The following is a 40911-nucleotide window of genomic DNA, read 5'->3' as shown; positions in this document are numbered from 1 at the left end:
GGGTGGTGGTGGGCGGAGACCCCCGGGCCCCCCGGCCCCGGGCGGGCGGGGGCCCGGCCCCGGGCCCGGCCGTCGGTCGTTCCACTCGCCTCGCTCGACCCGCCACTGACCGCGCGACCCGCCCGACCGGGGGACCGGCTGGTGGGCCCGCGGGCGGGTTCACTACACTTCCGCCGCACCGTCTCCGTCACCCGTCCTGGCACGTAAAGGCACCCGCGCATGTCGAGCACCCCCCCGAACCCGGTCCCGTCCGTCGAGGACGCTCCCGTCGACGCCCTCGTCGTCAAGGAGAACGAGGACGCCTGGACCGCCGAGGAGCTCCAGGAGGTCCTCGCCGAGCTCACCGAGCAGCGTGAGCACTCCTCCGTGATCATCACCGAGCACGAGACCGAGCTCTCCGGGCTCATGCGTGACTCCGGCGACGGCGCCGGCCCGGACCCCGCCGACCTCGGCGCGTCCACCTTTGAGCGCGACCACGAGATGAGCGTGCTCAACAACGAGCGCGACAAGCTCCTCCAGATCGACCGTGCCCTCGAGCGCATCGCCAAGGGCACCTACGGCCGCTGCGAGAACTGCGGCGAGCCGATCGGCAAGCTGCGTCTCATGGCCTTCCCGCGGGCGACCCTCTGCATGACCTGCAAGCAGCGGGAGGAGCGGCGCTGAGCGCCGTCCCCGTGAGCACCGACCCCGACCACGGCCCCGACCGCGTCGCGCACGCCGAGGCGCCCCGGCCCTCCCGCACCCGGCTGCGGCTGCTCCTGGCCGCCGTCGCCGTGGTCGGCTTGGGCCTCGACCAGGTGACCAAGCAGTGGGCCACGCAGGCGCTCGCCGACGGCGACCGTGACCTGGTGGGCTCGCTGCTGCGGCTCAACCTGCTGTTCAACCCCGGCGCCGCGTTCAGCACGGGCACGCAGTTCACCGTCGTCCTGACCTGCCTGGCGATGGTCGCCTCGGTGGTCGTGGTCGTCGTGGCCCGGCGCGTGGGCCACGCCGGCTGGGCCGTGGCGCTCGGCCTGCTGCTCGCCGGCATCACCGGCAACCTGACCGACCGGATCTTCCGCGAGCCGGGCCCCCTGCGCGGCCACGTCGTCGACTTCCTGCAGCTGCCGCACTGGCCCGTGTTCAACGTGGCCGACATCTGCATCACCTCCGCGGCCGTCCTGATCGTGCTCCTGACCTTCCGGGGTGTCACCCTGGACGGCAGCCGCGTCACCGACGCGGACGAGAGCAAGGGCGAGAGCACGGGCGAGAGCACCGTCGACGGCGAGGAGGACGCGTGAGCGTCTCGGGCGAGGAACGCACCCTGCTGGTGCCCGACGGGCTGGCGGGGGAGCGGGTCGACGCCGCCATCGCGCGCATGTTCGGCCTCTCGCGCACCCGGGCGGCCGAGCTGGCCGCCGAGGGCCTGGTGCTGGTCGACGGCGTGGCCGTCTCCAAGAGCGAGCGGCTGCTGCCCGGCGCCCGGCTCGACATCACGATCCCGTCGGTGGCGGACCCGTTGACGGTGGTGCCGGTGGAGGTCGAGGGGATCTCGATCCTCCACGACGACCCGGCCATCGTGGTGATCGACAAGCCCGTCGGCGTGGCCGTCCACCCCTCGCCGGGCTGGAACGGGCCGACGGTCGTGGGCCACCTGGTGGCGGCCGGCTTCCGCATCGCCACCTCCGGTGCCGCCGAGCGGCAGGGCATCGTCCAGCGCCTCGACGTGGGCACCTCCGGCGTCATGGTCATCGCCAAGGGCGAGCACGCCTACTCGGTGCTCAAGCAGGCCTTCCGCGACCGCACGGTCGACAAGACCTACCACGCGCTGGTGCAGGGCCACCCCGACCCGCTCGAGGGCACGATCGACGCGCCCCTGGGCCGGCACCCGAAGTTCGACTACAAGTTCACGGTGCGCGCCGACGGGCGGCCCTCGGTCACCCACTACGAGACGCTCGAGGCGCACCGGTTCGCCTCGCTGCTGCAGATCCACCTCGAGACCGGGCGCACCCACCAGATCCGCGTCCACATGAGCGCCCTCAAGCACCCGTGCGTGGGCGACCTCACCTACGGCGCCGACCCGACGCTGGCGCGCCGCGTCGGGCTGGAGCGGCAGTGGCTGCACGCCGTGAAGCTCGGCTTCGAGCACCCCTCGACCGGCGAGTACGTCGAGTTCGAGAGCCCGTACCCGGACGACCTGGCCGCGGCGCTCGAGGTCGTCCGCGACTCGGTCTGAGCCGGTGAGCGGGGGCGTCGGGGCCGGCGTTCCTGCCGTGCGGCTGCGTCGCGGCACGCCGGCCGACGCCGTCGCTCTGGCGCAGGTGCACGTCACCGCGCGCCGGGCGGCGCCCATGCCCGACGGCGTGCACCCCGAGCACGAGGTGCGGGGCTGGCTGGCCGCGCGGCTGCGCGCCGACGAGGTCTGGGTGGCGCACGAGGGCACCCAGGTGCTCGGCTACGCCCGGCTCACCGACGGCTGGCTGGACGACCTCTACGTCCGCCCCGCGGCGCAGGGACGAGGCGTGGGCACTGCCCTGCTCGCACAGGCGTTCCGCGCCTGTCCCGGCGGCTTCTGCCTGTGGGTCTTCGCCGCCAACGCCCCGGCACGCGCGTTCTACGCGGCGGCCGGCCTGGTCGAGCTGGAGCGCACCGACGGCGCCGACAACGAGGAGCGCGAGCCGGACGTGCGGATGGCCTGGCCGGGGGAGCAGCCGGAGGCGTTCTGGGCCCGGCTGCACGCCGAGCTCGCGGCCGACGTCCGGGCCGTGGGCGACGACCTGCGTGCCCGCGCGCGGGCGCTCGCCGTGGCCTCCGACACGCCCTTCGAGGCGTCCCTGCAGGTCACCGGCGAGCCCCGGGCCGAGGGCTGAGGGCACGACCCCGCGGGGCACCGGCACTGTCGGTGCGGGGTGCCACGGTGGGGTCCTGGCGTCACGTAGGCTGACCCCCTCCCGCGGGGATCCCGGCCGCCGTCGTGGCCCGGACCCTGCCCGCAGCACCCGTTGACGAACTCGCAGAAGGGATGCGCCCCGCTCCGATGGCGAACGGCTCCTCCGACTCCTTCGTGCACCTGCACGTCCACACCGAGTACTCGATGCTCGACGGTGCCGCCCGTCTGGGCGACCTGGCCAACCGGGCCGCCGAGCTCGAGATGCCCGCCATCGCGATGACCGACCACGGCAACGTGTTCGGCGCGTACGAGTTCTACAAGAAGGCCACCGCAGCCGGCGTGAAGCCGATCATCGGCATCGAGGCCTACTTCGCCCCGAACATCTCCCGGTTCGAGAAGAAGGGCGTGAACTTCTACGACGGCGGGTCGGACGACATCTCCAACCGCGGTGCGTACACGCACATGACGCTGCTCTCGGAGTCGACCGAGGGCATGCACAACCTGTTCCGGCTGTCCACCGGCGCCTGGCGCGACGGGTACTTCAAGCACCCGCGCATGGACCGCGAGATCCTCCAGCAGTACGGCAAGGGCGTCATCGGCACCACCGGCTGCCCCTCGGGCGAGATCCAGGTCCACCTGCGCTACGGCAACTACGAGGCCGCGCGCCAGGCGGCCGGCGACTTCCAGGACATCCTCGGCAAGGAGAACTACTTCCTGGAGCTGATGGACCACGGCCTCGACATCGAGAACCGGGTCCGTGCCGACCTGATCAAGCTCGGCCGCGACCTGAACATCCCCCTGCTGGCCACCAACGACTCCCACTACGTGCGCCGCGAGGACGCTCCCTCCCAGGAGCACCTGCTCTGCATCAACTCCGGCTCCACGATGGACATCCCGGCCGGCGACGGCCCGGGCCAGCGGTTCGCGTTCAACGGCGACGGCTACTACATCAAGTCCGCCGCGGAGATGCGCGCCCTGTGGGGCGACAAGTACGGCCTGCCCGAGGCCTGCGACAACACGCTGCTGATCGCCGAGCGCTGCGACGTGCAGTTCACCGAGGCCGTCGGCAAGTACATGCCCCGCTTCCCCTGCCCGCCCGGCGAGAACGAGGAGTCGTGGCTGGTCAAGGAGGTCGAGAGCGGCCTCCACGACCGCTACCCGGGCGGCATCCCGGACGAGGTGCGCAAGCAGGCCGAGTACGAGCTGGGCGTCATCATCCAGATGGGGTTCCCCGGCTACTTCCTCGTCGTCGCCGACTTCATCAACTGGGCCAAGGACAACGGCATCCGGGTCGGCCCGGGCCGTGGCTCGGGCGCAGGCTCGATGGTCGCCTACGCCATCAAGATCACCGACCTGGACCCGCTGCGCCACGGCCTGATCTTCGAGCGCTTCCTCAATCCCGACCGCGTCTCGATGCCCGACTTCGACGTCGACTTCGACGACCGTCGCCGCTCCGAGGTGATCCGGTACGTCACGGAGAAGTACGGCGACGACCGCGTCTCCTACATCGTCACCTACGGCACCATCAAGGCGAAGCAGGCCGTCAAGGACTCCAGCCGCATCCTCGGCTACCCGTTCGCCATGGGCGACCGGATCACCAAGGCCATGCCGCCCGCGGTGATGGGCAAGGACGTCCCGCTGCAGGACCTGTTCAACCCCGAGCACAAGCGCTACTCCGAGGGTGGCGAGTTCCGGGGCATCTACGAGCAGGACCACGACGTCAAGAAGGTCGTGGACACCGCCATCGGCATCGAGGGCCTGAAGCGTCAGTGGGGCGTGCACGCCGCCGGCGTCATCATGTCCAGCGAGCCGCTGGAGGACGTCATCCCGCTGCTCAAGCGGCCCGCCGACGGCGCGATGATCACGCAGTTCGACTACCCGACCTGCGAGAACCTCGGCCTGATCAAGATGGACTTCCTGGGCCTGAGGAACCTGACGATCCTCGACGACGCCGTGAAGAACATCAAGGCGAACCGCGGCGAGGACCTCGTCCTGGAGGACCTCGAGCTCGACGACCGGGCGGCCTACGAGCTGCTGGGCCGCGGCGACACCCTGGGCGTCTTCCAGCTCGACGGCGGCCCGATGCGCGGCCTGCTGCGCCTCATGCGCCCCGACAACTTCGAGGACATCTCCGCGGTGCTCGCGCTGTACCGCCCGGGCCCGATGGGCGTGGACTCCCACACGAACTACGCGCTGCGCAAGAACGGCAAGCAGGAGATCACCCCGATCCACCCCGAGCTGGCCGAGCCGCTCGAGGACATCCTGGACACCACCTACGGCCTGATCGTGTACCAGGAGCAGGTCATGGCGGTGGCGCAGAAGCTGGCGGGCTACTCGCTGGGCCAGGCGGACCTGCTGCGCCGCGCGATGGGCAAGAAGAAGAAGGAGATCCTCGACAAGGAGTTCGTGCCGTTCTCCGGCGGCATGAAGGCCAACGGCTACTCCGACGCGGCCATCAAGGCCCTGTGGGACGTCCTGGTGCCGTTCTCCGACTACGCGTTCAACAAGGCGCACACCGCCGCCTACGGTCTGGTCTCCTACTGGACGGCCTACCTCAAGGCGCACTACGCGCCCGAGTACATGGCCGCCCTGCTCACCAGCGTCGGCGACGACAAGGACAAGTCGGCGATCTACCTCAACGAGTGCCGCCGGATGAAGATCCAGGTGCTCCCGCCGGACGTCAACGAGTCGGCCAACAACTTCACCCCGGTCGGCAACGACATCCGCTTCGGTCTCGGCGCGATCCGCAACGTCGGGCACAACGTGGTCGACGGCATCGTCGCCGGGCGCGAGGAGAAGGGCCGCTACGAGGACTTCAACGACTTCCTCTCCAAGGTGCCCGCCCACGTGTGCAACAAGCGCGTGATGGACTCCCTGATCAAGGCCGGCGCGTTCGACGACATGAAGCACAAGCGTCGGGCCCTGGTCGCGGTGCACGAGACCGCGGTCGAGCAGTACGTCGACATCAAGCGCAACGAGGCCATCGGCCAGGACTCCCTGTTCGGTGGCCTGGACGACGACGCGGCCGGCGACTTCGGCACCACCGTCGCGATCCCGGACATCGACGAGTGGGAGAAGATGACCCTGCTCGGCCACGAGCGGGACATGCTCGGCCTCTACGTCTCCGACCACCCGCTGCTGGGCCTCGAGCACGTGCTGGCCAACGCCTCCGACGTCTCCATCGGCTCGCTGCTGCTGGACGAGTCGCGCTCGGACGGCTCGCCGATCCAGGTCTGCGGCCTGGTCACCCAGGTGCAGCGCAAGATCACCAAGCGCGGTGACGCCTGGGCCATGGTCACCATCGAGGACCTGGACGGTGCCATCGACGTCCTGCTCTTCCCCTCCTCCTACCAGCTGGCGGCGCCGCTGCTCATGGAGGACGCCGTGCTCACCGTGAAGGGCCGGCTGTCGCGGAGCAAGGACCAGCCGGAGATCCACGGCCAGGAGGTCAGCGCCCCCGACATCACCGACGGCCCGTCGGGCCCGGTGGTGATCCAGCTGCCGCAGACCCGGGTCAACCAGCACGTGGTGGCCGACCTCAAGGACGTCCTCTCCACGCACCGCGGGTCCTCCGAGGTCCACCTGCGGGTGCTGATGCGCGACAAGACGATCGTGATGCGGGTCGGTGACCTGCACCGCGTCACCCCGTCGCCGGCGCTCTTCGCCGACCTCAAGCAGCTGCTGGGGCCCGGGTGCCTGACCAGCTGACCTCGGACGCGGCGGACACGCCGCCCCCGGTCCCGTCCCCGGCCCCGGCCCCGGCGGGGGAGACGTCGCACGGACGACGTCCGGCCCGCCGTTCCCTGGTGGTGGCCGGCCTGGTCGTGCTGGTGCCTGCCCTCCTGGGCCCGCTGCTGGGCTGGCTGTGGGAGTCGGTGTGGACCCCGACGCAGGGCGTCGTCGTGCAGGGCACCTGGTACGTGGTCGACAGCGACCTCACCTACGACCTCGACGGCCTGCGCAACCAGTTCTCCGGGCCCGCGCTGTACGCCGTGATCACCCTGGCGGCCGGGCTGCTCGTCGGCGTCGTCGCCGGGCTCCTGGCCCGACGTGACGAGGTGCTGACGCTGGTCGCGGTGCTCGTGGGCTCGACCCTCTGCGGGCTGCTCGCCTGGCAGACGGGCACCCGGCTGGGCCCCGCCGACCCGCAGGTGCTCGCCGCCTCCGCCGACGACGGCACGCGGCTGCCCGACCACCTGACGATCGGCTCCTGGGCCGTCCTCACCTGCGCGCCCCTGGCCGCGGCCATCGCCCTGGTGGTCGTGTTCGGACTGTTACCTCGGACTTCACGGCGACGCCCGCAGGGAACCCCCGACGCCGGATAGCCTGCTGCCACCCCCGGACGGACCACCCGGGGGACGCAGCGCCGCGGCGGGGCTCTCGCCCGCCCGCCGGCACCCGACCCGAGGACCCGCCGTGACCGAGCAGCACCCCGACCACCCCGCCGAGCAGAGCCCCGAGCAGGCCGGGCAGCACCCCGAGTACCTGGAGTCCGACGCCGGTCGGCCCGCCGACAAGGAGCCCCGTGCCCGTCGCGGGCTCGCGATCGGCGGTGGCCTGGCTGCCCTCGTGCTGGTCGGCGGCGGTGCCGCGGCCGCCTGGTGGTGGACCTCCGACGGCGGGGAGGCGGCCGAGGCGCTGCCCGGTGACGCGCTCGTCTACGTCGGCATGAGCCTGGACCCCAGCGGCAGCCAGAAGGTCGAGGCCGTCCGCACCCTGCAGAAGTTCCCCGACCTCGCCGCCGAGCTGGGCATGGACGGCGACGCGGGCGAGGTGGACCCGAAGGCGGCGATGGTCGAGGCCATCATCGCCGAGGCCGGCTGCGAGGACACGCTCTCCTACGCCGACGACGTGGAGCCCTGGCTGGGCGACCGTGCCGGTGTGGTCCTGCGCGGGGAGCTCTCCGAGGACACCGTGCCGCTCCTGGCCGTGGAGGTCACCGACGAGAGCCTCGTGGATGCCGGCCTCGAGGCGCTCGCCACCTGCGACGGCGGCGAGGAGCCCGACGACCTCGGTGCGTACGAGGTGCGGGACGGCTGGCTGTACGCCACCGAGACCCAGGAGGGCCTCGACGACGCCTTCGCGGCCCTCGACGAGGGGAGCCTGGCCGACGACGCCGACTACGCCGAGCTCAGCGGCCTGGCCGGGGACACCGGCATCGTCTCCGCCTACGTCGCGCCGGCGCTGGGCTCCGCGCTCGGCGACCTGATCGCCTCGCAGTCCGGCCTCGACGAGATGGGCGACTCGGCCCAGCTCGCCGAGGGCCTCGCCCAGATGGAGGGCTTCGGAGGCGCGGTGGCCCAGGTGCGGTTCGAGGACGGCGCCCTGGAGGTCGAGGCCGGCGGCATGGCCTCCGACGAGGCCGCCGCCGTCACCGACGTCACGGCCGGCGGCGACATGGTGTCGTCCCTGCCCGCCGAGACCGACGCGGTGCTCGCCGCCGGCCTGGCCGACGGCGCGATCGAGGCCCAGGTGGAGGCGCTCTCGAGCTCCCTGGGCACCACCCCCGACGAGATCGACGCCGAGCTGCAGTCCTCGTTCAACCTCACGCTGGACCAGCTCTCGGCCGCCGTGGGCGACGGCATCGGCATCGCGCTCGGCTCCGGGCTGGACCTCAACAGCGCGATGGCCTCCACGTCCCTGGACGCCCTGCCCGTCGCGGTCCTCGTGGGTGGGACGCCCGATGACGTCGCCCCCGTGGTGGACACCCTCAACATCCTGGCCGGCTACGCGCTGGGTTCCGGCGAGATCACCGTCGAGGAGACCCCCTCGGGCTCGGCACTGGTCACCGGCAACGCCTACGGCGACGCCGTGGCCTCCGGTGGCGACCTGGCCTCCGACCCGGTGTTCAGCCGCGCCGTCCCGGACGCCGACGGCGCCGGCTCGGTCTTCTTCCTCCGGATGGCCGGCTCGGACCTGTTCGCCGACATCGCCGAGCAGAGCGGCACGACCGGCCTGGACGCGCTGGAGGCCGTCGGCGCCTCGGTGAGCGGCGGGGACGGCGAGTTCAGCATGCGGCTGCGGATCACCACCACCGACTGACGACGGCGGAGCGGTCTAGCGGCCGATCTCCGCCAGCACCGCACCGGTGACGGTGACGAGGTCGTCGGGGGCCAGACCCAGGTCGAACCCCCGACGACCGCCCGAGACGTAGACGACGTCGTGCAGCACGGCGGTCTCGTCGACCACGGTGCGGTGCCGCTTCTTCTGGCCCACCGGCGAGATCCCACCGACCACGTACCCGGTCGCGCGCTCGGCGTCGGCGGGCCTGGCCATCACGGCCTTGCTGCCACCGAGCGCGCGGGCCAGGGCCTTGAGGTCCAGCTGCCCGGTCACCGGCACCACGCCGACGACGAGCTCACCGTCGAGGTCGGCGAAGAGCGTCTTGAACACCGAGTCCGGGTCCAGGCCGAGCGCCTCGGCGGCCTCCAGCCCGTAGGACGCGGCCCGCGGGTCGTGCTCGTAGGGGTGGGTGGTGAACGCCACGCCGGCGTCGGTCAGCGCGACGGTGGCGGGCGTCCCGCCGGCTGCCTGCTTCTTCCTGGCCACGCACCGATCCTGCCGCGTACGCCGCGGCACCGGTGCGCGGGGCCCGTCAGTTGGGCGACCAGCGGGTGCGCGCCACCTCGGTGGCGGGCAGCGAGGGGATGACGTTCATCGCCCGCAGCTCCTCGCGCAGCAGGTCGACGACGTGGCCGAGCCGCTGCGCCGGGTCGTCGGTCTCGAGCAGCTCCTGCCGGTCCGGCAGGGGGAGCGGTGCGCCGGCAGCCAGCGCCCAGGACAGCCACGACGGGTCCTGCGGCAGCCGGCCCTCCCACGGGTCGGCCTGGAGCTCGGCCAGGGCGACGCGGTAGGCGGTGAACGTGGAGCGGGCCTGCTGGAGCAGCTCCTCGCCGACGCCACCGTCGGGTCCGCCGTCCAGCTCGGGCCGTGCCAGCACGGCGCCCAGGGGGAACTTGCCCTCGGGGTGCGGGGCCAGGCGTTCCAGGTCGAACCGGTCGACGCCGACGGCCACGATCCCGAAGGTGCCGTCGGGTCGCTCGGTGGCCTCCGTCAGCCGCAGCCGCACGCCCACCCGGAACAGGGACTGGGCGCCGTGGTCGCCCACCTCGTAGCCCTCGCGGATCGCCACCGTCCCGAACATCCGCTCGGCGGGGTCCTCGATCTCCAGCAGGTGCCGGACGAGGGCGCGGTAGCGGTCCTCGAACACGTTGAGCGGCACCGTCAGCCCGGGGAAGGTGACCGTGTTCAGGGGGAACATGGGCAGCGTGGGGTCCACGCCGTCACCGTAGCCGTCACGACGCGTCCGTCCGGGTGGGGCGCGCGGGGCGTACCACCGGGTGGCCAGGACTCGGGGCGCACCGGGTCCGGCGCCTAGAATCGGGGCCATGATCACCCGGACCGACCTGCGTAGCGCCGCCACCGGTCGCGCGCCGGAGGAGCCGTTCGACTACCGGACCGCCCTCCCGCGCGCCGACTTCGACGTCGAGGCAGCCGTGCCGGCCACCCATCGCATCCTGGCGGACGTCCAGGAGCGGGGGATCGAGGCGATCCTCGAGATGAGCGCCAAGTTCGACGGCGTCACCCTGGACGACGTCCGCGTGCCTGCCGAGGCGATCCAGCGCGCCCTCGACGAGCTCGACCCGGCCCTGCGTGCCGGTCTGGAGGAGTCCATCCGCCGGCTCCGCGCCACCAGCACCAACGAGCTGGAGACCGACGCGCGCACCGAGCTCGGCCCCGGAGCCGTCGTCACCCACCGCAAGGTACCCATGGGCCGCGTGGGCCTCTACGTGCCCGGCGGCCTCGCGCCGCTCATCTCCAGCGTCCTGATGAACACGGTGCCCGCCCAGGTCGCCGGCGTCGGCTCCATCGCCCTGGCCAGCCCGCCGCAGAAGGAGTTCGGCGGTCTGCCGCACCCCAGCATCCTGGCCGCCTGCGCCCTGCTGGGCGTCGAGGAGGTCTACGCCGTCGGTGGTGCCCAGGCGATCGGCATGTTCGCCTACGGCGCCGGCCCCTGCGCGCCCGTCGACCTCATCACCGGCCCCGGCAACATCTGGGTCGTCACCGCCAAGCGCCTGGTCAAGGGCTCGGTGGGCATCGACTCCGAGGCCGGCCCCACCGAGATCGCGATCCTGGCCGACGAGACCGCCGACCCGGCGTTCGTCGCGGCCGACCTCATCAGCCAGGCCGAGCACGACCCGCTGGCGGCGTCCGTGCTGGTGACCCCCAGCGAGACGCTGGCCGCCGAGGTCGAGGCCGAGCTGGACAAGCAGGTCGGCGCGACCAAGCACGTCGAGCGCATCCGCACGAGCCTGAGCGGCAAGCAGTCCGCGATCGTCCTGGTCGACGACCTCGAGCAGGGCCTGAAGGTGGTCGACGCCTACGCCGCCGAGCACCTGGAGATCCAGACGGTCGACGCGGACGCCTGGGCCGCCCGCGTCCGCAACGCCGGCGCGATCTTCGTCGGCGCCCACGCGCCCGTGAGCCTCGGCGACTACTGCGCCGGGTCGAACCACGTGCTGCCCACCGCCGGCTGCGCCTGCCACTCCTCGGGGCTGTCAGTGCGCGCCTTCACCAAGTCGGTGCACGTCATCACCTACGACCGCACCGGACTGGCCGAGGTCGCCGACCACGTGACCACGATGGCCGAGGCGGAGGACCTGCCCGGTCACGCCCAGGCCGTCCGCGTGCGCTTCGCCGCCGACGCCGGCTCCGAGAACCAGGGCTGAGGCGCACCGTGGACTTCCCGCCGATCCGTGAGGAGCTGCGCGGGCTGGAGCCCTACGGGGCTCCCCAGCTCGACGTGCCGGTGCAGCTGAACACCAACGAGAACCCGTACGGGCCCAGCGAGGCCTGCGCGGACGACATCGCTGCGTCGGTCCGCGAGGCGGCGCTGACGCTGAACCGCTACCCCGACCGCGAGCACGTCGCCCTGCGCGAGGCGCTCGCGGCCTACCTGTCGCGCGACACCGTCGCGGCCGGGTTCTCGATCACGCCCGAGCAGGTCTGGGCGGCCAACGGCTCGAACGAGGTCATGCTGCAGCTGCTGCAGGCCTTCGGTGGCCCCGGCCGCACGGCCTGCTCGTTCGCCCCGACGTACTCGATGTACCCCGAGTACGCCCGCGACACGCTGACCCGCTGGGTCACCGGCCACCGCGCCGAGGACTTCTCCCTCGACGTGGACGCCGCGCGCGAGCTGATCGAGGCCGAGCAGCCGAGCGTCGTCCTGCTGCCCAGCCCGAACAACCCGACCGGCACGGCCCTGCCGCCGGACGCCATCGAGGTGCTGTGCAAGGCCACCGGCGCCTACGGCGGCCTGCTCGTCGTGGACGAGGCCTACACCGAGTTCCGCCGCGAGGGCACCCCGTCGGCCTTGGAGCTGCTGCCCACGCACCGCAACCTGGTCGTCTCCCGCACGATGAGCAAGGCGTTCGCGCTGGCCGGTGGCCGCCTCGGGTACCTGGCGGCGGACCCGGCGATCCTGGACGCCATCCGCGTCGTCCGGCTGCCCTACCACCTCTCGTCGGTGACGCAGGCGGCCGCGCTGGCCGCGCTGCGTCACGCCCCCGAGCTGCTCGGCAAGGTCGACGACCTGCGCCGCGAGCGCGACGACGTCGTCACCTGGCTGCGTGCCCAGGGCCTCGAGGTCGCCGACAGCGACGCGAACTTCGTGCTCTACGGCCGCTTCGAGGACCGGCACGCCCACTGGGAGGCGCTGCTCGCCCACGGCGTGCTCGTGCGCGAGGTCGGCCCCGCCGGCTGGCTGCGCGTCTCCATCGGCACGCCCGAGGAGATGGCCGCGTTCCGCGACGCCACCACCGCCGTGCTGGCGACGCCGGCCGGCACCCTGATGGACCCCGCTACCGAGGAGGACGCATGACCGCCCGCACCGCCCGCGTCGAGCGCACCACGAGCGAGTCGAAGGTCGTCGTCGAGGTCAACCTCGACGGCACCGGCAAGCACGACATCTCCACCGGCGTCGGCTTCTACGACCACATGCTCACCGCGCTGGCGCGGCACTCGCTGATCGACCTCACCGTCATCAGCGAGGGCGACACCTGGATCGACGCCCACCACACCACCGAGGACACGGCGATCTGCCTCGGGCAGGCGCTGCGCGAGGCCCTGGGGGACAAGAAGGGCATCCGCCGCTTCGGTGACGCCACCGTCCCGCTGGACGAGGCCCTCGTGCACGCCACGGTCGACGTCTCCGGCCGCCCCTACTGCGTGCACACCGGTGAGCCCGAGGGCCAGCAGTACGTGCAGCTCGGCGGCTCCGGCGTCTCCTACCTGGGCTCCCTGACCCAGCACGTCTTCGAGTCGATCGCGTTCCACGGCCACTTCTGCCTGCACGTGCGCGTGCTGGCCGGCCGCGAGCCGCACCACATCGTCGAGACCCAGTTCAAGGCCCTGGCCCGCGCGCTGCGCGACGCCGTGGCCCTCGACCCGCGCGAGACCGGCGTGCCCTCGACCAAGGGCGCGCTCTGAGCGCGCTCGCCCCTGCCGGAGCGGGCCTCGACCCGGCGGTGCTGGCCACCAAGACCGTCGTCGTCCTCGACTACGGCTCGGGCAACCTGCGCTCGGCCGTGCGCGCGGTCGAGCGGACCGGCGTGCAGGTCGAGCTCACCGGGGACTTCGAGAAGGGCCTGGCCGCCGACGGCCTCCTCGTGCCCGGCGTGGGCGCCTACGCGGCGTGCATGGCGGGGCTGAAGGAGATCAAGGGCGACCGGCTCATCGGCCGTCGCCTGGCCGGCGGCCGCCCCGTCCTGGGCATCTGCGTGGGCATGCAGGTGCTCTTCGCGCAGGGCATCGAGCACGGCGTGCAGACCGACGGCTGCGACGAGTGGCCGGGGGTCGTCGAGCGGCTCCACGCTCCCGTGGTGCCGCACATGGGCTGGAACACCGTCGAGGCGCCCGAGGGCAGCCAGGCCTTCGCCGGCCTCGAGGGCGAGCGGTTCTACTTCGTGCACTCCTACGGCGTGCGCGAGTGGACGCTGGAGACCAACGATCGGACCAAGGCGCCGCTGGTGACATGGGCCCGGACCGGTCCCACGGAGCATGGCGGCGACCGGTTCGTGGCCGCGGTCGAGAACGGGCCGCTGTGGGCCACCCAGTTTCACCCGGAGAAGTCCGGGGACGCCGGCGCGGCGCTGCTGCGCAACTGGGTCGCGACCCTCTGACCGCACGACCGGAGCCACGATGAGCAAGGAGCGCGCCCGGCGTCGCGCCGAGCGGGAGGCCGAGGCGGCCGCCCGCGCGGCGGAGCGTCGGCTCGCCGAGGAGCGTGCGGCACGACACCGTGCGGTGCGCGACCGGTTGCTGGCGCCGTTCCGGGCCGTCGCCGCCTGGCTGGGCGCCGGCTCCACCCGGGGTCGGGTGACCGGACGCCTCGCGGAGAAGCGTCGGCGCCGGACCGGGTGGCTCGTCGCGCTCGGCGTGGCGGCCGTCGTCCTGGTCGGGGTGATCACCCGCGACTGGTACGCCGTGGCGATGACCGTCGTGGTCCTCGTCCTCGGCGGGCCCGTGCTCTACACCCTGATGTTCCGGCGGGCCTGAGCCCGCCTGTCCGCACCCCCCTGAACCTGCACCACCTGATCTGGAAGAAGAGGAACGATGAGCGACTACCTGGAGCTGCTGCCGGCGGTGGACATCACCGAGGGGCAGGCCGTCCAGCTCGCGCAGGGCGTGGCCGGGTCCGAGCGGACCTACGGCGACCCCATCGCGGCCGCCAGGCGCTGGCAGGACGCCGGCGCCGAGTGGCTGCACCTCGTCGACCTGGACGCCGCCTTCGGCCGCGGCTCGAACCGCGCGCTGCAGGCCGAGATCGTCGGCGCCCTCGACATCAAGGTCGAGATGAGCGGCGGCATCCGTGACGACGAGTCGCTGGCCGCGGCGCTGGCCACCGGCTGCACCCGCGTCAACATCGGCACCGCCGCGCTGGAGAACCCCGAGTGGTGCCGCCGGATCATCGGCGAGCACGGCGACAAGATCGCCATCGGCCTCGACGTGCGGGGTCGCACCCTGGCGGCGCGCGGCTGGACCCGCGACGGCGGCGACCTCTACGACGTCCTGGAGCGCCTGAACTCCGAGGGCTGCGCCCGCTACGTCGTCACCGACGTCAACAAGGACGGCATGCTCGCCGGTCCGAACCTGCAGCTGCTCACGGACGTCTGCTCGGCCACGGACGCGCCGGTCGTGGCCTCGGGCGGGGTCACCACCCTCGACGACATCCGGGCCCTCATGGGCCTGGTCGAGGTGGGCGTCGAGGGTGCCATCGCCGGCACCGCGCTCTACGAGGGCCGGTTCACGCTCGAGGACGCCCTCGCGCTCACGCTGCCCGCAGCCGGCGGTGCCTCGTGAGCCTGGCCGTCCGGGTCATCCCGTGCCTGGACGTCAACGGCGGCCGGGTGGTCAAGGGCATCAACTTCCTCGACCTGCGTGACGCGGGCGACCCCGTCGAGCTGGCCCGCTCCTACGACGCGGAGGGCGCCGACGAGCTGACGTTCCTCGACATCTCGGCCTCGCACGAGGGTCGCGCCACGACTATGGAGATGGTCTCGCGCTGTGCCGAGGAGGTCTTCATCCCGCTCACCGTCGGTGGCGGCGTCTCCTCCGTCGAGGACGTCGACCGCCTGCTGCGCGCGGGCGCCGACAAGGTCGCGGTGAACACGGCCGCGATCCGTCGCCCCGAGCTGGTCGCCGAGATCGCCGACCGCTTCGGCAACCAGGTGCTGGTGCTGTCGGTCGACGCGCGCCGCGCGCCCGGCACCGACTCCGGCTTCGAGGTCACCACCCACGGTGGTCGCCAGTCGGCCGGCATCGACGCCGTGGAGTGGGCCCACCGCGCCTGCGAGCTGGGCGCCGGGGAGATCTTGCTCAACGCCATGGACGCCGACGGCACCCAGGACGGGTTCGACCTGGAGCTGCTGCGGGCCGTGCGCGCCGAGGTGACCGTGCCGGTGATCGCCTCCGGCGGCGCTGGTGCGCTCGAGCACTTCCCACCGGCCGTCGACGCGGGTGCGGACGCGGTGCTCGCCGCGACCGTCTTCCACTTCGGCACCCTGCGGATCGGGGACGTGAAGTCGACGCTCGCCGCCGCGGGTCACCCGGTGCGCTAGACCCTGGTCAGAGCAGCCCGAGCTCGACCGCCCGCGCCAGCACCTCGGCGTGGGCGGTCGCGCCTCCGCGGCCGCTCCACGCGAGCGTGTCGACGGCGGCACCGGCCGGGGCCAGTGCCCGGGCGGCGTCCTCGGTCCGACCGGCCGCGTGCAGGCGGGCGGCGACCTCGTTGGCCGCGTTGACGAGCTCGACCTCGTCGCCGGCGATGGAGACCAGGTAGGCCTGGGCGCGGGGGAGCGCCTCGGCCAGCATCTGCTCGGTGGCCTCGGTCGCGTCCTTCTCGTGCGCCCGGGTCGCCGCCACGAGGGGCAGCAGCTCGCTGCGGGTCGCCGGCGCCATCGAGGCAAGCTGCTCGGCCAGCCCGTAGGACGACGCCGCGGTGCCGTACCACCAGGGTGACAGGGTCTCCAGCGCGCTGACCTGCCAGGCCCAGCCGGCGGGGCACGACTGCGCCGCGGCCGAGAGCAGCTCGCGGAACGTGGCCTCGTCGGCCTTGAGCCCGCGGGCCTGGTCGAACAGCGTGCCCCAGGCGGTGGGGTCCTGGCGCTCGGCGTGCAGCGCGCCCTGGACCAGTGGGGAGGCGATGTCCAGCTGCTCGTGGCGCTGGGCCTCGTCGGCGGCCGTGACCTGCCGGACGCGGAGCGTGCCGGCGCTGGTGAGGCAGCCGTGGGGGAGGGCGGTCGGGTCGATCTCGACGCTGTCGTCGGGGACCTCGGCCTCGTCGTCGTCGTCCGCCCGGGGGCTGTGCGTCGCCGCCGCCTGGAAGGACGCCTCCAGCCAACCGTCCACGAACGCGGGGTGGGCGAGCGAGTGCTCGACGAGCAGGTGCCGGTGCTGCCAGGTGGCGGCACCGGCGAGGTCGGCGAGCCGACGCGACCAGGCAGAGGCGTCGCCGGTCTCCACCGCCACGGCGAGGAGGTCCAGGTCCGACCGCAGGTGCGGGTCCGGGACGGCGGTGGGCTGCGGCTGCGAGGAGTTCGTCGACACGGGCGACCACCCTAGGCGGTCCGGCGAGCCGCCTACGACAGCGCCTTGACCAGGTGGACGTCGGCCTCGCCGGCCACCGGCAGCCCCTGCCAGCGGCCGATCTCCTCGTAGCCGTTCCGCTGGTAGAAGCCGGGCGCCTGGAACGTGAAGCTCGTCGTGAACACGTGCTGCACGCCGCGCGCCCGGGCCTCGGTCTCGAAGAGGTCGAGCAGCCGGCTGCCGGCGCCCGTCCCGCGGGCCTGCGGCGCCACCCAGGTCAGGGCGATGCCGCCGGCGACTCCCCAGGTCCAGCCGCTGGTGCCGGCGAGCAGCAGCCCCGCGTCGTCCGTCAGCCGCACCGTCAGCTCCCGCGCGGGCGCCAGGCCGGGCGTCGCGGCTGCGTTGTGGGCGTCGAGCTCGTCGGAGAGCCGCTGGTCGAGGGCGGCGTCGGCCTCGGCCACCTCCGCCGTCCACGGGTCCGTGGCCACGCCCCGGCCCGCCCGGTGCAGCACCATGTCGCGCAGCTCCTCGCCGACCGGCTCGTGGCGGCGCAGCAGCGCCACCTCCTGGTAGCCGGCGCGGGCGGCGGTGGCGCGGGAGGCCGCGTTGCCGGGCTCGGCCAGGAGCTCGATCACGTCGACGTCGTCGTGGTCGAGCGCCCAGGAGGTCAGCAGCGTGAGGGCGCGGGAGGCCCAGCCCTCGCGACGTCGCGCCGGCACGACCCAGTAGCCGGTGCCGCACCGGCCGTCGGCCCGCATCCACAGGCCGATCTCGCCGACGCAGGTGTCGGTCGCGGCGTCCGCGATGGCGAAGGAGTAGCCGACTCCCTCGTCCAACCGCCCGAGCTGTCGCTCGACGTAGGCCGCGACCTCGCCGTCGTCGTCGGTGGCGGGCACCGTCGTGATCAGCGGGATGAGGGGGTCCTGCGTGGCCGCCCGGACCGCCGGTGCGTCGGCGTGGGTGAAGGGACGCAGGCGCACGCCGGCGTCCTCGAGGACGGGCATGGTGCGGGGGAGGAGCAGGGGCGTCGCGGTCACCCGCGCATCCTGCCCGACGTGCCGTGACGGGCGAGGAGGTGCCAGACCTTCTTGAGCACCTGCGGGTCCTCGGTGCCCCGGGCGCGGGCACGGCCGAGGACGGCGGCGTCCAGGCGCCCGTCCTCGGCGACCCGGCGGCCGGCTTCCACCACCTCGGCCCCGCGGTAGTCCTCGTGCGCGGCCAGGCCGTGGGCGGTGAGGACGCGGCCCTCGTGCCAGTGCAGGGCCACGCCGTGCCTGTCGGCCAGGCGCACCGCCTGTTCGTGGGTCGGGGTGCCGCGGTGACTGGGGTCCAGGGCCAGCGCCTCGACGTCCTCGCTCAGGGAGACGGGCCCGTGCACGTGGGCCTCGACGTAGTGGTCGAGCGGGTCGTCGGAGTGGGGTGGGGCCGTCACGTCGCAGGCGGGGTCGGGCTCCGGGTACCGGTCGGCGGTGCCCACGAGCGTCGGCTCGAACACGGAGTCGGGGAAGCAGAAGGTGGTGCGAGCCAGCACGTGGGGTGCCAGGACGAGGCGGGCGGACCCGAACCGCGGCGCCGGACCGAGGCTGCTCGTGTCACCGGCGGTTCCCACCGCCCCGTACCGCGGCCGCGCCTCGGGTGGCGCGTGGTCGTAGACGCCACCGAAGAGGCGTTGCTCCCAGCGCCAGCGGTCACCGCCGGGGTGCGCCGTGAGGCCGCCGTTGCTGGTGCCGGTCTCGAACTGGGTGCGGTAGACGCCGTCGGCGGTGAGGTGCGCCAGCACGGTGCGGCCGTCGCACAGGTGGTCGGGGTGGAGGTGCAGCGCGACGCAGGCCGTGGCCGGGACCCGCGGTGCGTGCGGCGGGGCCAGCATGCGCACGTGCCGCAGCGCCTCCTCGCCGAAGGCAGCGGCCGCGTGCTCCGGGTGCATGAGCCCAGGATGTCGTACGGGGAACCCGGCGTCAGGCGAGTGTCGTGCCGGCCTCCGCCGGGCCGGTCGTCGCGCTCGTCGTGCCGGCGGGGGTGATGAGGTAGTCCAGGCCGTCGTGGCTGGTCCAGCGCCAGCCGGTGGCGATGCCCTGGGAGCTGAGCGCGCGCTCGTAGCGCCAGCCGAGGTGGGTCTTGGCGCGGTGGTGTCTTCGGCACAGGGGTGCGGCGTTGTCGGTGCTGGTCCCCGCGCCGTGGGCGTGTGGTTCGACGTGGTCGATGTCGGCGCGGCGCGATGGTCGGCGGCACCACGGGAAGACGCACGTGGGCTCCGCCAACCGGACCTGTTCCTTGAGCCGGTCGGGGAACTCGTAGGCCTCGGCGTGCCGCTGCGTGCGCTGGTCGATGACGGGTCTGACGGCGATCGAGGTCCGGCCCGTGGACTCCGTCACCCACCGGTGCAGGACCTCGAGGCTGGTGAACCCGCCCCCGAGGGCGCTGAGGGTGCCCGGCCCCGGTTCGACCCGGGCCAGCGGCTCCTGGTGGGCGTCCGCGGTGCCGTGCGCGGCGGCGCGGATCGCGTCCTCGGAGACGTGGACGTAGACCGTCAGGTCGCGAGCAGCACGCCCGGTGCCGGTGCCAGTGCGTGCGTCGTGCTGGTCGTCCTCGAGCTGTCGGCGGGCGATCTCGCCGAGGGCGGCGGCGCGCCGGGCATCGAGCCCGCCGGTGTGCCCCTGCTCCTGCAGCTGAGCCGCGACCACGGCGAGGGCGACATCGAGATCGGCGGCGTCGGTGACGTCCAGCGTGGCGTCGAGGCAGACGGTGCCGGTGTGATCCACCATGCGGTGGCCCAGCGGGGTCTGGTCGATCGTGACGTGGCGGGTGTCGGCGGCGTCGAGGGCCTGCTGCTCCGCCGTCTCGGGATCGAACCTGACCAGGGCCTCGGTGGTGAGGCGCTCGAGGGCGGTGGGCCCGATCTTGTGCGCGACGGCGGCGAGCTGGTCGTCGACGAACGCCGCGCCCTCCGCCGGGAGGTGCATCGTCCTCCGGGCGACGAGCCTGGCCCTGGACCACGGCAGGGCGTGGTCGACCTCGCGAGCATCGGCCATGCGCACCCGGCCGTCGTCGTCGAGCTCGAGCCCACGCGTCATCGCCGCCCAGGTCCGGGGGAGCCGGTAGCGCAGCTCCACGACGTGGCCGATGAAGGCTCGGCCGGCGTCGGTGGACATCCCGAGGGCCGCGGCCCACTCGAGGACGGCCGCCTCGGTCACCAACGGCGATCCCGGCCCGCCGAGATCCAGGGGCCGGTCACCGTGCAGGAAGGCCGGGGTGTCCCACGTGTAGGCGGCGGCGTCCGCGAGGCCGATGACCGCCTGCTCCGGGTGGGCCTCGACCCACGCGACCGTGGCGTGGGCGACCTCCACGTCGGCCAGGTGCTGGGCACGCCTGGCCGTGCGGACGCGCGCCAGGAGGGCTCGGGTGGGGTTGCCACCGGAGCCGTGCCCCACGTCGTCCGCCTGCCATGTCATGCCTGACAGTCTAGGCGTTCGGGAGTTCGAATAAAAGGCTCTGTGCTGCATCTGTGGAGAATTTCTCGGCGTCTCCGCGAGAGTCCGCGAGCCTCGCGGATCGCGCCTCGGCGCCTAGTCTCGAGCCATGCCGGACCCCCGTGTCGCCTCCGTGCTGGAGGCCTTCGCCGACGCCGCACGTGCGCTCGGCGCCACCGCGGTCTGGGTCGGCGGCTCGTGGGCCACCGGCGACCACGTCGCCGGCGTGAGCGACCTCGACCTGGTCGTGCTCGTTCCCTCCGTCGACGTCGGGGCGGTGGACGACCTGCACCGCCACCTCGACGCCGGCCCCGCCCGCGGCCTCGACCTCGGGTGCGCGTGGGTCGAGGCGGGGACGCTGGGGGACCCCGACCGGCGGCACGTCACCTGGTCGCACGGCCGGCCGTGCGAGCGTCGGCTGTCGTCGCTCACCCGGCTCGAGCTCGCCGCCCACGGGCTGGTGCTCGCGGGGCGGTCGCCGGCCGACGTCCTGCCCGCTCCGACACCAGGGGACGTGCGCCGCGCCGTCCGCGCCGACCTCGACGGCTACTGGCGGTGGGCGCTGCGTCGCCCCTGGTACTGGCTCGCGCCCGACTTCGCCGACCTCAGCCTCCTCACGATGGCGCGAGCCCGCCGGGGCCTGACCGAGGACCTGCTGGTCACCAAGGCGGCAGCCCTCGCGCACGTGGACGCCGGCCCGCGACTGCGCCGACAGCTGGCCGCGCGTCGCGCGGGCGAACGCTGCCGCTCGCCCCGGTCGCGCACGGCGTGGGCAGCGTGGCGTGACGCAGTGCGCACGGTGGGATGACGACCCGGGCCGGACATCCCCGGACCTGGTAGCAGCGAGACCTCAGAACCCGAACGCGTCCCGATCGAGCGTGTCGAGCGCCGTCGGTGAGCCGTCGAGGGTGACGTCGCAGGCGGGGCGTCCGAAGAGGAACAGGGTCACCTCGACCGGGTCCCCGCTGACCAGCACCGGGTCGGGGCCGGAGCGCAGGACGTGCCGCTCACCGGTGTCGGTGCGCGCGGCGACCAGGCCGCCCCGGGCCGGGCGGGCGAGCACGCGGCCCATGCGCGAGGCGGCCCGCCACACGACGTCGCGGTCGTCGGCGGGCAGCGCGCGCGGGGTCCAGGACGCGGCGGCGCGGCGCACGTCCTCGTGGTGCACGACCAGCTCGACGGTGTTGGCGACGGCGTCCAGGCGCGCCGGGCGCACCAGCGGGCCGGGGGAGCGGAACCGAGCGACCTCCTCGTCGAAGGAGCGGTGCGCCGAGCGCCCCATCGCGGTCTCGGTCAGGCCCGTCAGCCGCGAGACGACGACGCCCGCCGCCATCCACGGCTCGCGCTCGCGCACCAGCAGGTGCGCGAGCAGGTCACGGGCCGTCCACCCGCTGCACAGGGTCGGTGCGTCCGGTCCGACCTCGAGGAGCAGGTCGCACAGCGCGGCGCGCTCGCGGCGGACGAACGGGGCGGGCCCGGGCCGAGACGTCATGCCGCTCACCCTAGTGAGGAATACGGGACCCGGGCGGGGGAGTTCTGCCGAGTCGGACACCCAGCAGCAAGCCGGGCAGCACCACCGGGCAGCACACCGCGACGAACGGGAGCGCATGAGCACCACGACGACCCCCGAGGTCGTGCACGACGAGGACGACGCCCTCGTCGGCAACCGCACCAAGGCCGCCACCACCTGGGACGGCTTCAAGGTCCTCGGCATCGCCATCCGCCGCGAGCCGTGGGTCTTCACGATCTCCACGCTGGGCAGCGTCCTGTTCGGCGCGCTCACCGTCGCCGACGCGTGGGCGCTCGGCTGGGCCACGGACGAGGTCCTCGTCCCCGCCTTCAGCACCGGCGAGACCGACGGGTCGATGCTGTGGGCCGTCCTCGCGGTCTTCCTCGGCATCGCGATCCTGCGGGCCGTCGGCATCGTCGCCCGCCGCGTCGGCGCCGGCCTCATGCAGTACCGGATGCAGGCCCACAGCCGCCGCGAGGTCAGCCGCCAGTACCTGCGCCTGCCCGTCGAGTGGCACCAGCGCCACCCCACCGGCGAGCTGCTGAGCAACGTCAACGCCGACGTCGAGGCCGCCTGGCGCCCCATCGCGCCGCTGCCGATGGCGGTCGGCACGATCGCGATGATGGTGATCGCCGTCGTCCAGATGTTCGCCTCCGACGTCGTCCTGGCCGTCGTGGGCCTCACCGTCTTCCCCGCGGTGATCGTCTCCAACCTGTACTTCCAGCGGCTGTCCTCGCCGCTGATGACCCGCGCCCAGCAGCTGCGCGCGGACCTCTCCGAGATCGCCCACGAGTCCTTCGACGGCGCCATGGTCGTCAAGACCCTGGGCCGCGAGCCGGAGGAGACCGCGCGGTTCGGCCGCGTCGCCGACGAGCTGCGCGACGTCAACGTGCGCGCGGGCCGCATCCGCGCCGCCTTCGACCCGGCGCTGGCGGCCCTGCCGAACCTCGCCGTGCTGCTCGTGCTCGGCGTGGGCGTGGCCCGCGTCGAGTCCGGCGCCATCGACGCCGGCGCCGTGGTCACCGTCGCCTACCTGCTCACCGTCGTGGCGTTCCCGATCCGCTCCATCGGCTGGCTGCTCGGCAACTTCCCCGCCTCCGTCGTCGGCTGGGAGCGGATCAAGCGCGTGCTCGACGCCACCGGCTCCATGCCCTACGGCACCGCCACCAGCACCGCCACGGGCGGCGCGCACCTCGAGGTGGACGCGCTCGCCTACTCCTACGGCACCGGCTCGACCGAGGGCGGGGACGAGGTCGGCCTGCTCCGCGAGGTCAGCTTCTCGGTCGCGCCCGGCCGCACGGTGGCGCTCGTGGGCGCCACGGCGTCCGGCAAGTCCACGCTCACCAGCCTCGTCACCCGGCTCGTCGACCCGCAGGCCGGCACCGTCCGCCTCGACGGCACCGACCTGCGCGACCTCGCGGCGGGCGAGCTGGCGCGGTCGGTCGCCGTCGTCCCGCAGACCGCGTTCCTCTTCGACGACACCGTGCGCGGCAACGTCACCCTCGGCCTCGACGCGACCGACGAGGAGGTCTGGGCCGCCCTGCGCGCCGCCCAGGCCGACGGCTTCGTCGCCGCGCTCGACCACGGCCTCGACACCCGGCTCGGCGAGCGGGGCACCTCGCTCTCCGGCGGCCAGCGGCAGCGCATCTCGCTGGCCCGCGCGCTGGTGCGCCGGCCCCGGCTGCTCGTGCTCGACGACGCCACGTCCGCCGTCGACCCCGAGGTCGAGGCGCGCATCCTCGCGGCACTGCGCAGCACCGCCGGCGACGGCCCCCAGCCCTCGCTGCTGGTCGTCGCCTACCGCAAGGCCACCATCGGCCTCGCGGACGAGGTGGTGCACCTCGACCGCGGACGGATCGTCGCGCGCGGCACCCACGAGGAGCTGCTCGCCGCGAGCGTCGAGTACGCCCGCCTCGTCAACGCCTACGAGACCGCCGAGCAGGAGGAGGGCCGATGAGCGCCACCACGTCCACCCGCGCGGGGAGCACCGCCACGCCCCGCACCAGCACCGCGCTGGACACCGGCGAGAGCCTCGGCGCGTTCACCACCATCCGCCTGGGGATGAAGCACTCCCCGGAGCTGCGCGAGGGCCTGCGCGGCACCTTCGCCCTGGCGGTGCTCGCCTCCGGCGGCGAGGTCGTCGTGCCGATCGCCGTGCAGCAGACCCTCGACCGGGGCCTGGGTGCGGACGGCGGCGTCGACCTCGGGTTCACCGTGCTGATGGGCCTGCTGGCGGCCGCCGCGATCGTCGTCACCGGCGTCGCCTCCTACCTGATGACCGCCCGGCTGTTCCGGGCCGCCGAGCGCGGCCTCGCGACGCTGCGCACCAAGGCCTTCCGGCACGTGCACGACCTGCCGCTGCTCACCCAGAACACCGAGCGCCGCGGCGCGCTGGTGGCCCGCGTGACCAGCGACGTCGACCAGGTCAGCCAGTTCCTCGTCTTCGGCGGCCTGCTGTTCGTCGTCAGCGTCGGCCAGATCGCCGTGGCCACCGTCGTCATGGCCGTCTACTCCTGGCAGCTGACCCTCGTCGTGTGGCTGGCGTTCGCGCCTCTGTTCCTGTCTCTGCGCTACTTCCAGCGCAAGCTCACCGAGGCCTACGGCGTCGTGCGCCGCCAGGTCGGAGCGATGCTCTCGGCGGTCTCCGAGCCGGTCGTCGGCGCCACCGTCGTCCGCTCCTACGCCGTGGCCGACCGCACCCAGGCCCGCATCGACGAGGCCATCGACCGGCACAAGGCCGCCTCGTTCCGCGCGCAGGGCTTCACCGCGTTTTCCTTCTCCCTGGGCGGGGTCTCCGCGGGCCTGGCCAACGCCGGCGTCGTGGTCGTCGGCATCCTGCTGATGCCCGACGGCTGGTTCGGCACCGACGCGATGACGCTCGGCACCGTCATCGCGTTCGCCTTCCTGGTCACGCTGTTCGTCGGGCCCGTGCAGATGGGCACCCAGATCCTCACCGACGCCCAGAACGCGCTGGCCGGCTGGCGCCGCGTCATCGGCATCCTCGAGACCCCCGCCGACCTCACCGACCCCGGCGCCGACGGCGAGCCGCTGCCCTCGGGCCCGATCGAGGTCACCTTCGACCACGTCGGCTTCGCCTACCCCGGCGGCCGACCGGTGCTGCACGACGTCGACCTCACGCTGGCCCCCGGCAGCCGCGTCGCCGTCGTCGGCGAGACCGGCTCCGGCAAGTCGACCATCGCCAAGCTCCTGACCCGGCTGATGGACCCCAGCGAGGGCCGCGTCCTGCTCGACGGCGTGGACCTGCGCCACGTCTCCCAGGCCGACCTGCGCCGCAGCGTCGTGCTCGTGCCGCAGGAGGGCTTCCTCTTCGACGACACCCTCGCCGCGAACGTCCGCTACGGCCGCACCGACGCGGACGAGGCGGCCATCCGTGCCAGCGCCGACGCCCTGGGCCTCGGCGACTGGCTGGCGGGCCTGCCCCGCGGGCTCGACACCCGGGTCGGGCAGCGCGGCGAGTCGCTCTCGGCCGGCGAGCGTCAGCTCGTGGCGCTGATCCGCGCGCACCTGGCCGACCCCGACCTGCTGGTGCTCGACGAGGCCACCAGCGCCGTCGACCCCGCCCTGGAGATGCGCATCGGGCGCGCCCTGGAGCGGCTGATGCGCGCCCGCACCTCCGTGACGATCGCGCACCGGCTCTCCACCGCCGAGGCCGCCGACGAGGTGCTCGTCGTCGACCACGGTCGTGTGGTCCAGCGCGGCCCGCACGCCGAGCTGGCCGCCCGGACCGGCTCGGTCTACGCCGGGCTGCACGCCTCCTGGGTCGCCCAGCAGGGCCGCGCCACGGACCGGGTGCCCTCCGGCGCGGGGGAGCAGGGATGATGGGACGCGTGAGCGACCCGCAGCCCGACCAGACGCCGCTCGACCCGTCCGTGGCCGCCCGGCTCAAGCGCACCGCCGACGGGCTGGTGCCCGCCGTGGTCCAGCAGCACGACACCGGCGAGGTGCTCATGCTCGGCTGGATGGACGACGAGGCCCTGGCCCGCACCCTGTCCACCGGCCGCGCCACCTACTGGTCGCGCTCGCGCCAGGAGTACTGGGTCAAGGGCGAGACCTCCGGCCACCGCCAGTGGGTGCACGAGGTCCGCCTCGACTGCGACGGCGACACACTGCTGGTCAAGGTCTCCCAGGAGGGCGCGGCCTGCCACACCGGCGACCGCACCTGCTTCGACGCGGACCTCCTGCCCGCCACCGGTGCCCGTGCCTGATCCCGTGCCTGATCCCGTGCCTGGTCCCGTGCCCGCCCAGCCCTCGGCCCAGCCCTCGACCCGGTCCCGCGCCCGTTCCCGGATGGGCGGGGTCGTCGTGCTCGTCCTCGCCTCCGGTGCGCTGGCCGCGGTCGCGGGCGGCAAGCCCGCCGCGTCGGCCACCGGCGACGGCGCCGCCGGCACGGTCGCCGAGCTGACCCTGACCTCCGGCGACGCGCTGGCCATGCCCGCCGTCACCTCCTTCGCCCTCGTCGCGCTGGCCTCCCTCGGCGTCGTCCTCGTCACCCGCGGCCGGGTCCGCCGCGGCGTCGCCGTGCTGGGCCTGCTGGCCGCGCTCGGCAGCGCCGCCGCCGTCGTCCAGGCGTGGTGGGGGGTGCGCTCCACGATCCGCGACACCCTCGCCTCCGTCGGCGCGGACGGCGGCGTGGCCACCAGCGGCTGGTACCTGGTCGCGGCGGCGAGCAGCGTCGTCCTGGTCCTCGCCACGGCGGCCGTGGTGCGCCTGGTGCCGACCTGGCCGGAGATGGGCAGCCGCTACGACGCGCCCACGGGCGCCACCACGCGAGCGGCGCGCACGCCGCTGGACGAGGGCGCCTCCAGCATGGACCTGTGGAAGGCCCTGGACGAGGGGGAGGACCCGACCAGCGAGGCCGACGCCGCCCCCGGCACCCCCGCGCGCGGGTCCGAGGGCTCCGACCGCCTAGACTGACCCCGCTCCGCCCCGCCCCCGGGCAGGACGGGCACGCAGAACCCCACACACGCGAGGAGCAGCTCCATGTCGGCAAACCACGGCAACACCCCCGCAGCCTGGACCGCGGTCGTGATCGGCCTGGTCGGCGTCGTCGTCGGCTCCGTGGGCCTCCTCTTCAACCCGGTCTCCATGCCGGTGTTCTGGGTCGGCGTCGTGATCACCCTCGCCTCCCTCGTCGTGTACGGCGTCATGGCCAAGATGGGCCTGGCCTCCTGACCGCGACGGTCCCCGTCACACCCGTCCCGCCCACCGGCGGGGCGGTCCGGTCGCTGCCCGTGCGGCTCGCCGCACCCCTGCTGACCATCGGCACGCTGGGCGCCGCGACCCTCGCGCTGCACGTCCGCGACCCGCACGCCCAGGGGTCCTGGGGCATCTGCCCCTCGGCCGCCCTGGGCTTCTGGTGCCCCGGCTGCGGTGGTCTGCGGGCCGTCAACGACCTCACCCACGGCGACGTCGCGGCCGCGTTCTCCAGCAACGCCCTCGCCGTCTCCCTGATGCCGCTGGCCGTGCTCGGCCTGCTGCTGTGGGTCCGCTCGTCGTGGCAGGGCCGACGCGACCCCGCCACCGTGCTGATCGAGCGCGGCGGACGCCCGCTCGTGGTGGTCGGCGTCGTCGTGATCGTCGCCTTCACGCTCCTGCGCAACCTGCCGGTCGCCCCCGGCCTCTGGCTGGCCCCCTGACGACGCACGCCCCCGAGCCGACCGGCTCGGGGGCGTGCGCGCGGCGGGCCGCTGGTGCTCAGTAGCTGCTGTCGTAGGTGTACTCGAAGCCGCCGGTGGAGACGCTGATGATCAGCAGCACCGCGTAGAAGGCGATGCCGGCGACGGTCAGCAGCGTGCCGATGATGCCCAGGATCCAGCCGGCCTTGATCAGGCCGGCGTTGGCGTAGGGCACGCCGGAGGGGGTCGTCTCCTTGCGGGCCTTGTTGCCCATGATCCACGCGGGCAGGGCGGTGAAGAGGCCGCAGCACACGAGGCCGAGGATGCCGAGCACCAGGATCAGGGTGCCGCGGGGGTGGTTCTCGGGCTGCGAGTAGCCGGGCTGGCCACCGTAGGGAGGCTGGCCGTACGGCGGCTGACCGCCGTACGAGGGCTGGCCACCGTAGGCGGGCGGCTGGTCGCCGGAGGGCGGGTAGGGCGGCGGGGTCTCGCTCATGGACGGCTCCGTCGGGTCGAGGTGGTGGGGGAGACGTGCGCCCGGGTGCGGGCGCACGTGGTCGTTCGGCACCGTAGCGGTGCCCGGGGGCCGGGGGAACGGACTACCGGCCCCGGTGGTGCCGGCACCCGCCGACGTCGACCCGGCACCTGGTCCCGGGACCGGAGGTCGACGACGGCGAGCGCGGCGGCGAGGGCGATCAGACCGACATGAACGAGCCGGCGTTGAGGATCAGGATGAGCACCCACAGGACCACGCCGACGATGCCCAGGATGAAGCCCGCCTGCGCCATGCCGGCGCCCTCCTGGCCGCTGGCGCTGATCTCGCCCTTGGCCTGGTGGCCCAGGACGATCGCGACGATCGCGGCGGGGCCGCAGCACAGCAGGCCGACGATGCCGGTCACGAGGGCCCAGATGGCCTTCTTGCTCTTGCCGGCGGGAGCGGCGTAGCCGCCCGGCTCGCCTCCGTACGGCGGGGGCGGCGGGGGTGCGTCGTAGCTCATGGATACCTCTCCGAGAGGGGTGGGTGGATGGCGCGCACGGGCCGAGCGCCCGGCGCGTGCCAGGCAGGCTAGTGGACGCACGCCCTCCGTGCGGGCGCTCCTGCACAGGGCGTGGCGCGACCACCCCTGCGTGTCATCCTCCGTCCGCCCGCTCCCGCACCCCCGTCCACCCACGGCCCTGCCCGGGCGGGGGGCACCACCCGCGTGACAGACTCGGGCGAGGCGTGAACCCGCCCGGCACGGTCGTGCCGGGCCCGTGCAGAGAGATCCGAGGTGTACCGCGTGTCCGTGCTCGACGACATCGTCGCCGGTGTCCGGGAGGACCTGGCCGTCCGCGAGGCGGCGACCCCGTTGGCCGACCTGCGGGCCGCGCTGGCCGACGTCGACCCCGCCCGCGACCCGATGCCCCACCTGCGCGCGCCAGGCTCCAGCGTGATCTCCGAGGTCAAGCGGAGGAGCCCCAGCAAGGGGCACCTCGCCGACATCCCCGACCCCACCGTCCTCGCGCGCGCCTACGAGGCCGGCGGGGCGGCCGCGATCAGCGTGCTCACCGAGCAGCGCCGCTTCGGCGGGAGCCTGGAGGACCTGCGCGCCGTGCGGGCGGCGGTCGAGACCCCGATCCTGCGCAAGGACTTCATCGTCACCGAGTACCAGGTGATCGAGGCGCGCGCGGCGGGCGCCGACCTGGTGCTGCTCATCGTGGCCGCCCTCGACGACGACGACCTGCGCCGCCTGCACGACCTGGCCTCCGAGCTCGGGATGACCGTGCTCGTCGAGGTCCACGACGAGGCCGAGTGCGCCCGGGCCGTGGCCCTGGGCGCCCCCCTCGTGGGCGTCAACGCCCGCAACCTGAAGACCCTGGCGGTCGACGTCGACACGTTCGGCCGCCTCGCGCCGCTGCTGCCCGACGACGTCGTCAAGGTGGCCGAGTCGGGGGTCTTCACCCCCGACGACGTGAAGCGGCACGTCCTCGAGGGCGCCCGCGCGGTGCTCGTGGGGGAGGCACTGGTCAAGGACGGCGAGCCGACCGCCGCCGTCCGTGCGATGACGGGAGTGGGCGCATGAGCATCGACGAGACCACCGCACCGGTGACCGGTCACGGACCCTGGGACGCCGACCTGCACGGCTGGTTCGGCGGCGAGGGCGCCTGGGGCGGCCGCTTCATGCCCGAGGCCCTCGTGGCCGCGCTAGACGAGCTCACCGTCGCGTGGGAGCAGGCCATGGCCGACCCGACGTTCACCGACGAGTTCGGCGCCTCCCTGCGCGAGTACGCCGGCCTGCCCAGCCCGCTCTACCACGCGACCCGCCTCTCCGAGCGGGTCGGCTGCCGCGTCCTGCTCAAGCGCGAGGACCTCGCGCACACGGGCGCCCACAAGATCCGCAACGTCCTCGGCCAGGCGCTGCTGACCAAGCGGATGGGCAAGAAGCGGGTCATCGCCGAGACCGGCGCCGGCCAGCACGGCGTCGCCAGCGCGACGGCCGCCGCCTACTACGGCCTCGACTGCACCGTGTACATGGGCGCGGTCGACACCCGGCGTCAGGCGCTCAACGTGGCCCGCATGCGCCTGCTGGGTGCCGAGGTGATCCCGGTCGAGACCGGCAGTGCCACCCTCAAGGACGCCATCAACGAGGCCATGCGCGACTGGGTCGCCAACGTCGACCACACCGCCTACCTGTTCGGCACCGCGGCCGGGCCGCACCCGTTCCCGTCGATGGTGCGTGACTTCGCCCGGGGCATCGGGGACGAGGCCCGCGCGCAGTGCCTGGAGCAGTACGGCGCCCTGCCCGACGCCGTCGCGGCGTGCGTGGGCGGTGGCTCGAACGCCATCGGCCTGTTCGCGGCCTTCCTCGACGACGCCGACGTGGCGATCTACGGCTTCGAGGCCGGCGGCGAGGGCGTCGACACGCCGCGGCACGCGGCTCCCATCCACGCCGGCGAGTCCGGCGTCCTGCACGGGGCCCGCACCTACCTCATGCAGGACGAGGACGGGCAGACGATCGAGTCGCACTCGATCTCCGCCGGCCTGGACTACCCCGGCGTCGGCCCGCAGCACGCGTGGATCTCCGCGAGCGGTCGGGGGCAGTACCTGCCCGTCACCGACGCCGAGGCGATGGACGCCCTGGCCCTGCTGGCCCGCACCGAGGGGATCATCCCCGCCATCGAGTCCGCCCACGCCGTCGCCGGCGCGCTGAAGGTGGCCGAGGAGCTGGCGGCCGAGAAGGGCCCGGAGGCGACGATCCTCGTCAACCTCTCGGGTCGCGGCGACAAGGACATGGGCACCGTCATGGAGTACTTCGGTCTGGGCCAGGAGCAGGGCCAGGACCAGGGCCAGGACCAGGGTCAGGAGCAGGAGAGCAAGTGAGCACCACCGCCACGGCCTACGAGCAGGCCCGTGCCGAGGGGCGCGCCGCGCTCGTCGGCTACCTGCCCGCCGGGTTCCCGGACCACGAGGGCTCGATCGAGGCCATGAAGGTGATGGTCGACGCCGGCTGCGACGTGATCGAGATCGGTCTGCCCTACACCGACCCGGTGATGGACGGCCCCACGGTCCAGGCCGCCGCCCAGCAGGCGCTCGAGGGCGGCACCCGCACCGCCGACGTCCTGCGCACCGTCGAGGCCGTCGCCGCCACCGGCGTGCCGACCCTCGTCATGACCTACTGGAACCCGGTCGAGCGCTACGGCGTGGAGAAGTTCGCCGCCTCGCTGGGCGACGCCGGGGGAGCGGGGCTCATCACCCCTGACCTCACGCCCGACTTCGCGCCCGAGTGGATCGCCGCGGCCGACGCCCACGACCTCGACAAGGTCTTCCTGGTCTCCCCGTCCTCCACCGACGAGCGCATCACGATGACGACGGCGGCCTGCCGCGGCTTCGTGTACGCCACCGCGGTCATGGGCGTCACCGGCGCCCGCACCACCACCAGCGGCCTCGCCGGCCCGCTCGTGGAGCGCACCAAGACCCTCTCGGCCCAGCCCGGCCTGCCCGTCGGGGTGGGCCTCGGCGTCAGCACCGGGGCACAGGCCGCCGACGTGGCGCGTTTCGCCGACGGCGTGATCGTCGGCTCCGCGTTCGTGCGCACGCTCCTGGACGCCGGCAGCGACCGCGCCGCCGGTCTGTCGGCGCTGCGCACGCTGACCGAGGACCTCGCCCGCGGCGTGCGGGAGGTCTGAGGCGTGCTGCCCCAGCTGGCCGTGCTGGCCATCCCCAGCCCGTCCGAGGGCGTCTGGTACCTCGGCCCCGTGCCGATCCGCGCCTACGCGCTGTGCATCATCGCGGGCATCGTGGCCGCCGTCTGGATCGGCGAGCGCCGCTGGGCCGCCCGCGGTGGACGCGTCGGCGACATCCAGGACCTCGCCCTGTGGGCGGTGCCGTTCGGCCTGGTCGGCGCGCGGCTCTACCACGTGGTCACCGAGTGGGACCGCTACTTCGGCCCCGGCGGGAGCCCGTGGGAGGCCCTCTACGTCTGGCGCGGTGGCCTCGGCATCTGGGGCGGCATCGCCCTGGGCGCGGTGGGCATCGCCATCGGCGCGCGGCTCAAGGGCCTGCGCATCCTGCCGCTGCTCGACGCCATCGCCCCGGGCGTGCTGATCGCCCAGGCCATGGGCCGCTGGGGCAACTACTTCAACCAGGAGCTGTACGGGAGCCCGACCACGCTGCCGTGGGGCCTGGAGATCGACCCGGACCGCGACAGCGTGCGCGCCCAGTACCCCGCGGACACGCTCTTCCACCCCACCTTCCTCTACGAGTCGCTGTGGGCGCTGGGGGCGTTCTTCCTGGTGATCTGGCTGGACCGACGCTTCCGCCTCGGTCACGGCCGGGTGCTGGCCGCCTACGTGATGGCCTACACCGCCGGCCGCGCCTGGATCGAGAACCTGCGGATCGACTCCGTGGAGCTCTCCGACGTCGGTGGCCTGCGCTGGAACGTGTGGCTCTCGCTGGCGATGTTCGTGCTCGCGGCCGTCTACTTCGTCGTCTCGGCGCGCCTGCGTCCGGGCCGTGAGACCGACGTCCTCACCGCCCGCGGCCACGCGCTGCGCGACGAGCCGGTGGAGCCTGACGAGCCTGTCGAGCCCGGGGCCGAGGTGAACCCGGAGGAGGCCCCGGACGAGGACCCGGACGAGGCTCCCGCCGAACCCCGCCCCGACGCCTGAGCCGGTCTCAACCGGCGGTCACCGTGTCCGCGGTGCGGGACTCCGCGAAACCCGGTGGTAATCTTCTAGCGCGCGAGGGCCAACGTCGTCCCCGGCAGTCATGACTGGTCACGACCAGTTCCAGCACCACCCGCCAGCAGCCGGTTCGACCCCTCGCTCGTCGACGAGCGTGAGGGGCTGCCCGGTGCCGACGACGACGGGAGAACACCCGGTGCCCTACCAGCACGCATTCCCGCCGAAGCAGGGCCTCTACGACCCGAGTCACGAGCACGACGCGTGCGGCGTGGCCTTCGTGGCGACCCTGACCGGCGAGGCCAGCCACAGCATCGTCGCGCAGGCGCTCACCGCCCTGCGCAACCTCGAGCACCGCGGAGCCGCGGGCGCGGAGCCCAACTCGGGCGACGGCGCCGGCATCCTCATGCAGGTGCCGGACGCGTTCTTCCGGGACGTGGCCCGCGAGGCCGGCTTCGACCTGCCCGCCGCGGGCACGTACGCGGTCGGCACGGCCTTCATCCCCGGGGACGAGGCCGCCGTGGCCGCCACCGCGGCCCGGATCGAGGCGATCGCCGCCGAGGAGGGCCTCAGCGTCCTCGGCTGGCGCGACGTCCCGACGGACCCGTCCATCCTGGGCGCCACCGCCCTCGGCGTCATGCCGACCTTCCGCCAGCTCTTCGTCGCGGGCGCCGAGGCGCTCACCGGCATGCCGCTCGAGCGTCAGGCCTTCTGCCTGCGCAAGCGGGCCGAGCGCGAGACCGACGTGTACTTCCCGTCGCTGTCGAGCCGCACCATCGCCTACAAGGGCATGCTGACGACCGACCAGCTGGACAACTTCTTCCCCGACCTGGTCGACGAGCGCGTCGCCTCCGCCATGGCGGTCGTGCACTCGCGCTTCTCCACCAACACCTTCCCGAGCTGGCCGCTCTCGCACCCGTTCCGCTTCATCGCGCACAACGGCGAGATCAACACGGTCAAGGGCAACCGGAACTGGATGCGCGCCCGCGAGGCCCTCCTGGAGTCCGACGTCATCCCCGGGGACCTGTCGCGCCTGTACCCCATCTGCACCCCCGAGGCCTCGGACTCCGCGTCCTTCGACGAGGTCCTCGAGCTGCTGCACATGGGCGGCCGGTCCCTGCCGCACGCCGTGCTGATGATGATCCCGGAGGCCTGGGAGAACCACGGCGAGATGGACGAGGCGCGCCGCGCCTTCTACCAGTTCCACGCCGCGATGATGGAGCCCTGGGACGGCCCGGCCTCGGTGGTCTTCACCGACGGCCACCAGATCGGCGCGGTCCTGGACCGCAACGGTCTGCGCCCCTCGCGCTACTGGGTCACCGACGACGGTCTCGTCGTCATGGCCTCCGAGGTCGGCGTGCTCGACCTCGACCCCGCCAGCATCGTCCGCAAGGGCCGCCTCCAGCCGGGCCGCATGTTCCTCATCGACACCGAGGAGCACCGGATCATCGAGGACGAGGAGGTCAAGGCCGGCCTCGCCGCCGAGCACCCCTACTCCGAGTGGCTGCACGCCGGGCTCGTCCACCTCGACGACGTCCCCGACCGCGAGCACGTGATCCACACCCACGCCTCGGTCACCCGTCGCCAGCAGGTCTTCGGCTACACCGAGGAGGAGCTCCGCGTCCTCCTCACCCCGATGGCCAACACCGGCGCCGAGCCGATCGGCTCCATGGGCACCGACACGCCGATCGCGGCGCTCTCGGAGAAGCCGCGGCTGATCTTCGACTACTTCAGCCAGCTGTTCGCGCAGGTCACCAACCCGCCGCTGGACGCCATCCGCGAGGAGCTCGTCACCTCGCTCAACGGCTCCATCGGCCCGGAGTCGAACCTGCTCGACCCGACGCCGGCCTCCTGCCGTCAGATCGTGCTGCCCTTCCCGGTCATCTCCAACGACGACCTGGCGAAGATCCGGCACATCAACAACGACGGCGACATGCCGGGCTTCATCACGCACGTCTCCCGCGGCCTCTACGACGTCGAGGGCGGCGGTGCGGCGATGGCCGCCCGCATCGAGGAGATCTTCGGCGAGTGCGACCGCGCCATCGAGCGCGGCGCCCGCGTCATCCTCCTCTCGGACCGCCACTCCACCGCCGAGCAGGCGCCGATCCCGTCGCTGCTGCTCACCGCCGCCGTGCACCACCACCTGGTGCGCCAGAAGACCCGCACCCAGGTGGGCCTGCTGGTCGAGGCCGGCGACGTGCGCGAGGTGCACCACGTGGCGCTGCTGGTCGGCTTCGGCGCGGCCGCGGTGAACCCGTACCTGGCGATGGAGTCCGTCGAGGACCTCGCCCGCGAGGGCTACTACGTCAAGACCGAGCCCGAGGTCGCGGTCAAGAACCTCGTCAAGGCGCTCGGCAAGGGCGTCCTGAAGGTCATGAGCAAGATGGGTGTCTCGACGGTCGCCTCCTACACGGGTGCGCAGATCTTCGAGTGCATCGGCCTCTCCCAGGAGACGGTCGACACCTACTTCACCGGCACCACCTCCAAGCTCGGCGGCATCGGCATCGACGTCATCGCCGAGGAGGTCGCCCGTCGGCACCGCACCGCCTACCCGCGCGGCGGCATCCAGCCCGCCCACCGCGAGCTGGCGACCGGTGGCGAGTACCAGTGGCGCCGCGACGGCGAGCCGCACCTGTTCGACCCGGAGACGGTCTTCCGCCTCCAGCACTCGACGCGCGCCGGCCGCTACGACGTCTTCAAGCAGTACACCTCGCGCGTGGACGAGCAGTCCGAGCGCCTGATGACGCTGCGAGGCCTGTTCTCGTTCAAGTCCGCCGAGGAGCTCGGCCGGACCCCGGTCCCGATCGACGAGGTCGAGCCGGTCGAGTCCATCGTCAAGCGCTTCTCCACCGGCGCCATGTCCTACGGCTCCATCTCGATGGAGGCCCACGAGACCCTGGCGATCGCCATGAACCGGCTCGGCGCCAAGTCGAACACCGGTGAGGGCGGCGAGGACCCCGAGCGCCTCTACGACCCCGAGCGCCGCTCGGCGATCAAGCAGGTCGCCTCGGGCCGCTTCGGCGTCACCTCGGAGTACCTGACCAACGCCGACGACATCCAGATCAAGATGGCGCAGGGCGCGAAGCCCGGCGAGGGCGGGCAGCTGCCCGGCCACAAGGTGTACCCGTGGGTGGCCAAGACCCGGCACTCGACGCCGGGCGTGGGCCTCATCAGCCCGCCGCCGCACCACGACATCTACTCCATCGAGGACCTGGCGCAGCTGATCCACGACCTCAAGAACGCCAACCCCGCGGCCCGCATCCACGTGAAGCTGGTCTCCGAGGTGGGCGTCGGCACGGTCGCCACGGGCGTCTCCAAGGCGCACGCGGACGTCGTCCTGGTCTCCGGGCACGACGGCGGCACGGGCGCGTCCCCGCTGACCTCCCTCAAGCACGCCGGCGGTCCCTGGGAGCTCGGCCTGGCCGAGACCCAGCAGACCCTGCTGCTCAACGGCCTGCGTGACCGGATCGTCGTGCAGACCGACGGCCAGCTCAAGACCGGTCGCGACGTCGTCATCGCCGCCCTGCTGGGCGCCGAGGAGTTCGGCTTCGCCACCGCCCCGCTGGTCGTCTCCGGCTGCATCATGATGCGCGTGTGCCACCTGGACACCTGCCCGGTGGGCGTGGCCACGCAGAACCCGGTCCTGCGCGAGCGCTTCTCGGGCAAGCCCGAGTTCGTCGTGAACTTCTTCGAGTACATCGCCCAGGAGGTGCGCGAGTACCTGGCGCAGCTGGGCTTCCGCTCGATCGAGGAGGCCGTGGGCCAGGTCGCCGCCATCGACACGCAGAAGGCCGTGGACCACTGGAAGGCCGACGGGCTCGACCTGTCGCCCATCCTGCACGCCCCGGACACCTCGGCGTTCCCGGAGCAGGACCTGCGCTGCACCAAGAGCCAGGACCACGGTCTGGAGAAGAGCCTCGACGTCACCGAGCTCGTGCCGCTGGCCCAGCCTGCGCTCGAGACCGGCGAGCCGGTGCGCGCACAGCTGCCGATCCGCAACGTCAACCGCACGGTGGGCACCATCCTCGGCCACGAGGTCACCAAGCGGTACCGCGGCGAGGGCCTGCCCGACGGCACCATCGACATCACCTTCACCGGGTCCGCCGGCCAGTCGTTCGGCGCCTTCGTCCCGCGGGGCATCACCCTGCGTCTCGAGGGCGACGGCAACGACTACGTGGGCAAGGGCCTGTCCGGTGGCCGGATCGTGATCCGCCCCGACCGGGCGGCCACCTTCCGCTCCCACGAGCACATCATCGCCGGCAACACGCTGGCCTACGGCGCGACCACCGGCCAGATCCTGGTCCGTGGTGGCGTCGGTGAGCGCTGCTGCGTGCGCAACTCGGGTGCCTGGGTCGTCACCGAGGGCGTGGGCGACCACGCCGCCGAGTACATGACCGGCGGACGCCTGGCGGTGCTCGGCAAGACCGGCCGCAACTTCGGCGCCGGCATGTCGGGCGGCATCGCCTGGGTCCTGGACCTCAAGCCCTTCCGGGTCAACACCGAGCTCGTCGAGCTGGGTGCCGTCGAGGGCCAGGCCGCCGTCGAGCTCGAGCAGATGGTGCGTGCCCACTTCGAGGAGACCGGCTCCGAGGTCGCCGAGCAGCTGCTCGCCGACTGGCCGGCCGCCCTCACGCGCTTCACCGAGATCATGCCGCGGGACTACCGCATCGTGCTCGAGGCAAAGGCGAAGGCCGAGGCCGACGGCCTCGACGAGAACCAGACCGCTCACGCGATGATGGAGGCCCTCCATGGCTGACCGCGTGACTTCCACCTTCCCGTGCGCGGTGCGCACGGCCGGCACCACGACGGAGGGCTGAGCACGATGGCTGACCCCAAGGGATTCCTCAAGGAGGGGCGTGCCGTCGCAGGACGCCGCCCCGTCGAGGAGCGCGTCAACGACTGGGACGAGGTCTATCCCGACGGCATCGGTCGCGCGCTGCTGCCGATCATCACGCCGCAGGCGAGCCGCTGCATGGACTGCGGCATCCCGTTCTGCCACCAGGGCTGCCCGCTGGGCAACATCATCCCGGAGTGGAACGACCTGGTGTACCGCGGTGACTGGGCCGACGCGATCGAGCGTCTGCACGCGACCAACAACTTCCCGGAGTTCACCGGTCGCCTCTGCCCCGCGCCCTGCGAGACCGCCTGCGTCCTGGGCATCAACCAGGACCCGGTGACCATCAAGAACGTCGAGGTCTCGATCATCGACAAGGCGTGGGAGTCCGGCTACGTGACCCCGCAGCCGCCGGAGTGGCTCTCGGGCCGCACCGTCGCGGTCGTGGGCTCCGGCCCCGCCGGCCTCGCCGCCGCCCAGCAGCTCACCCGCGCCGGTCACACGGTCGCGGTCTACGAGCGGGCGGACGCCGTCGGTGGCCTCCTGCGCTACGGCATCCCCGAGTTCAAGATGGAGAAGAAGCACCTCGACCGGCGCCTGGAGCAGATGCGTCGCGAGGGCACCGTCTTCCGCACGGGCGTGGACGTCGGCGGCGAGCTGACGGGGGAGAAGCTGGCCGAGCGGTACGACGCCGTCGTCCTGGCCATCGGCTCCACGGTGCCGCGCGACCTCGGGGCCCCGGGCCGCGAGCTGAACGGCATCCACCAGGCGATGGAGTTCCTGCCGCAGGCCAACCGCACCGCGGTCGGCCAGAGCGTCGAGGGGCAGATCACCGCCACCGACAAGCACGTCGTCATCATCGGCGGCGGCGACACCGGCGCCGACTGCCTCGGCACCTCGATCCGTCAGGGCGCCGCGTCGATCACGCAGCTGGAGATCATGCCGCAGCCCGGCGAGGACCGGCCCGCGGGCCAGCCGTGGCCGACCTACCCGATGATCTACCGCGTCTCCTCGGCCCACGAGGAGGGCGGCGAGCGCGTCTACTCGGCCTCCACCAAGGAGTTCGTGGGCGACGGCAACGGCAACGTCAAGGGCCTGCGCATCGTCGAGGTTGTCTTCGAGGGCGGCAAGCTCACCGAGGTCGAGGGCACCGAGCGCGAGATCCCGGCCGACCTGGTGCTCTTCGCCATGGGCTTCACCGGCCCGCAGAAGCAGGGCCTGGTCGAGCAGCTGGGCGTGGACCTGGACGAGCGCGGCAACGTCAAGCGCGGGGCGGACTACCAGTCCTCCAAGCCCGGCGTCTTCGTGGCCGGCGACGCCGGCCGCGGCCAGTCGCTCATCGTCTGGGCGATCGCGGAGGGCCGCGCCGCTGCCTCCCACGTGGACGCCTACCTCACCGGCTCGACGGCGCTGCCCGCGCCGATCAAGCCGACGGACCGTCCGCTGATGGCCTGAGCGCCCCGGCGCTCCTGCAGCACCCGGAGCCGGGTCGACCCTCATGGTCGGCCCGGCTCCGACCTTTTCCCGTCGTCGGGCCGACCCTCCTCGCACGCCTTCCCCGGGCCACCCGCGGGGTGACTTATCTGACAAGTTGCGCCTGGGAAGGTGAAATGTGGCCGTCCAGGGGGCGGCCGGTGGCTGGAACGATCCAAGGGGCCGGTACTCTGAGCGGGTGCGAAGAGCCAAGATCGTCTGCACCCTGGGTCCCGCTGTCGGCACCCCCCGCCGCATCCGTGAGCTCGTGTACGCCGGGATGGATGTCGCCCGGCTGAACATGAGTCACGGGTCTCACGAGGAGCACGCGGAGCGTTACCACCACGTCCGCGCCGCCTCGGACGACTCCGGGAAGGCGGTCGCCGTGCTGGCGGACCTCCAGGGCCCGAAGATCCGTCTGGAGACCTTCGCGGACGGGCCCGTCCAGCTGCGCCGTGGCATGGAGTGGACCATCACCACCCGCGACGTGCCCGGTGACGCCGAGTCCTGCGGCACCACCTACAAGGGCCTGCCCGGTGACGTGAAGGTCGGCGACCCGATCCTCATCGACGACGGCAAGGTCCGTCTGCGTGCCATCGAGGTCACCGACACCGACGTGCGCTGCGAGGTGCTGGTCGGCGGCAAGGTGAGCGACCACAAGGGCATCAACCTGCCCGGCGTGGCCGTCTCGGTGCCGGCGATGAGCGAGAAGGACATCGAGGACCTGCGGTTCGCGCTGCACCTCGGCGTCGACTTCATCGCCCTCTCGTTCGTGCGTGACGCCAAGGACGCGCAGGACGTGCGCAAGGTGATGGACGAGGAGGGCATCCGCCTCCCGATCATCGCCAAGATCGAGAAGCCGCAGGCCATCGACAACCTCGACGAGGTCATCCGCGCGTTCGACGGCTTCATGGTCGCCCGTGGCGACCTGGCGGTGGAGTGCCCGCTGGAGGACGTGCCGTTCCTGCAGAAGCAGATCGTGGAGAAGGCGCGGCTCAACGCCAAGCCGGTCATCGTGGCCACGCAGATGCTGGAGTCCATGATCTCCTCCCCGTCCCCGACGCGTGCGGAGGCCTCCGACGTGGCCAACGCCGTGCTCGACGGCGCCGACGCGGTGATGCTCTCGGGCGAGACCAGCGTGGGCGACTACCCGATCCACACCGTGGAGACCATGGCGCGGATCGTGGAGACCACCGAGCGTCGCGCGCTCTCCGACGAGCACTTCGGGTTCGCCGACATCAAGTGGGCGCCGCGGACGAAGTCGGGCGTCATCGCCAAGGCCGCGGGCGACGTGGCCGCCGGCGTGGGCGCGTCCTACCTGGTGGCGTTCACGACCACCGGCGACACCGCCCGTCGGATGTCGCGCCTGCGTGGTGCGCCGCCGGTGCTGGCGTTCAGCCCGGAGTCCCGGGTGCGGTCGCGCCTGGCCCTGAGCTGGGGCGTGGAGACCTTCCTGACCGACGAGGCCGAGCACACCGACCAGATGGTGCGCCAGGTCGACGAGGCGCTGCTCAAGATCGGCCGCGTCGAGGAGGGTGACCTCGTCGTCATCGTCGCCGGTGCGCCCCCGGGCATCCCCGGGTCCACCAACGCGCTGCGCGTGCACCGGATCGGCGACGCCATCAACCGCGTCACCCCCGCCTACGAGCCGCAGGCCTGACGCACCGCGTCCGGCACCCGCACGAGGGCCGTCCCACCACCGGTGGGGCGGCCCTCGTGCCGTCGAGGGCTGCTCCTGTCGGCTAGGTGTGATGCCCAGGCACGTTGGTCGAGATCGTGTGACGACACGGTCTGAGGTGTAGGTGGACGAAGGCCTCCCGGGTGTGGAGTGGAGCTGTCTAGGAACCGCTCCGCCACCAAGGAGGCCTTCGTGT

37 protein-coding genes are annotated in these 40911 nt (G+C 73.1%); 28 read left to right on the top strand and 9 right to left on the bottom strand.

Translation table 11 applies throughout. From position 1 onward, the window contains the following. The first annotated feature begins 219 nt into the window (after positions 1-219). The 7 genes from M8330_RS15040 (at position 220) to M8330_RS15010 (ending at position 8911) form a co-directional block, all read left to right on the top strand. Positions 220-663 (top strand): TraR/DksA family transcriptional regulator, encoded by a 444-nt coding sequence (locus M8330_RS15040; RefSeq protein WP_250057492.1) that lies wholly within the window; start codon positions 220-222, stop codon positions 661-663. Between the two features lie 11 nt (positions 664-674). Next, positions 675-1280 (top strand): signal peptidase II, encoded by a 606-nt coding sequence (gene lspA, locus M8330_RS15035; protein ID WP_250057491.1) that lies wholly within the window; start codon positions 675-677, stop codon positions 1278-1280. Continuing rightward, entirely contained in the window at positions 1277-2215 is a 939-nt protein-coding gene (locus M8330_RS15030) for an RluA family pseudouridine synthase (RefSeq protein ID WP_250827991.1), read from the top strand. The genes lspA and M8330_RS15030 overlap by 4 nt, the downstream gene beginning before the upstream one ends. 37 nt (positions 2216-2252) lie before the next feature. Further along, positions 2253-2849: a GNAT family N-acetyltransferase gene (locus M8330_RS15025; protein WP_250827990.1), complete on the top strand. Its 597-nt coding sequence runs from the start codon at positions 2253-2255 to the stop codon at positions 2847-2849. A 152-nt stretch (positions 2850-3001) separates the two neighbouring features. After that, on the top strand, positions 3002-6577 hold the full coding sequence (gene dnaE, locus M8330_RS15020) for a DNA polymerase III subunit alpha (RefSeq protein WP_250827989.1): 3576 nt from the start codon (positions 3002-3004) through the stop codon (positions 6575-6577). Continuing rightward, positions 6562-7194 carry a hypothetical protein gene (locus M8330_RS15015; RefSeq protein WP_250827988.1) on the top strand — a complete coding sequence of 211 codons (633 nt, stop codon included), beginning with the start codon at positions 6562-6564 and terminating at the stop codon, positions 7192-7194. Before dnaE ends, M8330_RS15015 begins: the two co-directional genes overlap by 16 nt. 91 nt (positions 7195-7285) lie before the next feature. Then, complete coding sequence (locus M8330_RS15010; protein ID WP_250827987.1) at positions 7286-8911, top strand: DUF3352 domain-containing protein; 1626 nt, start codon at positions 7286-7288, stop codon at positions 8909-8911. Between the two features lie 15 nt (positions 8912-8926). On the opposite strand, the gene ybaK is transcribed toward M8330_RS15010, so the two are convergent. Then, positions 8927-9418 (bottom strand): Cys-tRNA(Pro) deacylase, encoded by a 492-nt coding sequence (gene ybaK, locus M8330_RS15005; RefSeq protein ID WP_250057472.1) that lies wholly within the window; start codon positions 9416-9418, stop codon positions 8927-8929. Between the two features lie 46 nt (positions 9419-9464). Beyond that, positions 9465-10148, bottom strand: a complete 684-nt coding sequence (locus tag M8330_RS15000; RefSeq protein WP_250827986.1) for an LON peptidase substrate-binding domain-containing protein — start codon at positions 10146-10148, stop codon at positions 9465-9467. Between the two features lie 109 nt (positions 10149-10257). Here M8330_RS15000 and hisD point away from each other — a divergent pair, with 109 nt between their 5' ends. Genes hisD through hisF form a run of 7 tightly spaced genes read left to right on the top strand, consistent with a single transcriptional unit; the run spans position 10258 to position 15987 of the window. Next, positions 10258-11598 (top strand): histidinol dehydrogenase, encoded by a 1341-nt coding sequence (gene hisD, locus M8330_RS14995; protein ID WP_250057468.1) that lies wholly within the window; start codon positions 10258-10260, stop codon positions 11596-11598. 8 nt (positions 11599-11606) lie between these two features. Continuing rightward, positions 11607-12749: a histidinol-phosphate transaminase gene (locus tag M8330_RS14990; protein ID WP_250827985.1), complete on the top strand. Its 1143-nt coding sequence runs from the start codon at positions 11607-11609 to the stop codon at positions 12747-12749. Beyond that, a complete protein-coding gene (gene hisB / locus M8330_RS14985; protein WP_250057465.1) occupies positions 12746-13357 on the top strand; it encodes an imidazoleglycerol-phosphate dehydratase HisB in 612 nt (203 codons plus the stop codon). The genes M8330_RS14990 and hisB overlap by 4 nt, the downstream gene beginning before the upstream one ends. A 41-nt stretch (positions 13358-13398) precedes the next feature. Continuing rightward, positions 13399-14049 (top strand): imidazole glycerol phosphate synthase subunit HisH, encoded by a 651-nt coding sequence (hisH, locus tag M8330_RS14980; RefSeq protein ID WP_250827993.1) that lies wholly within the window; start codon positions 13399-13401, stop codon positions 14047-14049. A 19-nt stretch (positions 14050-14068) separates the two neighbouring features. After that, a complete protein-coding gene (locus tag M8330_RS14975) occupies positions 14069-14425 on the top strand; it encodes a hypothetical protein (protein WP_250827984.1) in 357 nt (118 codons plus the stop codon). A gap of 57 nt (positions 14426-14482) precedes the next feature. After that, a complete protein-coding gene (priA, locus tag M8330_RS14970) occupies positions 14483-15229 on the top strand; it encodes a bifunctional 1-(5-phosphoribosyl)-5-((5-phosphoribosylamino)methylideneamino)imidazole-4-carboxamide isomerase/phosphoribosylanthranilate isomerase PriA (RefSeq protein WP_250827983.1) in 747 nt (248 codons plus the stop codon). Further along, positions 15226-15987 (top strand): imidazole glycerol phosphate synthase subunit HisF, encoded by a 762-nt coding sequence (hisF, locus tag M8330_RS14965; protein WP_250827982.1) that lies wholly within the window; start codon positions 15226-15228, stop codon positions 15985-15987. The genes priA and hisF overlap by 4 nt, the downstream gene beginning before the upstream one ends. Before the next feature lie 7 nt (positions 15988-15994). Here hisF and M8330_RS14960 read toward each other — a convergent pair whose 3' ends face one another. From M8330_RS14960 to M8330_RS14945, 4 genes are read right to left on the bottom strand one after another with little or no spacing between them, the layout of a single operon-like run. Then, positions 15995-16975: a hypothetical protein gene (locus tag M8330_RS14960; RefSeq protein ID WP_250827981.1), complete on the bottom strand. Its 981-nt coding sequence runs from the start codon at positions 16973-16975 to the stop codon at positions 15995-15997. 32 nt (positions 16976-17007) lie between these two features. Further along, positions 17008-17991, bottom strand: a complete 984-nt coding sequence (locus M8330_RS14955; RefSeq protein ID WP_250827980.1) for a GNAT family N-acetyltransferase — start codon at positions 17989-17991, stop codon at positions 17008-17010. Next, positions 17988-18881 (bottom strand): DUF3626 domain-containing protein, encoded by an 894-nt coding sequence (locus tag M8330_RS14950; protein ID WP_250827979.1) that lies wholly within the window; start codon positions 18879-18881, stop codon positions 17988-17990. Before M8330_RS14950 ends, M8330_RS14955 begins: the two co-directional genes overlap by 4 nt. 31 nt (positions 18882-18912) lie before the next feature. Continuing rightward, the gene (locus M8330_RS14945; protein ID WP_250827978.1) at positions 18913-20406 is read right to left on the bottom strand and encodes an HNH endonuclease signature motif containing protein; all 1494 of its coding nucleotides are present in this window, start codon (positions 20404-20406) and stop codon (positions 18913-18915) included. Between the two features lie 127 nt (positions 20407-20533). Here M8330_RS14945 and M8330_RS14940 point away from each other — a divergent pair, with 127 nt between their 5' ends. Further along, positions 20534-21232 carry a nucleotidyltransferase domain-containing protein gene (locus tag M8330_RS14940; protein ID WP_250827977.1) on the top strand — a complete coding sequence of 233 codons (699 nt, stop codon included), beginning with the start codon at positions 20534-20536 and terminating at the stop codon, positions 21230-21232. A 42-nt stretch (positions 21233-21274) separates the two neighbouring features. On the opposite strand, the gene M8330_RS14935 is transcribed toward M8330_RS14940, so the two are convergent. Continuing rightward, entirely contained in the window at positions 21275-21916 is a 642-nt protein-coding gene (locus M8330_RS14935) for a TIGR03085 family metal-binding protein (RefSeq protein ID WP_250827976.1), read from the bottom strand. Between the two features lie 115 nt (positions 21917-22031). Between M8330_RS14935 and M8330_RS14930 the strand changes: the two genes are divergently transcribed. The 6 genes from M8330_RS14930 to M8330_RS14905 all read left to right on the top strand — a co-directional run bounded on the left by M8330_RS14930 (position 22032) and on the right by M8330_RS14905 (position 27591). Next, positions 22032-23891, top strand: a complete 1860-nt coding sequence (locus tag M8330_RS14930) for an ABC transporter ATP-binding protein (protein ID WP_250827975.1) — start codon at positions 22032-22034, stop codon at positions 23889-23891. After that, complete coding sequence (locus M8330_RS14925) at positions 23888-25774, top strand: ABC transporter ATP-binding protein (RefSeq protein ID WP_250827974.1); 1887 nt, start codon at positions 23888-23890, stop codon at positions 25772-25774. The genes M8330_RS14930 and M8330_RS14925 overlap by 4 nt, the downstream gene beginning before the upstream one ends. 8 nt (positions 25775-25782) lie before the next feature. Further along, positions 25783-26160 carry a phosphoribosyl-AMP cyclohydrolase gene (gene hisI / locus M8330_RS14920; RefSeq protein ID WP_250057433.1) on the top strand — a complete coding sequence of 126 codons (378 nt, stop codon included), beginning with the start codon at positions 25783-25785 and terminating at the stop codon, positions 26158-26160. 28 nt (positions 26161-26188) lie between these two features. Then, a complete protein-coding gene (locus tag M8330_RS14915; protein ID WP_250827973.1) occupies positions 26189-26869 on the top strand; it encodes a Trp biosynthesis-associated membrane protein in 681 nt (226 codons plus the stop codon). Between the two features lie 66 nt (positions 26870-26935). Next, positions 26936-27127 carry an HGxxPAAW family protein gene (locus M8330_RS14910; protein WP_250057430.1) on the top strand — a complete coding sequence of 64 codons (192 nt, stop codon included), beginning with the start codon at positions 26936-26938 and terminating at the stop codon, positions 27125-27127. 59 nt (positions 27128-27186) lie between these two features. After that, on the top strand, positions 27187-27591 hold the full coding sequence (locus M8330_RS14905) for a DUF2752 domain-containing protein (protein ID WP_250057428.1): 405 nt from the start codon (positions 27187-27189) through the stop codon (positions 27589-27591). A 58-nt stretch (positions 27592-27649) separates the two neighbouring features. Here the strand turns inward: M8330_RS14905 and M8330_RS14900 are convergent, their stop codons facing one another. Both M8330_RS14900 and M8330_RS14895 read right to left on the bottom strand, forming a co-directional pair. Then, on the bottom strand, positions 27650-28066 hold the full coding sequence (locus tag M8330_RS14900) for a DUF4190 domain-containing protein (protein ID WP_250827972.1): 417 nt from the start codon (positions 28064-28066) through the stop codon (positions 27650-27652). 199 nt (positions 28067-28265) lie between these two features. Continuing rightward, positions 28266-28568, bottom strand: a complete 303-nt coding sequence (locus tag M8330_RS14895) for a DUF4190 domain-containing protein (protein ID WP_250827971.1) — start codon at positions 28566-28568, stop codon at positions 28266-28268. Positions 28569-28850: 282 nt separating this feature from the next. Between M8330_RS14895 and trpC the strand changes: the two genes are divergently transcribed. The 7 genes from trpC to pyk all read left to right on the top strand — a co-directional run bounded on the left by trpC (position 28851) and on the right by pyk (position 40697). Beyond that, positions 28851-29633 carry an indole-3-glycerol phosphate synthase TrpC gene (gene trpC / locus M8330_RS14890; RefSeq protein ID WP_250827970.1) on the top strand — a complete coding sequence of 261 codons (783 nt, stop codon included), beginning with the start codon at positions 28851-28853 and terminating at the stop codon, positions 29631-29633. Further along, a complete protein-coding gene (trpB, locus tag M8330_RS14885) occupies positions 29630-30931 on the top strand; it encodes a tryptophan synthase subunit beta (protein ID WP_284704768.1) in 1302 nt (433 codons plus the stop codon). The genes trpC and trpB overlap by 4 nt, the downstream gene beginning before the upstream one ends. Then, on the top strand, positions 30928-31737 hold the full coding sequence (gene trpA, locus M8330_RS14880) for a tryptophan synthase subunit alpha (protein ID WP_250827969.1): 810 nt from the start codon (positions 30928-30930) through the stop codon (positions 31735-31737). The genes trpB and trpA overlap by 4 nt, the downstream gene beginning before the upstream one ends. A 3-nt stretch (positions 31738-31740) precedes the next feature. Further along, entirely contained in the window at positions 31741-32718 is a 978-nt protein-coding gene (gene lgt / locus M8330_RS14875; protein WP_250827968.1) for a prolipoprotein diacylglyceryl transferase, read from the top strand. 211 nt (positions 32719-32929) lie between these two features. Next, positions 32930-37486 (top strand): glutamate synthase large subunit, encoded by a 4557-nt coding sequence (gene gltB, locus M8330_RS14870; protein ID WP_250827967.1) that lies wholly within the window; start codon positions 32930-32932, stop codon positions 37484-37486. 66 nt (positions 37487-37552) lie between these two features. Further along, the gene (locus tag M8330_RS14865; protein WP_250057414.1) at positions 37553-39019 is read left to right on the top strand and encodes a glutamate synthase subunit beta; all 1467 of its coding nucleotides are present in this window, start codon (positions 37553-37555) and stop codon (positions 39017-39019) included. Positions 39020-39236: 217 nt separating this feature from the next. Further along, entirely contained in the window at positions 39237-40697 is a 1461-nt protein-coding gene (pyk, locus tag M8330_RS14860) for a pyruvate kinase (protein ID WP_250057412.1), read from the top strand. Positions 40698-40911: the final 214 nt, after the last annotated feature.

Source organism: Nocardioides bruguierae (assembly GCF_023656415.1).
GTDB lineage: Bacteria > Actinomycetota > Actinomycetes > Propionibacteriales > Nocardioidaceae > Nocardioides > Nocardioides bruguierae.
Note: the sequence above shows the minus strand (reverse complement) of the source record. Positions and strands in the feature narration are given on the sequence as shown.

Bases quoted from the DNA above. Each gene is read 5' to 3' on its own strand.
- M8330_RS14930 (WP_250827975.1), top strand. From the start codon at position 22,032: ATGAGCACCACGACGACCCCCGAGGTCGTGCACGACGAGGACGACGCC.
- trpB (WP_284704768.1), top strand. From the start codon at position 29,630: ATGAGCATCGACGAGACCACCGCACCGGTGACCGGTCACGGACCCTGG.
- M8330_RS14900 (WP_250827972.1), bottom strand. From the start codon at position 28,066: ATGAGCGAGACCCCGCCGCCCTACCCGCCCTCCGGCGACCAGCCGCCC.
- M8330_RS14945 (WP_250827978.1), bottom strand. From the start codon at position 20,406: ATGACATGGCAGGCGGACGACGTGGGGCACGGCTCCGGTGGCAACCCC.
- hisB (WP_250057465.1), top strand. From the start codon at position 12,746: ATGACCGCCCGCACCGCCCGCGTCGAGCGCACCACGAGCGAGTCGAAG.
- M8330_RS14910 (WP_250057430.1), top strand. From the start codon at position 26,936: ATGTCGGCAAACCACGGCAACACCCCCGCAGCCTGGACCGCGGTCGTG.
- priA (WP_250827983.1), top strand. From the start codon at position 14,483: ATGAGCGACTACCTGGAGCTGCTGCCGGCGGTGGACATCACCGAGGGG.
- M8330_RS14865 (WP_250057414.1), top strand. From the start codon at position 37,553: ATGGCTGACCCCAAGGGATTCCTCAAGGAGGGGCGTGCCGTCGCAGGA.
- M8330_RS14925 (WP_250827974.1), top strand. From the start codon at position 23,888: ATGAGCGCCACCACGTCCACCCGCGCGGGGAGCACCGCCACGCCCCGC.
- M8330_RS15040 (WP_250057492.1), top strand. From the start codon at position 220: ATGTCGAGCACCCCCCCGAACCCGGTCCCGTCCGTCGAGGACGCTCCC.
- M8330_RS14935 (WP_250827976.1), bottom strand. From the start codon at position 21,916: ATGACGTCTCGGCCCGGGCCCGCCCCGTTCGTCCGCCGCGAGCGCGCC.
- M8330_RS14975 (WP_250827984.1), top strand. From the start codon at position 14,069: ATGAGCAAGGAGCGCGCCCGGCGTCGCGCCGAGCGGGAGGCCGAGGCG.
- dnaE (WP_250827989.1), top strand. From the start codon at position 3,002: ATGCGCCCCGCTCCGATGGCGAACGGCTCCTCCGACTCCTTCGTGCAC.
- M8330_RS14940 (WP_250827977.1), top strand. From the start codon at position 20,534: ATGCCGGACCCCCGTGTCGCCTCCGTGCTGGAGGCCTTCGCCGACGCC.
- M8330_RS14950 (WP_250827979.1), bottom strand. From the start codon at position 18,881: ATGCACCCGGAGCACGCGGCCGCTGCCTTCGGCGAGGAGGCGCTGCGG.
- M8330_RS14895 (WP_250827971.1), bottom strand. From the start codon at position 28,568: ATGAGCTACGACGCACCCCCGCCGCCCCCGCCGTACGGAGGCGAGCCG.
- hisD (WP_250057468.1), top strand. From the start codon at position 10,258: ATGATCACCCGGACCGACCTGCGTAGCGCCGCCACCGGTCGCGCGCCG.